Here is a 46,159-nt window from a genome sequence, read left to right as displayed (position 1 = left end):
CCCGGGCGCGCCCCAATCCCCCCGGGGGGCGGGCCCTCGGCCCCCCCCGCCCCCCCCCCCCGCCGCACCCGGCCGCCGCAGCAGGCACGGGACCGACGGTCTCAGAGAGTCGTCACGGGGTGTTGGTCGACTCCACGACCAGGTCCCCGGCGATGATCTGCTCCTGGTACTGGGCGAGCATGTCCTGCAGCTCGGCCGGCACCTTGTCCTCGAAGTCGTGGAACGGCGCGAGGCCGACGCCCTCGTTCTCGAGCGTGCCCACGTACGGCTCGTTGGTGAAGTTGCCGTCGACCGACTCGCTCACCGTGTCGAAGACCGCCGGGCCGATCTGCTTCATGACGGACGTGATGATGATGTCGCCGTATTCCGTCGTGAGGAAGCCGTCCGAGTCGACCCAGATGATCTTCGCGCCGCCGCTCTGCGCGGCGGCCGCCGCACCGAGACCGACCGGGCCGGCGACGGGCATGATGATGTCCGCACCCTGGTCGATGAAGCCCTGCGCGAGGTTCTGGCCGTTCGCCTGGTTCTCGAAGTCACCGGTGAAGGAGCCCGTCTGGGCCTCCTTGTCCCAGCCGAGGGTCTTGACCTCGGTGCCGTTGTCCTCGTTGTACTTCGCGACGCCGTCGACAAAGCCGTCCATGAAGATCGCGACCGACGGGATCTGGATGCCGCCGAACGTGGCGACGGTGCCCGTCTCGGTCATGCCCGCGGCGAGGTAGCCCGCGAGGAACGCGGCCTCGGCCGTGTTGAAGAGGATCGGCTTCGCGTTGTCGATCTCGACCGGGTTGAAGTCCGCGTCCGAGAACGACGAGTCGATGAGGGCGAAGTTGGTGTCCGGGTTCGCCTCGGCTGCCGCCTGGATCGGGTCCTCGAGCAGGAACCCGACGCCGATGACGAGGTTGCAGCCCTGCTGGACCAGGTTGTCGATGTTCGGCGCGTAGTCCGTGTCGGCCGAGGACTCGACCTCGGTCGCCGTGATCCCGAGCTCCGACTCGGCCTGCTCCAGACCCTCGAACCCGGCCTGGTTGAAGGACTGGTCGTCGAACCCGCCGGCGTCGGACACCATGCACGCGGAGAAGTCGGAGTTTCCGCCCGCGGTCTCGTCGCCGCCGCCAGTCGTCTCGTCGTCCTCGGGTGCGGCGCCGCACGCGGCCAGCGCGAGCGCGGCGACGGCCGCGAGCGCGGTGACCTGAGTCGCTCTCTTCACCTGATAGCTCCTGTCGTTCTCGTAGCAGGGCCGCGCAGGGAAGGACCCCTGGGCCCTCCCGAGCGCCGTTGCACGGGAGGACCGGTCCGTCGGCCTCTATAGGACCGAACACTAATCAGCCCGAGGGGTCTTGCACGTTACTTGTCGGTAACGCCGCTGCTTCGTTATGCAAGCGTCACTTTGCGTCTGAGGCGTGACACACCCCTGTCCACGGGTCGGGACCGTTTCACCCGTCCTGACCGGCGGCGACACGGGCCAGCAGCCGCATCCCCGCGTCCACCGCGCGCTCGTCGACCTGGAGGTCGCCCTGGTGGATGTCGAAGCTGCGCCCGCCGGGGGTCCGCGTGCCCAGCCGCGCCATCGCGCCCGGGACCTTCGTGAGGTACCAGGCGAAGTCCTCGCCGCCGAGCGACTGCTCGGTCAGCAGGATCGAGTCCGGGCCGAGGACGTCGCGCGCGGCGGCCTCGAGCAGGCCCGTGCAGCGCTCGTCGTTCTCCACCGGCGGGACGCCGCGCGTGTGGTGCACGGTCACCTCGACCTCGTAGGGCGCGACGACCTGCTCGACGGCGTCGTGCAGCACCTGCCCCGCGAACTCCCACGCGCGCACGTCCAGGCAGCGGAGCGTGCCGCGCACCGTCCCGGTGCTCGGGATCGCGTTGTGCGCGGACCCCGCGTGCACGGCGCCCCACGTGAGGTTCACGCCCGAGCGGGGGTCGAGCCGCCGGCCCAGTACCGCGGGGACCTGGGTGATGACCTGGCCCAGCGCGTAGACCACGTCACCCGTGAGGTGCGGGCGCGACGTGTGCCCCCCGGGGGACGCGATGGTCACGGAGACCTCGTCGGACGCCGACGTGATCGGGCCGATGCGCGTCCCGATGCGGCCCACGTCGACCTTGGGGTCGCAGTGCACCGCGTAGATCTCGTCGACACCGTCCATGGCGCCCGCCGCGAGGACGTCGAGCGACCCGCCGGGCTGGACCTCCTCCGCGGGCTGGAAGACGAGCCGCACGCCGCGGCGCAGCTCGCCCTGCGCGTGGAGGTCGGCGAGGACCAGGCCGGCCCCCAGCACCACGGCGGTGTGCACGTCGTGGCCGCACGCGTGCGCCACGCCGGGGACCGTCGAGGCCCACGGGAGGTCGCACCTGTCCTGCAGCGGCAGCGCGTCGAGGTCGGCGCGCAGGGCCACACGCCCGGGCGACGGCGCGTCGTCGGGCGTCCCGGTGGCCGTCACGCCCCCCGGCTCGGGGCCGACGTCGCACACGAGGCCCGTGCCGGGCAGGAGCCGTGGCTCGAGCCCCGCGGCCCGCAGCCGGTCCGCGAGCAGCGCCGTCGTCCGCGTCTCGGCGCGCGAGACCTCCGGGTGGGCGTGGATGTCGCGGCGGATCGCCACGACCTCGTCCACGTGGCGCGCGGCGGCGGCGGCGATGCGGGCGGCGAGGGTCACGTCGGCGGTCACAGGAGCTCGTCCATCCCGAGCTCGCGCACCGTCTCGACCATCGACTTCACCTGCTGGGCCCGGGCGCGCGTGGTGACGAGCAGCGCGTCCGGAGTGTCGACGACCACGACGTCGTCGAGGCCGAGCACCGTGACGACGCGATCGCTCGCGGGCACGACCACGGACCCCGCGCTCTCCCGACGCACGACCCGGCCCGTGTCGCCGAGGACCTTCGAACCGGCACCGTCGACCGAGGGCAGCAGCGCGGCGAGCGAGTTGAAGTCCCCCACGTCGTCCCAGCCGAACGTGCCGGGGACGACGGCGACGCCGCCCACGGCCGCGACCGGCTCGGCGACCGCGTGGTCGATCGCGATCCGCTCGAGCGCGGGCCAGCGCTCGGCGAGCACGCGGTCGCGGTCGGGGCCGTCCCACGCCGCGGCGATCGCACGCAGGCCGTCGTGCAGCTCCGGGCGCTGGTCTGCGAGGTGCCCCAGGAGGACGGACGACCGGACGATGAACATGCCGGCGTTCCACCGGTACTCGCCGGACGCGAGGTAGCGCTGCGCCGTCGTCGCGTCCGGCTTCTCCGTGAACCCGCGCACGTGCTGCGCGCTCGGAGCGCCCTCGACGCCGAGCGGGGCGCCGCTGTGCACGTACCCGAAGGCCGTCGAGGGCCGCGAGGCCGCGATCCCGATCGTCACGACGTACCCCGCGCGCGCGGCCTCCACCGCCTGACGCACCGACGACTCGAACGCGTCCCGGCCCGTGATGACCTGGTCCGCGGCGAACGACCCCACCACGACGTCGCCGTGCCGCCGCTCGAGGACCGCCGCGGCGAGACCGATCGCCGCCATCGAGTCACGCGGCGACGGCTCCGCCAGGACGTTCTCGGCCGGGAGGCCCGGGAGCTGCGTGCGCGCGGCGGCGACGTGCCGGTCCCCGGTGACGAGGACCACGCCCTGCTCTCCCGCGAGCGGCACGAGCCGGTCGACCGTCGCCTGGAGGAGCGAGCGGCCCGACCCGGTGAGGTCGAGGAGGAACTTGGGCGAGCCCGCACGCGAGAGCGGCCACAGCCGCGTGCCGGCCCCTCCCGCCGGGACGACGGCGTGGAACCCGGGGATCGGCGACGCGGCCGCGGCGGACGAGGGGTGAGGCGAAGAGGCCATGGGGGCAGCATAGTGAGGCACGCAGTTCCCCCGCGGGCTGTGGGATCAGTCACAAACCCCCCGCGCAGGGCCGTTCCGCCGCCCCCGGCGGTCCGCATCATGACGCCGATGTCACTATGGTGGAAGCCCAGAGACCGATGCCGACGACGGTCCCGCGGTCCGGACTGAGGGAGTTCCGGGCCACGTCCGGAACGTGACATCTCCCCCTGATCTCGCCACAGGAGGCCCCCAAAGTGCCCAGTGCACCAGCTGGCACGCTCTACCGCGGCCGTGAAGGCATGTGGTCGTGGGTCGCGCATCGCGTGACCGGCGTGCTCATCTTCTTCTTCCTGCTCGTCCACGTGCTCGACACGGCGCTCGTCCGGGTGTCGCCCGAGGCCTACAACGCCGTCATCGGGACCTACCAGACGCCGATCATGGGCCTGGGCGAGGCGGGACTGGTCGCGGCCATCGTGTTCCACGCGTTCAACGGCATCCGCATCATCCTCGTCGACTTCTGGGCCAAGGGCCCGCGGTACCAGCGCACGATGCTCTGGATCGTCGTCGGCCTGTTCGTCGTGACGATGGCCGGCTTCCTGCCGCGTCACCTCATGAACGTCTTCGGAGGGGGGCACTGATGGCCGCCGCACCCACGGTCGAGGTCGCGAGCCCGCGCGACCCCTACAAGCGCCGCAAGTCCACGCGCAGCAACTACGAGCTGTACAGCTGGATCTTCATGCGCGCGTCCGGCGTCGTGCTGATCGTCCTCATCTTCGGGCACCTCTTCGTCAACCTCATGGTCGGCGAGGGCGTGCACGCCATCGACTTCGGCTTCGTCGCCGGCAAGTGGGCCTCGCCGTTCTGGCAGATCTGGGACCTGCTCATGCTGTGGCTGGCCATGTTCCACGGCACCAACGGCGTGCGCACGATCATCAACGACTACGCCGAGCGTGACGGCACTCGCCTCGTCCTCAAGCTCGCGCTGTACCTCGCGTTCACGATCGTCACGGTCCTCGGCACGCTCGTGATCTTCACGTTCGACCCGTGCCCCGCGAACGCGCCGGCCGAGCTGCTCGCGTCGTTCTGCACGGCCTGAGCACCGCACCACCCACGCCCCCGTCTTCTCGCTCCACCCGGCTCTCTCCCAGGAGGCATCGACCCCGATGCAAACCCATCAGTACGACGTCGTGATCGTCGGCGCAGGCGGCGCCGGGATGCGCGCAGCGCTGGAGTCGTCCGGCAAGGTCCGCACGGCCGTCATCTCCAAGCTCTACCCCACGCGCTCGCACACGGGCGCCGCGCAGGGCGGCATGTGCGCCGCCCTCGCGAACGTGGAGGAGGACAACTGGGAGTGGCACACCTTCGACACGGTCAAGGGCGGCGACTACCTCGTCGACCAGGACGCCGCGGAGATCATGGCCAAGGAGGCCATCGACGCGGTGCTCGACCTCGAGCGCATGGGCCTGCCGTTCAACCGCACGCCCGAGGGTCGCATCGACCAGCGCCGGTTCGGCGGGCACACCCGTAACCACGGTGAGGCCGCGGTGCGCCGCTCGTGCTACGCCGCCGACCGCACCGGCCACATGATCCTCCAGACGCTCTACCAGCAGTGCGTCAAGCAGGACGTCGAGTTCTTCAACGAGTTCTACGTCCTCGACCTCATCACGGACCACGACCTGTCGACGGGCGAGATCGCCGACGGCGAGCCCGTCACCGCGACCGGTGTCGTCGCCTACGACCTCGCGACCGGCGAGATCCACGTGTTCCAGGCGAAGGCGATCATCTTCGCGACCGGCGGCGCGGGCAAGATCTTCAAGACGACGTCCAACGCGCACACGCTCACGGGCGACGGCATGGCCCTGGCCTACCGCCGCGGGCTGCCCCTGGAGGACATGGAGTTCTTCCAGTTCCACCCGACGGGCCTCGCGGGCCTGGGCATCCTCCTGTCGGAGGCCGCGCGCGGCGAGGGCGGTATCCTCCGCAACGCCGACGGCGAGCGGTTCATGGAGCGCTACGCGCCCACCATCAAGGACCTCGCGCCGCGCGACATCGTCGCCCGGTCGATGGCGAACGAGGTCCGCGAGGGCCGCGGCGCCGGGCCGAACAAGGACTACGTCCTGCTCGACCTCACGCACCTCGAGCCCGCGCACATCGACGCCAAGCTCCCGGACATCACCGAGTTCGCCCGCACGTACCTGGGCATCGAGCCGTACACCGAGCCCGTACCCGTGTACCCCACCGCGCACTACGCGATGGGCGGCATCCCGACCAACGTCGAGGCCGAGGTCCTGCGCGACAGCCACAACGTCGTCAAGGGCCTCTACGCCGCCGGCGAGGTCGCGTGCGTCAGCGTCCACGGCTCCAACCGCCTCGGTACCAACTCGCTGCTCGACATCAACGTGTTCGGCAAGCGTGCCGGCCGCACGGCCGCCGCGTACGCCGCGACGGCGTCGTACACCGAGCTCCCGGAGAACCCTGCCGCGGCGGTGATCGCGCAGCTCGAGGAGATGCGCAACCGCCCCGACGGCGAGCGCGTCGCCGACGTGCGCAAGGCCCTCCAGGAGACCATGGACGCCAACGCCCAGGTGTTCCGCACCGGCGAGTCGCTCAACCAGGCCCTCGCGGACATCCGCGACCTGCAGAAGCGGTACAAGAACGTCTCGGTCCAGGACAAGGGCCGGATGTTCAACACCGACCTGCTCGAGGCCATCGAGCTCGGCTTCCTCCTCGACATCGCGGAGGTCACGGTCGTCGCGGCGATCAACCGCAAGGAGTCGCGCGGCGGCCACTACCGCGAGGACTTCCCGGACCGCGACGACGCCAACTACATGCTGCACACGATGGCGTACCGCCGTCCGACCTCGGCCAGCGACGTCGCCGACGGTCACGTCGCCGGCTACTTCGACCACGTCGAGGCGTTCGACGGCTACAAGGTCGCCCTGGGCTCCAAGCCCGTCACCCAGACCCGGTACGAGCCCATGGAGCGGAAGTACTGATGACTGCCACACTCGAGAGCCCTGCCCCCGAGGCCAAGGCCGGCGAGATCCCCTCGTTCGAGGTCACGCTCCGCATCCGGCGCTACCTCCCCGAGTCGGAGCACGGCGAGGACGCGTACTGGGACGAGTTCACCGTCCTGGCCCATGGCACGGACCGCGTGCTCGACGCCCTGCACAAGATCAAGTGGGAGAACGACGGCTCGCTCACGTTCCGTCGCTCGTGCGCGCACGGCGTGTGCGGCTCCGACGCGATGCGCATCAACGGCCGCAACCGCCTCGCGTGCAAGACGCTGCTCAAGGACGTGAACCCCGACAAGCCCATCACGGTCGAGCCCATCAAGGGCCTGCCCGTGGTCAAGGACCTCGTCGTGGACATGGAGCCGTTCTTCGCGTCCTACCGCGAGATCATGCCGTTCCTCATCACGTCCGGGAACGAGCCCAGCAAGGAGCGCCTCCAGTCCGCCGAGCAGCGCGAGCGCTTCGACGACACCACCAAGTGCATCCTGTGCGCGGCGTGCACGTCGTCGTGCCCGGTGTTCTGGACCGACGGCCAGTACTTCGGCCCCGCCGCGATCGTCAACGCGCACCGGTTCATCTTCGACAGCCGCGACGAGGGCGCCACGCAGCGCCTCGAGATCCTCAACGACAAGGAGGGCGTGTGGCGCTGCCGCACGACCTTCAACTGCACCGAGGCCTGCCCCCGCGGCATCGAGGTCACCAAGGCGATCCAGGAGGTCAAGCGCGCGATGATCACGCGCGCCTTCTGATCCTCCGCACGTCCCGCACGCAGGGCGCCGACCGTGACGGTCGGCGCCCTGCGTCGTCCCGCCCCGGCTCGAGCGCGCGGCTCGGCACCGCACGCGTCGGTCGGCTAGGTTCCGCGCGGGAGGCGGGCCCGACGGACCCCGCGGACGATCGGGCTCCAGGGCTTGCCGGACCCCTGGCCGGCGCGGAGACGCTCCTCCGTCGAGGCGGCCACGACGGCGGCGCCCCCGGCATCCTCGGTCGCCGCATGCCGGGCGGCGCGCACGTGCCGGGCGCCGGCCGTGGAGGTCCCGTCGACGACGGGGAGCTCGGGGCGTCCGTCGCGGGCGTGCCGGGGGCCGTCGGGCTCGGGGTCGGGCGGGCGCGGCGGGTCGGCCATCCAGGCGCAGACCGCCAGGAGGATCCGCGCCGTGAAGTTGGCGAGGACGAGGAGCGTGACGAGGACGGCGAAGGACGCGAGGAGCGCATTCCGGCTGGCACTGCCCGCGACGAACGACGACCCGAGGTAGCGGAGCACCCCGAACGCGACGGCGGCGGTGAGCGACCCGACGAGGAGGTCGCGGCGGCGTACGTGGACGCCCGCCAGCAGGGTGACCACCACGACGACGACCAGGGCGTCGAGCAGGATGCTCACCACCACGCCGGCTCCGGTGACGAGGATCGCGGGTCCGCCGGAGAGCCCGAGCGCCTCCAGGAGCTGGTAGCCGATCGAGGAGACGGCGATGCTCGCGACGGCGGAGACGAGCATGCTCAGCGCGAGGAGGAAGAAGCCGAGCAGGGCGCGCGCCCGGGCGAGCAGCGCGCTCTGCCCGACGTCGCTGACGCCGAACATCGTGCGGACGGCGCCGCGCAGGTGGTACATGAAGGAGACGACGGAGAAGAGGAGCACGACGCCGGCGACGATGCTCGTGACGCTGAGGCCGGAGTCGAGCAGCAGCAGGTCGGGCGAGATCACGCCCGGCTTCCCGTCGACCGCGATGAGGCCGGGGACGAGCTCGTTGATCTCGCCGAACACGGCGTCCATGAGCTCCTGGCTCCCGCCGAGGACCTGCATGAAGACGGTGTAGCCGATCGTCAGCGCGGCGAAGAGGGAGAACAGGGCCGAGTAGGCGATGCCGCCGCACAGCAGCGCGCCGCGGGCGTAGAGGTAGCGGTAGGTCGCGCGCCCGGGACGGCTGTCCTTCCACCACTCGACGAGCCCCTCGACACGCTCCCTCGTGCGCCGGACGGCGCTGGGGTCGGCGGTGGAGGGCGACGTCACGCCCCGAACCTTACGAGGCGGTCGCGGTCCCGGCATCCGCGGTGAGCGGGAAGACCTGCTCCGGGCGCCACACGCCGTCGTCGCCGTGCTCGTAGAGGGAGAACCCGCCGACCTCGAACCGCGCCTCGTAGGTGGCCATCTCGTCGAACGCGGCGTCGAGCGCGGCGTCCGGCACCTCGTGCGCGACGGTCACGTGCGGGTGGTAGTTGAACCGGAGGTCCTGGGCGAGCGGACCCGTACGGATGGCGCTCTCGAGGTGCTCGCACTCGGCGATGCCCTCGACCACCTGGATGAACACCACGGGCGAGATCGGCCGGAACGTGGCGGAACCCCGCAGGTGGACCCGGAACGGTGCGGCGGTGGCGGCGACCGCGGTGAGGTGCGCACGCGCCGCGTCGAGCTCGGCCGGGTCGAGCACCGTCGGCCCGAGGAGCGTGACGTGGGGCGGGATCGACCGTGCGAGCGGGTCGCCGAACCGTGCGCGCGCGTCCTGGAGCTGCGTCGCGAACGGTTCCGGCACCTCGATCGCGATGCCGATCCGCACCTGGCCCGGCCCACGCTCCGGGAGGTTCACGCGGTCGGCCCTCCGAGAGGCAGGAGGCCGACGCGGTCGTAGATGCGCGCGAGCGTCCCGGCGGCGATGTCGCGCGCCTTCTGAGCGCCCCGCGCGAGCACCGCGTCCAGCTCCGCGGGATCGGCGAGGTAGGTGTTGGCGCGCTCCTGGAACGGCACGAGGAAGTCGACCACCACGTCCGCGAGGTCGACCTTGAGCCGCCCGTATCCCTGGCCGTCGTACTCCGCGGCGATCGCCTCGACGTCGCGACCGGTGAGCGCGGAGTAGATGGTGAGGAGGTTGGACACGCCGGGCTTGGCGACCGGGTCGTACCGGATCTCGGTGTCCGAGTCCGTCGCGGCGGACCGGATCCGCTTCGCGGCGACCTTCGGGTCCTCCAGGAGCCAGATGACGCCCTTGCCGTTCGACGACGACTTGCTCATCTTCGCGGTCGGTTCCTGGAGGTCGTAGATCTTCGCGACCGAGCGCACGATGTGCGCCTCGGGCACGACCGCGGTCCCGTCGCCGAAGCGGGCGTTGAGTCGCTCCGCGAGGTCACGGGTGAGCTCGAGGTGCTGGCGCTGGTCCTCCCCGACCGGCACGAGGGCCGCGTCGTACAGCAGGATGTCCGCCGCCATGAGGACGGGGTAGGTGAACAGCCCCACGGTCGTGCCGTCGGCACCCTGCTTCGCGGACTTGTCCTTGAACTGGGTCATGCGGCCGGCCTCGCCGAAGCCCGTCTGGCAGGACAGCACCCAGGAGAGCTCCGCGTGCTGCGGCACGTGCGACTGCACGAACAGTGCGGACCGCTCCGGGTCGACACCGCCGGCGAGGTACTGCGCCGCCGTGCGGCGCGTCCGCTCGCGCAGGCGCTCCGGGTCGGGGTTGACCGTCAGGGCGTGGAGGTCGACGACGCAGTACAGCGCGTCGTAGGAGTCCTGGAGCGCGACCCACTGGCGCAGTGCGCCGATGTAGTTGCCGAGCTGCAGCGAGTCCTCCGTGGGCTGCATGCCCGAGAGGATCCGGGGCTTGGTGCTCGTCGGGTTCCCGGCCGCCTGCGTGGCCTCCTGGACCGGTGCCGGACCGGTGTGCGTCGCCTCGATGGACATTGCCCCATTCTGACAGGTGGTGCCGTGCCGGAACGAATCGCCTCCGGCTCGGAGAGGGAACGGGGCGGGCCTCAGGTGGCCTCGTCGTCGAACGGCGCGGCGCCCCCCTGCGGCACGGACGACGGCGCCGGGGGCGGCGGCGGGGCGACCCGCTCGCGCGGTGGCTCGTCGTCGAGGAGCGCCTCGCGCACGATCCGGCGCGGGTCGTACTGGCGGGGGTCGAGCTTGGACCAGTCGACGTCCGTGATCTCCTCGCCGAGCTCGGCGTCGACCCGGGCCTTCGCGTCGCGCAGGTACCCCCGGGCCGACCGCACGAACGACCCGAGCTGCTCCGCGTAGCGCGGCAGGCGCTCAGGACCGATGACGACGACCGCCACGACGAGGAGCACGACGAACTCGGCTCCGTTGATCCCGAACACGCCGACAGACTACTCGCTCGTGGCTTCGTCGAGGACGACGCGGACGTCGCGCTCCCGGTCCCCCGTGCGGACCCGCAGGGTCACGGCGTCCCCCGGAGCCTTCGCCCGGATGGCGACGATGAGCTCGTCCGACTCCGTGACGGGCCGGTCGTCGATCGAGAGGATCACGTCCCCGGGCCGGATCCCCGCGGCGTCGGCCGGTCCGTCGGGCGTCACCGCCGGGTTCCCGGCCTGGGCCTGCGTCGAGACCTGCACGCCCTCACCCTGGTACCCCTGGTCGAGCAGCACGCCGATCACCGGGTACGTCGCGACACCGTCGGCGATGAGCTGCTCCGCGGTCCGACGCGCCTGGTTGGACGGGATGGCGAAGCCGAGCCCGATGCTCCCGGTCGCCGACTGGCTGCCCGGCGGCTGGGCGATGGCGGAGTTGATGCCCACGACCTCGCCGCGCCCGTTGACGAGCGGGCCCCCGGAGTTGCCGGGGTTGATCGCCGCGTCGGTCTGGATCGCGTTGATGAACGCGGTCTCGGCCGCGGCGCCGGCCTGGACCGGCCGGTTGAGCGCGCTGATGATGCCCGTGGTGACGGTCCCGTTGAGGCCCAGCGGGGCACCGACGGCGACCACGGGGTCCCCGACGACGACGTCGTCGGAGTCGCCGAGCGCGAGCGGTGTGAGCCCCGTGTCCTCGACCTTGACCACCGCGAGGTCGTAGTCGACGGTCCGCCCGACCAGCTCGGCCGGGCTCTCGTGCCCGTCGGAGAACAGCACGACGACGTCCCCGCCGTCGGCGGCCGACGCGACCACGTGGTTGTTCGTGAGGATGTACCCGTCCTCGCGGAGGACGAAGCCGGACCCCGTGGCGACGCCGTCGGTCCCGCGGACCTGGAGCGAGACGACGCTCGGCAGCACCGTGGCGGCGATGTCCGCCACCGAGCCCGCGGGGCGGTCCGCGCCCGGCTCGACGCTGGCGGGCGGTAGGGCCGACGTGTACGGGCCGGGCGAGTCCTGCCCGAGGAACCGGTCGGCCGCCACGCCGCCCAGCGCGCCCGCCACGAGGGCGAGCACGGCGACGCCCGCGACCACGGCGGGGCGCAGCCCGCGCCCGGACGGCGGCCCGGCAGCGCCCCGCGGGACCCCGACGAGCGTCGGGTCGACCGACCCGCCGGGTCGCATCGGCGCCGACGGCGGCTCGGGCTCACCGAACGAGCGCAAGGTCTGCCACGGGTCTGCGGGCCCCGGCGCGCCAGCCGGTCCCGCGGACGGGGCCGGGACCGGCGACGGCTGCGGGGACGCGGCCGGGGGCGGGACGGGCGCGCCCGGCGGCGGCGGGACCGGGCCGGGGCCGACCGGCGCCGACGGCGGGACGGGCGGCACGCTGCGGTACGCGGACGGCGGTGCGAACGGGTTCCGTGCGGCGTCGGGCGCCCCGGCGTGCTCCGGGCCGGACCGAGGGCCGGTCTGGGGGTCGGTCATGAGGTGCCGAGCGCTCCTGTCATGGTCGTCCAGCCCCGGGAGATGCGCGCCGGGACCCCGGCATCGTAGTCACGTGCCGGGAAGGCCGCCACGAGGGCGGCGAGCGTCTCCTGCTCGGTGTCGGCGACGACGTCGATCACCGTGTCGCCGGACTGCCAGACCACGTGCCACGGCTCCTCGGACAGCACGTGCACCCGGCGGCCGCCGACGTCCCACGTCTCCCCGCCCGCGAGCGCGGCACTGTCCAGGAGACCCGCCTGCTCACGCACGACGGCCTCGCCGCCCGGCGCCTCCAGGTCGATCTCGACGACGCCGCGCGCGGCGTCGTCCCGGACGTCGACCACGCTGAAGCCCTCCGGCAGCTCCGTGGGGCAGGTCCAGCCCTGGGCGTCGAGCGCCGCGAGCGCCGCGGTGCCGTCGGGAGCGGCCCCCTCGCCCTCGGTCTGGTCCGCGGTGCGCACCCCTCCCACGACGAGCGCGCCGGTGGCCCGGGGCGCGGCCTGCGCGAGCACGCTGAGCGGGTCGCTGCGGTGGAGCTCGGGGGTGACGAGCGGGCTCTCCCCCAGTGCGAAGAGGCTGACCGCCGCGACGCCGACCCCCCCGACGACGAGACCGACGACACGGCGACGCACCGCTCCCCGGCGCACCTCCCCGCTCCACGCACCGCGCGGGAGGGGGACCGGCTGCGCCCAGGGGTCGCCCGTCGCGGGCGCCGAGCGGAGCGGGTCGCCGTCGGTCGAGGGGATCTGGGCCGACAGGGCGAGGAGGCGTGCCGCGAGGTCGGGCGCGGGCTCGACCGGGCCGGCGCTGCTCAGGGCCCGCCGGGCGGCACGCGCCGCCGCCAGCTCGGCGGCGCACCGCGGGCAGCACGCCACGTGCTCGAGGGCACGCTCCGCCTCGGCGGGCGTGAGCTGCCCGTCGACGAGAGCGGAGAGGCGGGAGCCGAGGTGCGTCACGCCACCCCCCGGGCGGCCACGGGCGTCGGGACGTCGTCCGACGCCGGGCGGTCCGCGGGGTCGCGGTGCGGCAGCGCGGCGCGGAGCTGGGACCGCGCGCGGTGGATGCGGGAGCGGACCGTGCCGAGCTTGATCCCCAGCGTCACGGCGATCTCCTCGTAGGACAGGCCCTCGATGTCGCACAGCACGACGGCGGCCCGGTACTCGGGCGAGAGCGCGTCGAGCGCGCGCTGGACGTCGTGGTCGAGGTTGGCGTGCTCGAAGCCGCGCTCCGGCTGGGCCTCGGAACGGGCCGGGTACTGCCCGTCGTCGTCGCCCATGGCCTCCATGCGGATGCGTTGCTTGCGCCGGACCTGGTCGAGGAAGAGGTTCGTCGTGATGCGGTGCAGCCAGCCCTCGAACGTGCCAGGGGTGTAGCTCGACAGCGAGCGGAACACCCGGACGAACGTCTCCTGCGTGAGGTCCTCGGCGTCATGCCGGTTCCCGGTCAGGCGGTACGCGAGCCGGTACACGCGCGCCGAGTGCTCGCGGACGATCTCGTCCCACGACGGCGGCACCCACGCGCCACCCTCCTGCGTCACGTGCGTGCTGGTTCCCGGTCGTGCGTCGTCCACGTCGTCCATCGTCCCAGAAGAACGCCCGGCACCCTCCCGGTGTTCCCCTCTCGCGCGGGACGTGCGCGCGACGTCCACGGCCCGTGCACACACGCGCGGCGCGGGAGCGGGCCGCCGTGGGAGGGGGCGGGTACGATCCGAGACAGCGCACCCGCCAGGGAAACCCTCCCCGGGCCGCACGCGCGGACGACGGACCACCAGGAGGCACCGATCACCAGCGACGTCGGCACCCACCGCAGCGCGAAGGCCGCGAGCTGGGTGTACAGCGAGGAGTTCGTCCCCGAGGACGACGTCCTCCTGCGTGCGCGGGACCGCGCCGCCGAGCTCGGCTGCCCGACGGTGCTCCCCGGCGTCGGGGCGGTGCTCCAGGTGCTCGCGGCGTCGCTGGCCGCCCGCGCGGTGGTCGAGATCGGCACCGGCACGGGCGTGGCGTCGCTCTGGCTCCTGCGCGGCATGCCGGCCGACGGCGTGCTGACGACGATCGACGTCGAGGTCGAGCACCAGCGCGCGGCCAAGGAGGCCTTCGCGGAGGAGGGCGTGCCCTCGGCGCGGACCCGCACCATCCCGGGTCGCGCGAGCGAGGTCCTCCCCCGGCTCACCGACGGCGCCTACGACCTCGTCCTCGTGGGCGCGGACAAGCACAGCTACCCCGAGTACGTCGAGCAGGGCCTGCGCCTGCTGCGCCCGGGCGGCGTGCTCGCGGTCGACGGCGCGCTGTCGCACGACCGTGTCGCCGACCCGGCGCGGCGCGACGAGGTGACGACGATCGTCCGCGAGGTCGGCCGGTCGCTGCGGTCGGACGAGCGCGTGCTGCCGGCGCTGCTCCCGAGCGGCGACGGCCTCCTGCTCGCCGTTCGCCGCTGAGACGTCCCGGCGGGCGAGGAGACTCTGCGGTCAGAGCCGGTCGAGCGCCTCGAGCAGGAGCCGCGCCCCGTACCCCGTGGCCCCGGCGACGACCTCGTGCCGGTCGGCGGTGGCCCGTGCGGGGCCGGCGACGTCGAGGTGCGCCCAGGGCACGTCCCCGACGAACTCGCGCAGGAACAGCGCGGCCGTGATCGACCCGGCACCGGGGCTCTCGACGGGCACGTGTCGGAGGTCGGCGACGTCGGAGCGCAGCGCGCCCGCGTAGTCCTCGACGAGCGGCATGCGCCACACCCGCTCGCCGGTGGAGAGCGCGGCGTCCTCCAGGGCGTCGGCGACGGCGCCGTCCGTCGCGAACAGCGCGCCGTGCCCGCGGCCCAGGCCGAGGCTCGCCGCGCCGGTGAGGGTCGCGACGTCGACGAGCACGTCGGGTGCGAGCTCGGCCACGGCGTACGCGAGGGCGTCGGCGAGCACGAGGCGGCCCTCCGCGTCGGTGTTCGCCACCTCGACCGTCCGGCCCGACCACGTGCGCAGCACGTCCCCCGGGCGGTACGAGGCGGCGCCCACGTGGTTCTCGGCCAGCGGGAGCACCGCGGTGACCCGGCGGTCGGAGCGGGCGCGGGCGGCGCCGAGCACGACCGCGAGCGCGACGGCCGCGCCCGCCATGTCGGTCTTCATCGGCACCATCGCCTCGCGCGGCTTGATCGAGAGTCCGCCGGTGTCGTACGTGATGCCCTTGCCGACGACGACGACGTGCCGGACGTCGGCGCCCGCCGGGAGGACCCCGTGGTCCGCCGGGTCGTAGGTGACGGTCACGAGGCGCGGCGGTCGTGCCGAGCCCGCACCCACGGCCAGGATCGCCCCGAAGCCCTCCGTGCCGAGCGCGGCGGGGCCGCGGACGGTCGTGTCGAGCCCGAGCGCGTCGGCGAGCTCGACCGCGCGGTCGGCGAACCACGCCGGGTCCTTGACGTCGGACGGCACGTTGGCGAGGTCGCGGACGAGCCACGTCGCCGCCGCGGCGCGGTGCGCGGCCTCGATCGGTGCCGTGACGTCGGGCCGGTCCTCGGGCGCGAGCAGCACGAGCTGCTCCGCGGCCGCGTCGGACGGAGCCGCGGAGGACTCGGTCTGCCGAGGCTGGTCGTACGCGGCGAGGAGGTAACCCTCGACGAAGGCGCGTACCTCCGCGGGACCGGAGCCGGCGGTCGCGGCGCTGACGACGCGCTCGAGCCCGCGCGACGCGCGGGCCAGCGCCGCACCGGCGCGCCGGAGCTCCGCCGCTGTGCCGTTCCCGACCCCGAGCAGCAGGAGCCGCGGTGGTAGGCCCGCCCACGGGAGGCGGGCGCCAGACCCGGCGTGGGCGCGGGGCAGGTCGACGCGGACCACCTCGCCGGCCACACCGCGAAAGCTCCGGCCACCGGCACGCTCGGCGAGCTCCGCGAGGTCGACGCCGTACCGCACCGTCGCGTCGACGGTGCCGGCACGCGGCTGCAACCCGTCCTCGGCCTCGCGCGGAGGCGCGACGGCCACGACGACCGCGTCGACCTGCGCGTCGTCGAGGAGTGCCGCGTCGCTCAGGACGCCCCGGGCACCGACCACCTCGGGCAGCGTGCGCGGCAGCCCGGGGAGACCGGAGGCCCGGCGCTCACGTGCGGGCAATCAGCCCACCACGGCCTGGAGCGCCTCACCCAGCTCGCTGGCCTCGGTCGCGTTGAGCTCGACCACCAGGCGTCCGCCACCCTCGAGCGGGACCCGCATGACGATGCCTCGCCCTTCCTTGGTGACCTCCAGCGGCCCGTCACCCGTCCGCGGCTTCATCGCAGCCATCGATGGCACTCCATTTCCGTTGTCCCGAGTCCACCCCGCACGCGCGAGGAGGGGCGTCCGACCTCGGACGACGCCCGAGGACAGTCTAGTTCACCCGTACCGACATCCCGGGCGCCCGGTTCACGGCGGCCAGCCGGACGGCGGGACGAGCCGCCACAGCGACCACACCCACCACACCTGACCCGCGACGCCGGCGAGGGTCACGGCGGCCAGCCACAGGCGAGACCGCGTCCACCCGACGGTCACCGCCGCGAGCGGGAAGGCGAGCAGCAGGAACCGCACGAGCGACGTGCCGGGCTGGATCGCCGCGACCAGGTAGGCGAGGTACGCGCCGGACCACGCGTGCATCTCCGGTCCGAGCCGCGCCGCGACGGGGTTGAGCACGAGGGTGGCCGTCGCGAGCAGCACGAGCGCGAGGACCCACGGGCCGGCGTCGCCCATCAGCCAGCGCGACACGTCGACCCACGGGACGACCGGCACGACCTCCGCTCCCCCGCGCCACGCCTCCTGCGTGCGGAAGTACCCCTGGTGCACGCCCGTCACGACGCTGCACGCCCACGGCCACACGAAGCCGCTCGCCAGGGCGACGGCGACGAGAGCGCCCACCCGCGCGGCGTCGGGCCCGCGCAGGTCGCCCCGGCGCCACCGGACGAGCCCGTGCCACAGGACGACCGCCGCCATCGGCAGCGCGACGGCGCGGGAGAAGCCGAGGAGGACGACCACGAGCGCCGCCCACCCGTAGCGGCGCCGCGCCAGCAGCAGGAGCGCGGACGCCACGAGGAGGAGCGCGAGGGACTCCGTGTACGCGACCTGGAGGACGGGGCTGGACGGGAAGACGCTCACGAGCAGGACGGTCGCCAGCGGCAGGCCCGGCCTGCGCTCGACGGCCGCGGCGCCCGCCGTCGCGACCAGCCGATGGATCACGAGGACGGCGCCGGCGCCGCACGCGAGCGCGACCGTGGGAGCGAGCACGTCCCACCCCAGTCCGGTGACGGCGTCGAGGGCACGCACGAGCGCCGGGAAGAGCGGGAAGAACGCCCAGACGTTCTGCTCGACGGCGCCGTCGGGACCCACGGGGAGAGTATCGGGGTAGCCGGACGCGTAGATCTGCTCGTACCAGCTCGCGTCCCACATGCGCGCGACGTACGGCAGGTACGACGGCGCGGCGTCCGTCCAGGGGTTCGCCTCCTGGGACCTCGCGACGACGAAGAGGACCACCGCGCTCACCGCCCGCGCGAGGCCGTACACCGCGAGGACCTGCGCCCACCACGGCCAGGAGGTCGGACGCAGCAGCCGCGGACGCTCGCCCGGCCCGGCCACGGCGCGCCGCGTGGTCACGCGAGGCCCCGCAGGGCGGCCGCCGGAGGGGCCTCGTCGCGCACCGCGGCGACGAGGTCCAGGACGCGCCGGGTCGCTGCGACGTCGTGCGCGCGGAAGACGCGCGCGCCGAGCCACGCGGCGACGGCCGTGGCGGCGAGGGTGCCCTCCAGCCGCTCGTCGGCCGGCAGGTCGAGCGTCTCGCCCACGAAGTCCTTGCGGGACAGCGCCATGAGGAGCGGGAACCCGAGGCCTGCGAGGACCTCGGTCCGACGCAGGAGGTGCAGGGAGTGCCACGTGTTCTTGCCGAAGTCGTGCGTGGGGTCGACGAGGACCGACGCCCGCGGGACCCCGCACGCGACCGCCCGCTCGGCCGCCGCCCGGAGGGTCGCCACCACGTCCTGGACGACGCCGTCGCGCGGGTCCGCGGCACCTGGCCGCGCGGGGTACGCCACGCGGAACGGGTCGGTGCGCGGCGTCGCGCCCCCCGTGTGCGAGCACACGACCCCGACGCCGTGCTCGCCCGCGACCTCGACCAGGCGCGGGTCGTGGCCCGCCCACGTGTCGTTGATGAGGTCGGCGCCCGCGAGCGCCGCCTCGTGCGCCACCTCGGCCCGCCACGTGTCGACGCTCACGAGCAGGTCGGGGAACTCGGCGCGCACCCGTTCGACGAAGGGCACCACGCGACGCACCTCCGCGTCGGGCGTCACCACGGGACCGACGCCGGCCCGCACTCCCCCCACGTCGAGGATCTCGGCGCCCTCGACGACCGCGCGCTCGACCGCGGCGAGCGCCTCCCGATCGTCGAGCTGGCGCGCGCCCGCGTAGAACGAGTCGTCGGTGCGGTTGACGATCGCCATCACCGCGGGCCGCTCCAGGACCCGTCCGCGCAGCACGAGAGACGAACCGCGAGGGGGGACCCCGAGGGGAGGCAGCGGCTCAGGTGCGTCGGCGGGGTGCCCGCCCGACGGCTCCGCGGGCACGGCGGGGCCGGGTGAGGTCATCGCGCCGCGGCCCTCAGCTCGCGTCGCCGGCCTGCGCCCGGGCGAGCTCCTCGGTGGCCTCGAGCTCCTCGGCGCGCAGCTCGGCACCGCGGTCGCACACGTACTCGACGGCCTCGGCGGGGTCGTCGCACAGGTGGACGAGGTCGAGGTCGTGCGCGCTGATCATGCCGCGTCCGGCGACCGCCGTGCGGGCCCACTCGAGCAGCCCGCTCCAGTAGTCCGTGCCGACGAGCGCCACCGGGAACTCGGTGATCTTGTGCGTCTGGACGAGCGTGAGGGCCTCGAACAGCTCGTCGAACGTGCCGAACCCACCCGGCAGGACGACGAAGCCCTGCGCGTACTTGACGAACATCGTCTTGCGGGCGAAGAAGTAGCGGAAGTTCACGCCGAGGTTCACGTACCGGTTCATGCCCTGCTCGAACGGGAGCTCGATGCCCAGACCGATCGACAGCCCGCCCGCCTCGGACGCGCCCTTGTTGGCCGCCTCCATGATGCCCGGGCCCCCGCCGGTGATGACGGCGAAGCCCTCGTCGACGAGGCGACGGCCGACGTCCTCCGCGAGCGCGTAGTCCGGGTGGTCCGGCTTGGTCCGCGCCGACCCGAACACCGACACGGCCGGGCCGACCTCCGCCAGCGCGCCGAAGCCCTCGACGAACTCGCTCTGGATGCGCATCACGCGCCAGGGGTCCGAGTGGACCCAGTCCGCGCTGCCCCCCGTGTCGAGGAGGCGCTGGTCCGTCGTCTGCCGCGGGATCTGGTCCCCGCGCAGCAGCACCGGCCCCTTGCGGTACCCCGTCCCCGCCTGGGGCAGGCCGTCGTCGGAACCCTGGTCACGCACCGTGTCGCTCATGGTCACGAGCCTATGCCGCAGGGGCGGCCGTCAGCCACGCACGGAGCGCGTCGCGGCACAGCGCGAGCTCGCCGACCGGGCAGCGCTCGTCGTCCTTGTGGGCGAGCAGCGGGTCCCCGGGACCGAAGTTCACGGCAGGGACGCCCAGCTCGGCGAAGCGCGCGACGTCGGTCCAGCCGTACTTCGGCGCCGGCACGCCGCCCGTGACGCCCAGCACCGCGGCGGCGAAGTCCGCGGCGAGCGGGTCGTCGAGCCCCGGTCGCGCGCCCGGTGCGGCGTCGGTGAGCACCACCTCGAAGCCCGCGAACAGCTCGCGCACGTGCTGCTCGGCCTCGGCCACCGTGCGCGACGGCGCGAACCGGAAGTTCACCGTGACGACGCACTCGTCCGGCACGACGTTGCCCGCGATCCCACCGGCGATGCCGACGGCGTTCAGGCCCTCGCGGTAGACCAGGCCGTCGACCTCGACCTGCTGCGGGACGTACGCCGCCAGGCGGTCGAGCACCTCGTGCGCCGCGTGGATCGCGTTGGCGCCCGTCCAGGAGCGCGCGGAGTGCGCCGCGACCCCGGGGACGCGCACGTCGACCCGCAGCGTGCCGTTGCACCCGCCCTCGAGACCGGCGGACGTCGGCTCGCCGAGGACCGCGAAGTCGGCCGCGAGCAGGTCGGGACGGTTGCGCGCGAGGCGTCCGAGCCCGTTGAGGTCGGACGCGACCTCTTCGTTGTCGTAGAACACCCACGTCACGTCCTGCGCCGGGGCGTCGAGCTCGGCCGCGAGCGCGAGCGCGACCGCGACCCCGCCCTTCATGTCGACCGTCCCGCGGCCCCAGACCTCGGCGTGCGCCCCCTCCCCCACGACGCGCGTGGGCAGGTTCGGCGGGTCCGTGAGCGGCACCGTGTCCAGGTGGCCCGCGACCACGACACGCCGCTCCCGGCCGAGCGTCGTGCGCGCGACGACCGTGTCGCCGTCGCGCACGACCTCCAGGTGCCGGTACGCCCGCAGCGCCGTCTCGACCGCGTCCGCCAGCACCCGCTCGTCGCCGCTCACCGACGGCGTGTCGCACACCGCGCGGAAGAGCGCGACGAGATCGCCGCGGAGGTCGAGCACGGGCGGGGCGGCAGCGGTGGGAGAGGTCACGCCAGCACCCTACCGGCGGCGGATAGGGTGGGGCGCATGACTTCTGCGACCCCCGCGACCGCCCCCTCGGCGGCCGCGTCCGAGCCGCGTACGGCGTGGGGCTACGGCCTGGCGACCGTCACCGACGACGGCACGACCCTCGACGTCTGGTACCCGGCCCCGGCGCTCGGCACCGCCCCGGCGGACACGACCGTCCCCGCCTCGCTCGACGCGCTCGCCGAGCGCGACGAGCTGCGCGGCGTGGACGTCGTCGTGGTCCGGACCGAGATCGACCTCGACGCCGCCCCTGCCGACGCCTCCGACGCGTACCTGCGCCTCCACCTGCTCTCCCACCGCCTCGTCGCCCCGCACGGGCAGAACCTCGACGGGCTCTTCGGCGTGCTGACGAACGTCGTGTGGACCAACCACGGCGCGTGCGCGGTCGACGGCTTCGAGGAGACGCGCCTGCGCCTGCGCGCGACCGGGCAGACCGTGACCGTGTACGGCGTGGACAAGTTCCCGCGCATGGTGGACTACGTCGTCCCCTCGGGCGTCCGCGTCGCGGACGCCGACCGGGTCCGGCTCGGGGCCCACCTCGCTCCCGGCACGACCGTCATGCACGAGGGCTTCGTCAACTTCAACGCCGGCACGCTCGGCACGTCGATGGTCGAGGGCCGCATCTCCGCGGGCGTCGTCGTCGGCGACGGCTCCGACGTCGGGGGCGGCGCGTCGATCATGGGCACCCTCTCCGGTGGCGGCCGCGAGGTCATCTCCGTCGGGCAGCGCTCGCTCCTCGGCGCCAACGCGGGCCTCGGCATCCCCCTGGGCGACAACTGCGTCGTCGAGTCCGGCCTGTACGTCACCGCGGGGACCAAGGTGACCGTCGTCGGGCAGACCGACGCCGCGGGCGAGCCCCTCGTCGTCAAGGCGCGCGAGCTCTCCGGCCGCTCCGGCGTCCTGTTCCGACGCAACTCGCTCACCGGTGGCGTCGAGGCCGTCTCGCGCACCGGCGCCGGCGTCGAGCTCAACGCCGCGCTGCACGCGAACTGACCCACCACCGACGAGCACGACGGCGTCCCGCATGACCACGACCCGAGCCTCCCGCCCCCGGGACCTGCCGGACGTCGGTCGTGCGCGCCCCCGGCGCCGCCCGCTCCGCACCGTCGTCACCCTCCTCACGGTGGCCGCGGTCGGGGTGGGCGGCGTCGTCGTCGCGCTCAACCGGCTCGACGACGAGACGCCCGTGGCCGAGCGGTGCGCCGCGACCGCCGACGGGCGCACCTGGTACCTCTCCGTCACCCAGGCGGACAACGCCGCGCTCGTCGCGGGCACGGCCGTGCGCCGCGGGCTCCCGGCCCGCGCCGCGACGATCGGGCTCGCGACCGCGCTCCAGGAGTCCCGGCTCGTCAACATCGACTACGGCGACCGCGACTCCGTCGGCCTGTTCCAGCAGCGCCCGTCCCAGGGCTGGGGCAGCGTCGAGCAGATCATGGACCCCGTGTACTCGGCCAACGCGTTCTACGACGTGCTCGAGACCGTCGAGGGGTACGAAGGCATGGAGGTCACCGTCGCCGCGCAGACCGTCCAGCGGTCCGCCTTCCCCGACGCGTACGCGCAGCACGAGCCCCGCTCGCGCGCCTGGGCCTCCGCGCTGACCGGGTGGTCCCCCGCGTCGCTCACGTGCGACCTCGCCCCCGTGGCCGCGACCGAGGTCCCCGCCGACGGCGACCCCGCACAGCCGTTCCAGGACCGCCTGGTCCGCGACCTCGGCGACGGGGCCCAGGTGTCCCCTCTCGACGGCGGAGACGGGAGCACCGTGCAGCTCGACGCCTCGGGCCTGCCCGCCGCGGGCGAGGACGGCGGGCCCGACCGCGCCGGGTGGGCCGTGGCCCAGTGGGCCGTCGCCACCGCGGACGCGACGAACGTCGTCGCCGTCGAGGTCGGCGACCGCCGCTGGTCCCGCGAGGACTCGACGTGGAGCCCGCTCGACCCCGACGAGCTCGCCCCGCTCGACCCGGGCCTCCTCCGCGTCCACGTCGCCGTCCCCGACGAGCCCTGACGACGGCCGGATCGCTCCGCTCGACCGCCGTCGTCGCCCTGGTCGCGGCACGCGGGGCCGGAAGACGGAACCCGCGGCCCCCCCCCCCCGGGGCGCGCCCCGGGGGCGCGCCCCCGCCCACCCCCCCCCGCCCCCGCCGCCCCCGGGGGGGGGGGCCGCGACGCGGCGTCCGGAGGAGCGGGTGTCAGCGGTCGGAGACCGGGACGTAGTCGCGCTCGGTCTCGCCGACGTAGACCTGGCGCGGGCGGCCGATCTTGGTCTGCGGGTCCTTCATCATCTCGCGCCACTGCGCGATCCAGCCGGGCATCCGGCCGAGCGCGAAGAGCGGCGTGAACATCGCGGGAGAGAAGCCCATGGCCTTGTAGATGAGGCCCGTGTAGAAGTCGACGTTCGGGTAGAGCTTGCGCTCGATGAAGTAGTCGTCGTTGAGCGCGATCTCCTCGAGGCCCATGGCGATGTCGAGGAGCTGGTCCTTCTTGCCGAGGGTCGAGAGCACCGCGTCGGCGGACTTCTTGACGATGGCCGCGCGCGGGTCGTAGTTCTTGTAGACCCGGTGGCCGAAGCCCATGAGGCGGACGCCGTCCTCCTTGTTCTTGACCTTCTTCATGAAGGTGTCGACGTCGTACTCGGCGCCCGCGATCTTGTCGAGCATCGTCAGGACGGACTCGTTGGCGCCACCGTGCAGCGGGCCGGAGAGCGCGTTGACGCCCGCCGCGACGGAGGCGTAGAGGTTGGCGTGCGACGAGCCGACGACGCGGACGGTCGACGTCGAGCAGTTCTGCTCGTGGTCGGCGTGCAGGATGAGCAGCTTGTCGAGCGCGTCGACGACGACCGGGTCGGCCTCGTACTGCTGGTACGGGGTCGCGAACGTCATGCGCAGGAAGTCGTCGACGTAGCCGCGCGAGTAGTCGGGGTAGAGCAGCGGCTCGCCGACGCGGCGACGGTGCAGGTAGGACGTGATGGTGCGCGTCTTGGCGAGGAGCAGGACCGTGGCGAGCTCGACCGTCTCGTCGTCGAACGGGTCGAGCGACTCCGGGTAGAACGTCGACAGCGCGTTGATCGCGGAGGAGAGCACGGCCATCGGGTGCGCGTTCCGCGGGAACGTCCCCATGAAGGTGCGGAAGTCCTCGTGCACGAGGGTGTGGCGGTTCACGCGCTCGACGAACGCCTCGAGCGTCGGGGTGTCGGGGAGCTCGCCGTGGATGAGCAGGTAGGCCACCTCGAGGAAGCTCGACTGCTCGGCGAGCTGCTCGATGGGGTACCCGCGGTACCGCAGGATGCCGGCGTCGCCGTCGATGTAGGTGATGCTCGACTCGCACGACGCGGTGTTCATGAAGCCCGGGTCGACGGTCACGAGGCCGGTCGACTTGAGCAAGGAGGACACGACGATGCCGTCGTTGCCGTCGGTCGCCGCGACCACGGGCAGGTCCTGCGCCTGGTCGTCGACGAGGAGGCGGACCTTCGCCTGCTGAGTGGTGGTCATGGTTCCCTTCCTGCTGCTGCTCGCGCCGTTGCCGCGCGGTCGACCGTACCCCGCTTCACCCGCACGTGACCAATCCTGAACCGTCACGAGAACACCACACCTCTGTGAGGCAGGTCACGTCAGCGATCAGGCTCCGGAGAGTCGAGCCGCGGCCTCGTGGACGCGCTCGTCGGTCGCCGTGAGCGCGACCCTCACGTGCCCCGCGCCTTCCGGTCCGTAGAACGCGCCGGGCCCTACCAGTATGCCGAGGTCGGTGAGGTCGGACACGGTCCGCCAGCAGTCGCCGCCGTCGTCCCCCGCCGGTCGTGACCACAGGTAGAGGCCCGCCTCGGAGTGGTCGATTTGGAGCCCGGCGTCGCCGAGCGCCGCGACGAGCACCTCGCGCCGGCGCGCGTACACCTCGCGCTGCGCGGCGACGTGGGTGTCGTCGGACAGCGCCGCGACCATCGCCGCCTGCACGGGCGCGGGCACGATCATGCCGAGGTGCTTGCGCGTCGCGAGCAGGTCGGCGACGAGAGCCGGGTCGCCGGCGACGAACGCGGCCCGGTAGCCGGCCATGCTCGACTGCTTCGAGAGCGAGTAGGTGACGAGCAGACCCTCGTGCGACCCGCCCGAGACGACCGGGTCGAGCAGGCTCGGCACGCCCTGCGACGTGGAGGGCTCGGCCCACGCGAGCTCCGCGTAGCACTCGTCGCTCGCGACGACCGCGCCGATCTCGCGCGCCGCGGCGACGACGCGCGCGAGGTGTGCGGCGTCGAGCACGCGCCCGGTCGGGTTGCTCGGGGAGTTCACCCAGACGAGCCGGACGTCGGGCCGCCCCGCCCACTCGTCGACGTCGTCCGTAGCGAGCGGCGTCGCACCCGCGAGGCGCGCGCCGACGTCGTACGTGGGGTACGCGGTCCGGGGGTGCACGACGACGTCCCCGGGCCCGAGACGCAGGAGCGCGGGCAGGAGCCCGACGAGCTCCTTGCTGCCGACCGTGGGCAGCACCGCGTCCGGGTCGAGGCCGGGCACGCCGCGGCGCCGCGCGAACCAGGCGGCGACCGCCTCGCGCAGCGCCGGGGTGCCGTGCGTCGTCGGGTAACCGTGCGCGTCGGACGCCGCGGCGAGCGCGTCGCGCACGACAGCCGGCGTCGGGTCGACGGGCGTCCCGATCGAGAGGTCGACGACGCCGCGCGGGTGCGCGCGGGCGCGCTCCGCGTACGGGGTCAGGGTGTCCCAGGGATAGGCGAGACCGGAGAGGTCGGCGAGTCCCACGTGCGGCGGTGCTGTGTGCTCAGGCCTGCGGCGGCAGGGCGGCGATCATCGGGTCGTCCTTCTCGATGAGACCCATCTTCGCAGCGCCGCCGGGCGAGCCGAGGTCGTCGAAGAACTCGACGTTGGCGCGGTAGTAGTCGCTCCACTCCGTCGGGACGTCGTCCTCGTAGTAGATGGCCTCGACCGGGCAGACCGGCTCGCACGCACCGCAGTCGACGCACTCGTCGGGGTGGATGTAGAGCGACCGCTTGCCCTCGTAGATGCAGTCGACAGGACACTCCTCGATGCACGCCTTGTCCTTGACGTCCACGCACGGCTGGGCGATCACGTAAGTCACGACCGAGTACCTTTCTGGATTCGTCCGGACCCCGACCCGGCGAGGGGCGAGGTCACGACAGGGAGACGCAGGACTAGTATCGCTCAGGTCGGGCGGTGCCCGACCCTCACTGACCAGCCCGTGGACGAACGTCACAGACCGGAGGAGCGCCTGCCGTGCCCGACATGCCCTGGACCGCGTGGGCCCCGGGCACCCGGGTGGTCGTCCGTCGTCGCCTCACCGCCGACGAGGCGGCCGCCGCCGGCAAGCCCCTCACCGACGTCATCGGCATCGTCGTGCGGACCACGCCGACCGAGCTCGTGCTGCGCGAGGACGCGGGCGGGAGCGCCGCCCCGCCGCACCGCGGCCACGGCGTGCACGACGACGTCCCGCCCCTCGTCGTCGTCCCGCTCGACGCGATCGTGGCCGGCAAGCCCGTCCCGCCGCGCCCACCACGTCGGCCCGCCTGACCCGGCGGTCCGGGCCGGCCTCAGGCGACGACGACCGCGTCGTCCTCGACGCCCACGACGACGGCCCCACGGGCCCCCGCCGCGGTGACCTCCGCGCGCCAGGCCCCCGCGTCGTCGAGGACGACGCGCAGCAGCTCCCCGGTCCCCGGCGCGTCGGCCGGGCCGCGCACCGGCTCGGGCCGGTCGAAGAACTCCCCGACGGGCGCGTTCGACTCGAGCGCGGCGACGAGCTGTTCGAGGTCGCGCACGACCACGCGCAGCGCGGACGCCACCCAGGCGGCGTTGTCGGTGACCATCGCCTCGGTGCGCCGGGGGTCGGTGCGCCCCACCCTCGTCGCGTCCCGGAAGCTGCCTGCCGCCAGCCCGCGCGCGACGTCGCGCACCGGAGCGTCCGCGACGACGCCGAGGAGCTCGGTGGCGAGGACGTGCGGGACGTGGCTGACGAGCGCCGTCGACTCGTCGTGGACGTCGTCGGTGAGGACGTGCACCGTCCCGCCGAGCGGTCCGGTCACGAGCCGCAGCACCGTGACGAACGCCTCGCGGCGCGTCGACCCGTCGACCGTGACCGCCCACCGCGCGCCGTCGAGCATCCGCGGGTCGGACGCCTCGAACCCCGAGTGCTCGGTGCCGGCCATGGGGTGCGCCCCGACGTAGCGCGCGTCGAGACCCGCCGACCGGACGGCGTCGCGCACCGCGCCCTTCACGCTGCCGACGTCGGTGACGACGGTCGCGCCGCGTACGTGCCGCGCGACCTCGGTCGCGGCCGCCCGCATGGCCCGCAGCGGGACCGCGAGCACGAGGACGTCGGGCTCCGCCGCGCACACGTCGGCCACGTCGCCCACGACCCGCAGGCCGGCGGCGCGTGCGGCGGCGCGCGTGGAGGCGGTCGCGTCGTGGGCGGTCACCTCGACGCCCTGCTCGTGCAGGAGCCGCGCGACCGAGCCGCCGACGAGCCCGAGCCCGACGACCCCGACCCGCAGCTCCGTACCCGCCGTCGGCACGGCGTCGGCCGTCACCACAGCAGCCCCGCCGCGAGCGCGGCCGGGTCCGCCGAGGAGTCGACGCTGCCCACCGGGACGTGCGCGACGTCCACGTCGGAGTGCACGGACTCGTCCAGCTCGCCGCGTGCGGGCACGACCCCGAGGGTCTTGAGCGAGTCGCCCGCCCGGACCAGGTCGTCGAGCACGGCACGGACCGGGGCGTCCCAGGGGGCGCCGTCGACCGTCAGGACGAACACGTACGTGCCGGCGACCGCCTTGAGCGGGCGCGTGATGAGGCTCGACAGGTTGACGCCGCGCTCTCCGAAGGACCGCGTGATGCGGGCGAGCACGCCGGGCCCGGTGACGACGGGTGTCACCGCGAGCATCGTGCGCCACGGGCCGTCGCCCCGGGCGCGTGCCGCCCCCAGGGCCGCGGTCGCCTCCGCCCGCGGCGCGAGGACGAGGAACCGGGTCCGGGCGCCGGCGAAGTCCTCGACGGCGCGCTCGAACGTCTCGAGGCCGTAGAGCTCGCCGCAGATCGTCGGCCCCAGCGCGACCTGGTGCGGACCGGCGTCCCGGCACGCCGCCGCGTTCGACGACGCGGCGAGCGGGGCGAGGCCGGTCCGGCGGACGAAATCCTGGCACTGCGCGAGACCGTGCGGGTGGGCGGTGACCTCTGTCAGCTCGCCGTGGCCGGGCCGCACGAACGCGTCGAACGAGATGTCGAGCACGACCTCGTCGACCGCGACGACCGTCGCGCTCAAGACGATCGCGTCGAGCGACGGCACCACGTAGCCCTCGACCGTGTTCTCGATCGCGACGACCCCGCGCGCGAGCTCTCCGGCGGCGACCCCGGCGAACACGTCCGCCACCGTCGTGCGCGCGGCGAGGGGGACGGACCGGCCGGCCTGGCCGTCCGCGTGGTCGGACCACCACACGGCCGCCGCCTGGTGCGTGAACGAGCCCTCCGGGCCGAGGTAGCCGACGACGCTCACGCGTGCACGGGGTCCGGCACCGACGCCCAGCGCGGCGCGAGCGCGTCCGGGCCGGGCACGAACTCCTGCCCGGGCAGGACTGCCAGCAGGCGGTGCGCGACGCCCCGCTCCGCGAAGCCCGCGAGGAGAGCGTCGAGCGTCCCCGCGTCGGGGCAGGAGAACGCGCAGAAGAAGATGTGGGGTCCGGCCTGGGAGCGGTGGCTGCGCAGGTGCTGGAGGTCGATGCCTGCCTGGGCGACGAGCGCGAGCGTCTCCTGGAGCGAGCCGCGGTGGTCGTCCCGCGGCCCGAACGCGAGCCAGACCTGGGCGACGCCCTCGGCCCGCGGTACGGCGTCCCGGCTCTCCAGGAGCCCGTACCAGACGGGCGCGCCGTCGCCGAGGACCTCGCTCCCGGCGAGCTCGGCGTACCCGAGCGCGGCGAGCGGTCCCGCGACGACGGAGCGCTCGACGACGAGGCTGCCGTCGGGGCCGGCGAGCGCGATGCGCTCCTCGAGGCTCGTCCGCGTCGGGACGAGGGACGGGCTCACGCCCATCGTGCGCAGCACGTGACGGCGGTCGCGCATGCCCGCCTCGTCGACGACGACGTGCCCCGTCAGGTCCCGCGCGGCGCCCGAGCGCCCGACCCAGACCCACTGCGCCGGCACGGCCGACGCCCCCGTGAGCACGAGCGAGGGCGGCGCGGCGAGCAGCGCCCGCTCCAGCTCGTGCGACGGCTGCGCCGGGTGCCCCAGGTGCACGACGGCGGACAGGCCGTCGATGCTCGCGACGGTCGACAGCGTGGCGGTCGTCGACCCGAGGTCGAGCAGCGCGTCCGCCTCGGCGGGGTCGCCCTCGACCCAGCCGGCCGCCGTGGCCGCGAGCAGCGCCTGCGCGCCCGACTCCCGTTCGCTCCGTCCGAGCATGGGACCTCCGTGTGTGTGGTGGACCGGTCGTCTACTCGCAGACGACCGCGTTGTCCGGCTTGTACGTCCACCGGTAGGACTCGTCCTTGACGAGCTCGCCCTCGCGGTAGACCTTGCGATAGTTGGTGATGGAGAAGCCCGGGCTGCCCGCGGGCGTGGGAGCGCAGTCGGCGCCGGAGTGCGTGACCGTCGTCGGCTGGACCACGTTCGACTTGCCGCTCGACGACGTCTCCACGTCGTAGTACTTGGTGCTCCAGATCGCGACGTGCAGCTCGCCCCCGCCGACCCAGGACTGCATGAGGACGCCGTACGGGGTGTCGTTCTTGAACTTCATGTCGATCGACCCGACGAAGATCGTCGCCTCGCGCCCCGCGGGGTAGCGCTCGAACCAGTAGCTGTGCGGTCGGTGCTCGACGTCCTCGAGGCCGGCGAAGAACCCGGCGTTGTACGTGGTCGTCGCCATCTGCGACAGACCGCCGCCGACGCCCTCCGTGTGGCGCCCGCTCTCGACGATGCCCGCCGCGAAGTAGCCGCCCTCGAGCGTGATGGGCGACAGCGTGTCGACGAGCGAGAACGTCTCGCCCGGCTTCACGAGGGTCCCCGTCACCTTCTCCGCGCCGCGGCGCAGGTTCGCGGTGCGGACCGGGACGTTGGGCACGGGCGTGGAGAACTCCGAGACCTTCTCCTTGATCCCGAGCGCCTCGAGCGCGGCGACCGACTGCTCGGGGTCGGACTCGACGAGCTCGACGGCCGCGGTCCGCTCGTCGCCCGACGCCGCCGTCGTGACGGCCGTCGAGATGGCCGCCGGGTCGATCGTCGTGCCGGGCTCCCCGCCCTCGATCACCGGCGCGCCGTCCTGGAAGACGAAGTGCGCGTCGTCCGCGGCGGTGAGCAGGTCGTTCGTCCGGTCGACCACCGAGTCCACGAGCATCGCGCCGTCGAAGGTGAGCGTGAGCACGCCGTCGGTCGCCGGGAACGACGCGGCGGCCGCGAGCGCCTCCGGCGGGAGCTCGGGGTTCTGGCCTCCCACCGACACGACGACGGGCGCGGACACCACCTTCTCCGCCTGGGCGAGCGCGGCGTCCGTCTCCTCCTGCGTGATCGCGGGCTCCACGGGCTCGGTCGGGAGCGTCACCGGCCCGTCCGTGACGAGCCAGCTCCCCGTGATGGCCGCCGGGACCTCGTCCGTGACGAGCGCCGAGCCGTCGGCGGCCGGGGTGCTCGTCGGGGCGCCGTCCACGAACTGGACCGTGCCGTCGACGGGAACGATCTCGAGGCTCCCGCGCAGCGCCTCGACCTGGGCGTCGAGCGCCGCGTCGTCGACGGCGACCACGGGAGCCTCGTCCTCGCCACCGAAGAGGTGCTGCCACAGGCGGGCCGGGCTCATCGAGAAGGCCGTGAGCTCCTCGGCGGTGGCCTCGGCGTCGAACGTCAGGCCTGCGGCCGCCGGGTCGAGCGTCGTGCTCGCCTCGCCCGCGGTGAGCGTGACCGGTTCGGCCGCGCGCGGGCCGAGCTCGGACTCGAGCCGTTCCTGCGCCGCCGTCCGGGTGAGCCCCCCGACGTCCACGCCGGCGACGCTCGTCCCGCTCGGCACCTTGTCCGAGAAGAACCACTGCGCGCCGGTGTAGAGGCCGCCGAGGACGAGGACGCCGATACCCGTCCACATCAGCCCGCGCACCCAGCCGCGTCGGGGGGTGTCCTCCTCGAAACCGTCGAAGGGCGACGTCTGCCGGGACTCGTCGGGCGGGACCGGGCCGAACGCGCTTCCCAGGCCTGCCGCCGGTGCGGTCGCGGGCGTCGCGCCCGGGGTCGCCGTCGGGTCCGCCGCGGGGGCCGTGGCCGGAGCACCCGGCCGGACGGAGGTCCGGACGACCGGGGCAGGCCGGGACCACGGGTCGACGGGCGGGATGACCTGGGTGGCGTCCGCGGCAGGCGTGGGGGTCGGGTCCGCGGCAGTCGTCGGGTCCGTGGCGGCGGGGTCCGGTCCGGCGGCGGACGGCGCGGGTGCCCGCGGCGGCACCACGGGCACGACGGCGGTCCGCTCGGTCTCGGGCTCCTCCACCGCGGGCACCACGGCGGTCTGCTCGGCCGGGGGCTCGTCCGCCGCGGCGTCCGTACCGTCCGAGGAGGTCGCGACCTGCGCCTCCGTCCCGGACGACGGGACGAGCACGGCCGGGACGCTGGGGTCGAACGCGAAGACGCGGGGCACGTAGGGCTCGTCCTCGCCGTCGTCCTCCTCGCTCGGGGACGACGGCGGGTCGACCGTCCCGGCGGGCGCGGCCGCCGGCGGCTCGGTCTCCGCCACGGGGGGCGGGGTGGAGGGCCGCGCGTCGGGCGCGGGTGCCGCGACCGGGACGTCGTCCGTCGCGACGTCTCCCGCCTCCGACGCGGCCGCGTCCTGCGCGGAGCCGACCTCGGTCCCGACGGCCGTCCCGGCCGGAGCGTCCGTGGGCTCGCTGGGCGGCGCCGGTGCCTGCACCGCGTCGTCGGGAGCGTCGCCCGCCTCGGTCGGGGATTCGTCGGGCGCCTGCGCGCCCGGGACGGCGTCGGCCTGCGGCGCGACGCTCGCCGAGTCCTCCGGCAGGTCCGGCTGGGCCTCGACCACCTCGATGACCGCCGTCTCGTCCAGATCGACGGCGGCGCCGTCGCGCTCCTGCGGGGCGTCGGGCTCGACTGGGCTCGCGGGCTCGACCGCGGCGCCGTCGCCGGTCGCCGCGGGCCCGACCGCCACGCCGTCGCCGGCCGGGGTGTCCTGGTCGACCGACGTCGCGGGCTCGACCACCTCGTCCTCGTCGCGCGGCGCCTCCTGGTCCGCCGGCGTCACGGGCTCGGGGACCTGGTCCGCAGCGGCGACCTCACCGGCGCGCGGTGCGTCGTCGTCCACCGCGGGTGCGGACTCGGCCGGGACACCGGCCTCGTCGGCGCCGGGCTGCTCGGAGACGTCGACCGTCCCGGGCGCCGCGGCGCTCTCCTCGACGGGGGCGGGCTCGGGGCGGGGGCCGGGGGGGCCCGGCCCGGGGGGGGGCGGGGGGGGGCCGGCCGCGCCCCCGCGGGGGGCCGGGCCCCCCCCCCCCCGTCACGCAAGGCCATTCCTGTCAGTACGCAGGATGCGACTGATGGTTAGCCGCAGGTGGGTGCCTCGTAGTGCGCCTCGAGAGTCGAGGCGCGCCCGTCAGCGGCGGTCACTGTGGCTGACGCGATGCCTGCTTCGGAGGTGCCGCGCACCGCGAACGACTGGTAGGCGTTCTTCCCTGGGCCGACCGCGACGACGGTCTTCTCGCCGTAGGGCGTGGAGAGCGTGATGTCGAGCGGTACCTCATCCAGGTTGGTCGCGCGGACCGCGAGGTAGGGGTTGCCTGCGAGGCATCGCGGCTGGGCGGTGACGTCGATGGCGAGATCGCCGGCGTTGTCAGCAGGCGTGAGTGTCCAGAACCGGTCGGCGGTGGCTTCGTCGGTCGAGGTCGTCGTGCCACCTGCACCGCCACCGACGGTGATGGTGCCGTTCTTCCCGTTGCCCGACGAGTCGACGGCGGTCTTGCCCTCGGCCTCGTCGAAGGCGTAGTTCAGAACGTCCCCCTGGGCGGGCTGGCCTGAGGCGAGCGTCGAGATCTCCTGGGATGTCAGGGCTTTGCCGTAGATCGCGAAGTCGTCGATCGCTCCGTCGAACGCCGGGTCGCTGCTGTACTGCGACTTTCCGAGGTAGTTCCGGTTGGTGGTATCGCCGAGCTCGGACGGCTTCGTCGTGATCTGACCCGTGGCCACGGCCTGACCGTTGATGTACATGGTCCCGGTGGTGCCTGCGACGGTGATCGCGACGTGCGACCACTGGTCGAGGGCGAAGTTCTGGCCGCTGTAGCTGAGCCGTTGCTCAGCGCCCGAGCCGTTGGCGGTGATCGCGAATCGGGGGCCGTTGCCAGCACTGACGGTGAGGAACATGCTCTTGGTCGAGTTTCCTCCGAGGTCGAACACGCGAGACCAGGTCGTGAGTGCAGCGGGCTTGATCCAGGTCGAGATGGACCAGTCGCCGTTGAGGCCTGAGAGGGTTGCGTTGGGCAGGGTCACGTAGGAAGCGCTGTGGCAGAAGTCGATCGCCGTGCCGATCTTGCCGGGCTGACGCTCGCCGTCGGCGCGGCAGTTGGAGGTCGGTGCGCCATCGGTCCACTGGATCACGGGCGCGCCGGGCTCCGTGCTCATGTCTCGCACGCCGAGGGTGAGGCCGGTGCCGTAGTTGGCGAGGCGCACACGCCCGTCCGGGTCGGGTACGAGCTGCCACAGGTGGCTCTCTGCGCCGGTGTCGTCCTGCACGACAGCGGGTGCGCCGTTCTCCGTGGATGCACTCTGCACCCCGAGCGCGAGCCCGCTGGCGTCGTTGACGATCTTGTACAGACCCGAGCCCGCCTCTTCGACGCGCCACACCTGCGTCGCGCCGTCCGACGCCTCCGCTTGGACGACGGGCGTGTCTGCCGTGGTCGAACCGTCGGCGGTGTCGAGCACGAGCTCGCTGTTGCGGTTCGTGAGGGTGTACGTACCGGCGAGGCTCTGCGTCTCCGCGGCCGAGGTGACGACCACGTGGTAGCCGTAGTTCGGGTTCATGACGACGGGGACGGTGATCGAACCGTCGTCACCCACTTCGTACGTCGTCTCCGAGATGGTGATCGGTCCCGGGGTCGGCGTGGTCCTGCCGTAGGACGGCGTGGTCTCGAGCTTGACGTTCACGGAGTCGCCGAGCGCCAGCTCGTCGAGACCGTTGACGACGATCGACGTCGGACCGCTGTTGCCTCCGGCGATGATCTTGACCTCGTCCTGCGCGTCGTTGACCGACGCGGCGCCGTCCAGCGGGCTCTCGTTGGACGGCGGGGTGGTGGTGACCATCTGGCCTTCCATGTCCGCGTACCAGGTGTAGAGCCAGTAGGCGCCGTTCGGTGCCCCGCCACGTGAGACGAGCAGATCGCCCAGCGTCCCGGACTGGTTCCAGAACGCGAGCTCGGCTCGCTGGATCCCGTAGCGCTCGAACTTGGCGATATAGCCGACGAGCGGTCCCGGCAGACCGACCTCCTGCGGCGAGGCGTACTCCGCGATGTCGATGGGCAGGTCGGGCAGGCCGAGCTCGTCGAGCATGGCGCGCACCGCCTCGACGTCACCCTTCGTCTTGGATGAGCGGATGAGCTCGTGCCACTCGAGCACGTCGGGGACGGTGTTCGTCTCCTTCGCAAACTCCAGGAACTCGCGCATCCGAGTGATGTTGTCGGAGAAGCTCGGGCCCTGGATCGGGACGTCCGGCCCGATCTCCTCGCGGAGCACGTCGTAGGTGAACTTCCAGGCGTCCAGGAAGTCGCCGTTCTCTGCCGCGCGCCAGGTGATGTCGGGCTCGTTGAAGGGCGCGTACGCGACGACGTTCGTGGCACCCGATGCCTCGACGTCGGCGACGACGTCGCGGATGACGTCCTCCCAGCCCTTGCGGTCGGCGGTGGTCTCCCAGCTGAACTGGTAGGGCCATCCGGGGTAGTAGTCGATGATGCGCACGACGACGTCGGCGTCGTGCCGCGCGGCTGTGCGCCAGACCTTCGCGGTGTCGCCGGTCGGCTGCTGGCGCCCGTTCGGCGGCATCTGCATGAAGGTGTTGGGCTTGATGGGCGCGATGAGGTCGTCCGAGGGGACGCCCTCGTCGGCGATGCCGTAGAGCGATCCGGTCGCGACGTACGAGACGTCGCGGAACGGTTGGTCTGCCTCCACGACGAGCGTGGAAGCAGGGCCAGGGGCTGCGGTCGCGGACGGTGCCGCGAGGCCCAGGCCGCCCGCCGTCATGGCGAGGGGAGCGACGAGCGCTGCTGCCACGGCTGCTGCCGTGCGGCGCCTTGGTGCTGAGGTGGCTCTTGTGGTTGACACGGTTGTCCTCCGTCTTCGGTGGTGGAGCGCATCGCCTCGAGCGGCTCGCTCGAGGCCCGGTGCATCGTTGCTCCGGCTTGCTGCGCCGTGTTCCGTCGTTCGACCCATGGCGTGACCGTGGGTCTCTCTTGTGCTTGCACTCGCTGCGATGCGGGTGCTCGTGCTCACCGCCGTCCGCGGTGGTCAGGGCCAGGAGCGCTTGGATCCGGCTGCGGCTCGACCCGCCGACGATGAGCTTCTTGTGGGGGCTGTACCTCCTTACCTCCTCTCTCTGTCCTGTCTGCGAGTCCCAGGCAGATCGAACCGGTTCGACGGCGATCGTCGGACCATCGTCGTCGTGCCGGCCGTTTCAGTGGGCGTAGCGGCTCCGAGTGCGCCCCACGAGGTGTCCCAGGGCTCCGTCACGCAAGAACACGGGCACGACGTCGAGGGGTGCGTCGACGCGGACGATTTGTCCGCCGTCGTGCACCACACCGGAGGCCATGTCCGTCCACTGCGCCCCGGCGGGAAGCCACACGTCGCGCTCGCGCGCGCCTGGGGTCAGGACGGGCGCGACGAGGGCGTCGGGGCCGAGGAGGAACTGATCGTCGACGTCCCAGCTGCCTGCGTCGTCGGGGAACTCGTGGAAAAGTCCGCGCATGACCGGCTGGCCGTCGGTGTGCGCAGAGCGCATGATGTCGCGCAGGTACGGGCGCAGCGCCTCACGCAGGTGGACGTAGCGTTCGAGAACCCGGTAGACGTCCTCGCCAAAGCTCCACAGCTCGTTGGGCCCCCCGGAGCGTAGTCGCGGCGACCCGTCTGCCGCGACGACGTCCCTGTACGGCAGCCGGTCGCCGTGCATGCGCATCACCGGGCTGAACGCTCCGACTTGGAACCATCGAACGAGGAGCTCGTGGAACGCCGGGTCGGTTGCGTCGCCGTGGTGGAATCCGCCGATGTCGGTCGTGAACCATGGGATGCCTGCGACGCCCATATGGATGCCGGCGGTGACCTGGCGGGCAAGGTCCTCCCAGGTCGAGCTGATGTCACCCGACCACACGAGCGCGCCATAGCGCTGGCTGCCCGCCCATGCGCAGCGCACGAGGTTGACCACCTCGCTCTCGCCGTCCGCCCGCTGCCCGTCCCAGAACGCGCGCGCGTAGAGCTGTGGGTAGAGGTTCCCGACCCGCACGTTCGGGCCGAGGTGGTAGCGGTAGGCATCGAAGTCGTACGCCCCGTACTCGGGCTCGGCTTCATCGAGCCAGAACGTCCGAATCCCGTATGCCCCGTAGTTCCGCCGGCACGTCTCCCACAGCCACTGCCGCGCCTCAGGGTTGGTCACGTCGAGGAACGCGCTCGGTCCCTGGAACGCCATCTGCACGTCCAGCCCTCGCTCTGCCCGTACCAGCAGGTTCTCGCGTCGCAGGTGGGAGTAGTTCTCCGACTCGAGCGAGACCTGCGGCCAGACCGAGACCATGAGTTCGACCCCGAGCTCTCGCAGCTCGTCGACCATCGCCGCCGGGTCCGGCCAGAACTCTCCCTCGAACCGGTAGTCGCCCATGCGCGGCCAGTGGAAGAAGTCCGCGACGATCACGTCGAGCGGCAGACCGCGCCGCCGGTGCTCGCGCGCGACCTCGAGGAGCTCCTCCTGGCTCGCGTACCGGAGCTTGCACTGCCAGAACCCCAGTCCCCGCTCCGGCATCATCGGTGCGTGTCCTGTCGCGTCAGCGTAGGCGGAGGCGATCTGCGCGGGCGAGTCGCCGGCCACGACCCAGTAGTCGAGTTGTCGCGTGGACTCCGCGTACCACTCGGTGCGATTGCGTGCGAAGGTCGCGCGCCCTATCGCCGGGTCGTTCCACAGGAATCCGTATCCTGCGCTCGAGAGCACGAACGGCACGCTCGCCTGAGAGTTGCGGTGCGCGAGCTCGAACGTGGAGCCCTTCAGGTCGAGCACGTGCTGCTGGTACTGGCCCATGCCGTAGAGCTTCTCCGCGGGGTCGGCTTCGAACGACGCGGTGAGCTCGAGATCCCCGCCGAGGCGCGGACGGAAACGGCGGGCCTGGAGGTCGAGCGAGCCGCCCCGGCCATGCTCGCGCAGCAGCAGACGTCCCCGCGCGTCGTAGAAGGAGACCTCGCACGTGGAACGTTCGTGTCCGACCGGCTCGTGGAACCACGTTGTCGCGCGTAGCTCGACCCGCAGAGTGCCGTTGCAGAGTGTCGCGCCGTCAGGCCGCAGTTCGATGCGGACGTCGGGCGAGGGGTCGGCCGGCAGGAGCGCGTGCTCGCTGTCGACGACGTCGCCCATGATGGTCGCCCGAACGCGCGCGCCGTTCGTGCCCCATGGGTCGACGACGAGGGTCTCCCCGCCCCCGCGCCACACGAGGCGGGCGCCCTCGACTCGAACCGGGCTATCGGGATGGTGCATGGTCACCGAGACTCCTCGGGCTAGTCCGGCACATGGTCAGAAGGTGGGGATGAAGACGCGCATGGTCGACGGTCCGCGCTCGGCCCACCGGTGATAGGGAACGAGAGGCAAGATCAGCTCTTCGCGGGGTGCTGCGGCCGGCCATCTGTGCCGATAGGGCAACACGCGGCCTTCCGGTGCACGTGCCATGATCGATCCGCGCACCAGCGCGCCGTCCTCTTCGGGCTCTGCAGCTACTCCGGGATCGAGGCGCACGTCCTCGAGGGCCACGCCCTCGGGAAGGTCGACTGACTCCAGGCACAGTACGAGCGGGCCTCGTTCCACGGCGACCGTTCCGCGCAGGGCATCGATCCGCGGGTCCGGCCACGTGAACCGAGGCTCTACGGAGAGCTCGAGCGTGACGAGATCACCGGTGGCGATCCCGTGAAGGATCGCCCAACCGGGGGCGACGAGCCGCGCCGGCTCTCCGTTCCTCGAGATGGTCGCGCCGTGCGCCCAGGCTGGGATGCGGAGCTGCAAGGTGATGTCGCGAGCCGGTACATCGGTGATCTCGATGGTCACCGTTCCCGCGTGAGGGTACTGCGTCTCGACGCGAGCGAGGAGGCGTCCTCCCTGGGGAAGCCTGGCGTCGATGTCTGCTGACGCGTATTGGAGGATGCTGAGCTCGTCGCCCTCCACCGCGGCGGCGTAGGTGTGCCAGGAGGCCAGGGTGCGGGCGATGTTGGTCGGGCAGCAGGAGACGTCGAACCACGGCGCTCGGACGCCGCCTTCCGCACGAGGGTTCTCGGCGTCCTGCTCGACGCCTTGCCCGGGGACCCGGACTTGGAGCGGGTTGGCGTAGAAGAATGCGCGGCCGTCTGACCGGGGTGAGGTCGCGATGACGTTGTAGAACGTGCGTTCGATGAGGTCGACGTACCGGACATTGCCGGTCGCGAGGTAGAGGCGCCAGGACACCATGACGGACGCGACGCCGGCGCACGTCTCGCAGTAAGCCCGGTCGGCGGGCAGCTCCCAGTCGTCGCCGAAGCCCTCGTCCTGGTGCCGTGACCCCATACCTCCCGTGAGGTAGGTGCGACGCTCGACGGTCTGATCCCACTGCCCCGCGACCGCCTCGAGAAGCTGGGCGTCGCCCGTGTCGACGGCTACGTCGACGGCCCCAGCAGCGAGGTAGAGCGCACGTACGGCGTGCCCGCGCCATACGTCCGCGTCGCGTACGGGGACGTCATCCTGGAAGTAGGCGGGGCTGAGCAGCGGGATCGGAGTCAGCGTCCCGTGACCGCGCCGCGCGACGAACAGGCGTGCCTGCTCTGTGTAGCGCGGCTCGCCCAGGGCGCGGCCGAATTCGGCCAGCCCTACCTCGATCTCCGGGTGCCCGCAGATGCCCTGGCGTCCCTCTGGGCCGAACTCGCGGCACACCTGGTCCGCGGCGCGGCGCGCGATCTGGACAAGAAGGTCCTCGCCCGCAGTCCGCACACGCGCGACCGCTGCCTGCAGGAGGTGCCCGACGCAGTAGAGCTCGTGCCCTCGCTCGAGATCGCTCCAGCGTTCGGGTCTGCCTGGGTGGCCATAGCAGGTGTTGAGGTAGCCGTCCTCATCCTGAGCCGCCGCGACGCGCTCGACGAGGCTGTCGTACGCGGTGGCGAGGGCCGGCTCGCCCGTGCGAGCGAGCTCCCACGCCATCGCCTCCAGGATCTTGTAGACCTCGGAGTCGGAGAACTGCCAGCCTGGGCGTTTCTCGCCCGTCCTGCCCTGCGCGACGGCATCGAAGTTGGCCAGCCACCCGAGCCGGTCCATCCAGGTCAGGCAATGATTGATGGTGGCCCACCCGTTCGTCACCTGGAGCTTGCCCCAGAACCCCCCGGTGAGCCGGACCTCACCCATGCCCAGGCCGCGGCGCCCTGGCGAGGACGTCGCGACAGGGCTTGCCAGCTCCGGTCCGGGCACGGGATCGAAGCCGGTGCCAGACGGCGCGAAGCCTGCCACGATGGTCGATCGTTCGGTCACGAGGTGTCCTTCGTTAGAAACGCCGCGAGGGGTGCGGCGACTGGTTCACGCCCGGGCCGACCCGGGCATCCTGTGCTGGCTTCTCAGTCCTTCACGGCGCCGGCTGTGACCCCGGCAGCGACGTAGCGTTGCGCCAGGACGAGCAAGACAGCCGCGGGGACGGACGCGACGACGGCGGTAGCCATGATCGCGTTCCACTGCGTCGTGTTGTTCCCGATGTAGTTGTAGATCCCGAGCGTGATGGGGATGAGGTCCCCGTTGCGGTTGAGCGTGGAGGCGAAGATGAAGTCCGACCACGCCCACAGGAACGCGAACAACGAGACGGTCACGGTGGAGTTGCGGCTTACCGGCAGCACGATCGACACGAACGTGCGCCATGCCCCCGCGCCGTCGACACGCGCGGCCTGGAGCAGCTCGCGCGGGATGCCGGACATGAACGCGGTGTACAGCAGCACGCCGAACGGCACTGCGATGGTCGAGTCCGCGATGATCAGCCCGCCCACGGTGTTCAGCAGGCCGAGGCGCACGTAGATCGCGTAGAAGCCCATGGCCATGACGACGGCGGGGATCATCTGGGCGACGAGGAGCAGGAAGTTCAGCGTCCTGCGGCCCCGCAGGTTGAGCAGCGCGAGTGCGTAGCCGGCCGGCGCGGCGATGAGCACCGTGAGCACCACGCACCCGAGGCCGACGAGCAGGCTGGTGCCGAGCGCGGGAAGCTGCTGGGCGAAGACCGCCTGGTAGCCGACGAAGGTCGGCTCCCAGGGGAACCAGTGCGGCGGGTCGGCGCGCAGGTCCTTGGTCTGCGTGAGCGAGACGTTCACCATCCAGTAGACGGGGAACAGCATGAGCGCGGTGAAGACGACGCCGAGCGCGGTCTTCCACCAGGGGCGGGTGGTGGTCATGACGCCTCCTGACGGCGCTGGAGCTGCAGGTGCAGGAACCCGAAGACGAGCGCGACGAGGATGAGGATGTTGCCGACCGCCGCCGCGGGCGAGAAGTCGGGCTGACCGGTGCCGAACGCCTCGCGGTAGGACCAGACGGCGAACGTGGTCGAGGCGTCGCCCGGACCGCCCGTCGTCATGATCCAGATGACGTCGACGACCTTGAGCGTGTAGATGAGCCCAAGCAGGATCGTGATCGCGGAGACGGGACGCAGCAGCGGGAGCGTGATGCTGCGGAACTGCCGCCAGGCGCCGGCGCCGTCCAGCGACGCCGCCTCGTAGACCTCGCCGGGGATGTTCTGCAGACCGGAGTACAGGATCACCAGGTTGAACGGGATGCCGAGCCAGATGTTCGCGATCGTCACGGCGATGAGCGCCGTGTCCGGCGACGTGAGCCAGTTGATCTGCCCGACCCCGAAGGCGCCGAGCACCGAGTTCACGATGCCGTTGTCGCTGTTGAGCATCCATGCCCAGGTGGACGACGACACGATGAGCGGCAGGAGCCACGGCACGAGGAACAAGGCCCGCAGGATGCCGGAGAGCCGGAAGCTCGACCGGAAGAACACCGCGAGCGCGAGGCCGATGGCGAACTGGAAGACGATCGAGACGACCGTGAAGTACACCGTGTTCCACAGGGCCGTGGGGAAGGTCGACGACGCGAAGACGTCGGCGAAGTTGTCGAGCCCCACGAACTCCGGGTTCCCCTGGACGAACGCACGGATGGTGTAGTCGTGCAGGCTGAGGTCGATGTTCCGCCACAGCGGGTACGCGTAGAAGAGCACCAGGTAGGCCAGGAGCGGTGCGGCGAACCCGAGGGCTGCCCACTGGCTGGCGTTCGGTCCCCGCCGGCGGCGCGGCCCCGTGGGGGCGGCGGGCGTGGTGCCCGCTGCCCCCCCGGTGCCCGCGCGCGTCCCGACGGCGGTCGGGAGGGTGGTCATGATCGTCCTTCGTCCGGGTTGTGATCGTTCACATGCGACGTCCGTCGCGTGCGTGCGGGGGTCAGCTCGTCGCGGCCTCGGCATCGGACTGGGCCGTGGAGAGCGCGTCCTGCGGCGTCGCGGCGCCCGACAGGGCGTTCTGGACCGCGGTCCACAGCGCCTCGGAGATCTTCGGGTAGTCGGTGCCGAGGTTGTCGCTCGTGCGGCCCTTGGCGCTACGGACGGCCTCGACCCAGGTCTCGAGCTCCGGCTTCTCCGCGAGGAGCTGCTCCTGTCCCGCCTCGGTCGGCGGGACGTAGTACGCGAAGGTGTTGGCCGTCTCGACGAACCCCTCGGGCGTCGTCATGCACTCGACGATCTGCCGGGTGACGTCGTAACGGGAGTCGTCCTTCTGCACCGGGGCCACGATGAACTCGCCACCCGTCGGGGCCGGGGCCACGCCGCCGTCCTTCGCGGGGAGCTGGATCACGCCGGTCTCGAAGTCGGCCTCGGCCGCGCTGTTGACCTGCCAGGTGCCGTTCTCCGCGAACGCGAAGTCCCCCGTGAGGAACTCCTCCCAGACGGTGTTCTGCGAGTTCTGGATGACCGAGTTCGGCGCGTAGCCGGCGTCGAGCCAGTCCTTCCACAGCGTGAGCGCCTCGACCGCCTCGGGCGAGTCGAGCTGGGTGAGGTCGGCGCCCGCGCCCCAGAACCACGGCAGGAACTGGAACGAGCCCTCCTCCGTGCCGATGCCCGCGAACGTGATGCCCTTGTGACCGGCCCCGGTCACGGCCTGGAGCGCGGCGGTGAGCGACGCCCAGTCGGTGATCGTGCTCGGGTCCACGCCGGCCTCGTCGAGGACCGCCTTGTTGTAGTAGAGCGCCAGCGTGTTGGCGCCGATCGGGATGCCGTACGCGTCGCCGTCGAGCACGCCCGCCGCGAGGAGGTTCTCGTCGACGTCGGACGTGTCGAGGCCGAGCTCCTCGGTCGTCGTGAGCATGCCGGTGTCGGCGAGCGTCGAGACGGCCGGGTTGTCGAGCAGGATCACGTCCGGGGACGTGCCCTCCTGCGCGGATAGGAGCGCCTGGTTGGTGAGCGCCGTCGTGTCGTAGGCCGTGCGCTGGATCGTGACTCCGGCGTCCTCACCGCACTGCTGGACTCGCGCCTCCCAGTCGGACGACTTGTCGTGCTGCGGGTACGGGTCCCACCACGTGTAGGTGGTGCTGCTGCCCGTCGTCTCGCCACCGGCGCCGCTGCCGGACGAGCAAGCCCCGACGAGCGCCAGGGTGACTGTGGTGAGGACAGCGGTCCCCGCGAGGGCGACCGGCTTGCGCCGCGTGTGGTGCATCTCGAGTTCCTCCTTGAACGATGGCGGCCGACGGCGTCGGCGACCTGGTCTCGGGCCGTGCTCGGCACGGACCGCCGGTGGGGCTAGGCCCCGGTGCGTCGAGGCGGCGCCCCCGTGCTGCCGCGGTCGACGAGCTCGGGCGTCACGAACCGCGTCACGTGCGGCTCGTCGCCCCCGACCTCCCCCTCGATGCGCCGCACGAGCTGGCGCACGGCCATCCGGCCGAGGCGGTCGGGCGCGGACTCGACCGAGGAGAAGGGCAGGGAGAACGTGCGGGCAAACTCGTCCGAGTAGCGCCCGACGACGGACAGGTCCCGCGGGGCCGACAGGCCGCGGTCATGCAGGACCGTGGGGAGGGCGGCGGCCGCCGCCTCGTTGTTGACAAGCAGACCGGTCGCACCGGGGTGCGCGTCGAGCAGCGCGTGCAGCGCACGGCCGACGTCCGGCTGGCTCGAGGGGCCGAAGGCCGCGTGCAGCATGATCCCGCGCGCCCGCGCGGCCTCGAGTGCGGCGTTCTGCAGGCGCCAGACGTAGGCACCGCCGCGCTCGACCACGTGCTCGGGCTGCGACACGAGGACGAGCTCGCGGTGCCCGAGCCGGTGGAGGTGCTCGACCATGAGCCGGCCCGCCTCCTCGAAGTCGAGGTCGAACACGTCGACCCCCGAGCAGTCGGCGGGCAGCCCGACCAGCGCGCCCGGCTGGGGCGCCGCGCGCAGGATCGGGAGACGCTCGTCGTCCTCGGCAACGTTGAGGAGGACCACGCCGTCGACCATGCGCGAGTCCGTCATCCGCCGCAGGGCGCGCGTGCCGTCCGCGTCGGTCGCGAGCAGGATGTCGTAGCCGTGCTCGCGCGCGGTGTTCGACACCCCGAGCATGTACTGCAGCATCGCGGGCGCGAACTCGTCCTCGAGGAACTGGGCGAGCAGCCCGATGACCATCGTGCGCGTGGTCGCGAGCGCGCGGGCACCCGCGTTCGGGGTGTACCCGAGCGTCCGGACCGCGTCCTCGACGCGCCGGCGCACGTCCGCCGAGATCGCCCTCTTCCCCGAGAGCGCGTACGACGCCGTGCTGCGTGAGACACCCGCGACCCGGGCGACGTCTCCAATGGTGGCCACAATGCCTCCTTCTAGCGAACCGGTTCGACAGTAGCGCTCGAGGGTGGCTAAAACAAGCCACAACCACTTAACCGTCGATGGAGTCCAGAATCGAACCGATTCGACGCGATCAGAAGTGTCGCAGCAGGGCGGACGGACTTGTCAGCGTGCGGACTCGCGGTGACGAGGCGCCCGCGACGGAGGGTCCCGGAGCCTGGACGACGTCGACGCCGGCGAGTGCTGGCGCTGCGCGAGCTTGATGAACCCTGCGCATGACGACGACCACGGGGTGAACACCGACACCTTCCTCGCCATCAGCACCTGACCCCACCCGCGGGATCGCCCGACCGCTACGCCACCACCGCGGACTTGACCGCGAACCGTGCGCCGCGCGCGGAGCCTCAAGGACGGCCGACGCGTCGATGACCAACTGCCCGCCCGCCGTCGCACCCCGAGGAACCGTGGATGCCGGCGTCCCGGGAAACGGTGCGACCGTCCGGTAACGACGAGCCATCCGCGCCCGCATCTCCCCCCCGACACCCGAACCGTCCGGAACCAACTCTGGTTCGCCGAGAGAGAGCCGTGCCCCCCTCCCCCGATGACGGTTTCTCCGCGACGAACCGGGCGCATCGGGTGGCTGCGGCATCTCTTGACGCCCCCTTCATCCGGCAGTAGCGTTCTTGCGTGTTGATGCAAGAAAACAACACTCCGTTGTGCGGTGCGGCACAGCGGGTCTGCAATTCTCGAAGGTACTGACCCGAGCCACCCGGCCACGCCCGGACGTGCGCCGTGGCCCGTCCTCCGACCCGGGCATCCGGTCCGGTGCGGGGTCGCGCTCGGCGCGGCCTGACGCCCGTCGACGACGACGGGAGATCGAGGACATCGATGAGACATCGACCCAGCACGTCGAACCGCACACCCGCCGGGGCGCCGCTGCGCCGGCTCCGCCTCCTCGCCGCGACGGCGGGAGCGGCGGCCCTGCTCGTCCCGCTCGGCCTGACGACCACCGCGACGGCGGCGCCCACGGTGCTGTCCGCCGGGAGGTCGACGGCGGCGAGCAGCAACAACTCGCCGTACCTGTCCGGCAACCTCACGGACGGCAACCAGGGCACCTACTGGGAGTCGACCAACAGCACGTTCCCGCAGTGGGCCCAGGTCGACCTCGGCGCGGCCGCCACGGTCGAGGACCTCGTGCTCAAGCTGCCCACGGGCTGGGAGACGCGCAGCCAGACCCTCAGCGTGCAGTCGAGCACCGACGGCTCGAGCTTCTCCACGATCAAGGCGTCGCAGGCGTACGCGTTCGACCCCGCGTCGGGGAACACCGTGACGATCGACGTCCCGGACACGTCCGCCCGCTACGTGCGCGTGCAGATCACCGCGAACACGGGTTGGCCCGCGGGCCAGCTCTCCGAGCTCGAGGTGCGCGGCACGGCCGGCAGCACCGACCCGGGAGGCCCCGGCGACCCGGAGCCTCCGACCGGCACCAACCTCGCGCTGAACAAGCCGATCGAGGGGTCGTCGACGGAGTGGCAGTTCGTGGCGAAGAACGCGAACGACGACAGCACGTCGACCTACTGGGAGGGCGCGGGCGGCCAGTACCCCAGCACGCTCACGGTGTCCCTGGACGCCGCGACGCAGCTCACGAACGTCGTCGTCAAGCTCCCGCCAGCGTCGGCGTGGGGCCCGCGCACCCAGACCTTCGAGGTCCAAGGTCGCGCGACCGCGACCGGCGCGTGGCAGACGCTCAAGCCGTCGGCGGGCTACCAGTTCTCCCCGACGTCGGGGAACACGGTGACGGTCCCCGTCACCGGCACGGCCAAGGACGTGCGCCTGAGGTTCACCGGCAACACCGGCTCCGGCAACGGCCAGGTCGCGGAGCTCCAGGTGTTCGGCACCGCCGCGCCCAACCCGGACCTCGTCGTCACGAGCGTCACCGCGACCCCCGCGTCGCCGCTGGAGTCGCAGGCGATCACGCTGTCGGCGGTCGTGAAGAACATCGGGACGCAGTCATCCGCCGCGACCGACGTCGCCTTCACGCTGAACGGCCAGACCGTCGCGACCAAGCCGGTCGGGGGGCGCGCGGCCGGCGCCCCGGCGCGCGCGGGCCCCCCCGCGCTCGCCGTCGGCGAGGAACGGTCCGGCGAGCTCGACGACGCCCGTGGCGCCGCCCGGCCTGTCCGCGAGCGTGGTGCGTGCG

The 46,159-nt window shown here is 72.8% G+C and carries 39 protein-coding genes; 9 read left to right on the top strand and 30 right to left on the bottom strand.

What is annotated here, in order from left to right; all coding sequences use genetic code 11:
* Window positions 1–112: 112 nt before the first annotated feature.
* The 3 genes from ACFWH7_RS02355 to ACFWH7_RS02345 form a co-directional block, all read right to left on the bottom strand.
* Window positions 113–1,207, bottom strand: coding sequence for a BMP family lipoprotein (locus ACFWH7_RS02355; protein WP_378214824.1), 1,095 nt, complete (start codon window positions 1,205–1,207; stop codon window positions 113–115).
* 226 nt (window positions 1,208–1,433) lie between these two features.
* The gene (locus ACFWH7_RS02350) at window positions 1,434–2,663 is read right to left on the bottom strand and encodes an amidohydrolase (protein WP_378214823.1); all 1,230 of its coding nucleotides are present in this window, start codon (window positions 2,661–2,663) and stop codon (window positions 1,434–1,436) included.
* Window positions 2,660–3,808, bottom strand: coding sequence for a mannose-1-phosphate guanylyltransferase (locus tag ACFWH7_RS02345; protein ID WP_141388664.1), 1,149 nt, complete (start codon window positions 3,806–3,808; stop codon window positions 2,660–2,662). The genes ACFWH7_RS02350 and ACFWH7_RS02345 overlap by 4 nt, the downstream gene beginning before the upstream one ends.
* Before the next feature lie 233 nt (window positions 3,809–4,041).
* On the opposite strand from ACFWH7_RS02345, the gene sdhC reads away from it, so the two are divergent.
* The 4 genes from sdhC to ACFWH7_RS02325 all read left to right on the top strand — a co-directional run bounded on the left by sdhC (window position 4,042) and on the right by ACFWH7_RS02325 (window position 7,550).
* Window positions 4,042–4,425, top strand: a complete 384-nt coding sequence (gene sdhC / locus ACFWH7_RS02340; protein WP_081772373.1) for a succinate dehydrogenase, cytochrome b556 subunit — start codon at window positions 4,042–4,044, stop codon at window positions 4,423–4,425.
* Window positions 4,425–4,883: a succinate dehydrogenase hydrophobic membrane anchor subunit gene (locus ACFWH7_RS02335; protein WP_378214822.1), complete on the top strand. Its 459-nt coding sequence runs from the start codon at window positions 4,425–4,427 to the stop codon at window positions 4,881–4,883. Before sdhC ends, ACFWH7_RS02335 begins: the two co-directional genes overlap by 1 nt.
* A 67-nt stretch (window positions 4,884–4,950) precedes the next feature.
* The gene (sdhA, locus tag ACFWH7_RS02330) at window positions 4,951–6,783 is read left to right on the top strand and encodes a succinate dehydrogenase flavoprotein subunit (protein WP_378214821.1); all 1,833 of its coding nucleotides are present in this window, start codon (window positions 4,951–4,953) and stop codon (window positions 6,781–6,783) included.
* Window positions 6,783–7,550, top strand: coding sequence for a succinate dehydrogenase iron-sulfur subunit (locus ACFWH7_RS02325; protein ID WP_087471552.1), 768 nt, complete (start codon window positions 6,783–6,785; stop codon window positions 7,548–7,550). Before sdhA ends, ACFWH7_RS02325 begins: the two co-directional genes overlap by 1 nt.
* Before the next feature lie 104 nt (window positions 7,551–7,654).
* Here the strand turns inward: ACFWH7_RS02325 and ACFWH7_RS02320 are convergent, their stop codons facing one another.
* The 7 genes from ACFWH7_RS02320 to sigE form a co-directional block, all read right to left on the bottom strand.
* Window positions 7,655–8,809 (bottom strand): YihY/virulence factor BrkB family protein, encoded by a 1,155-nt coding sequence (locus tag ACFWH7_RS02320; protein ID WP_378214820.1) that lies wholly within the window; start codon window positions 8,807–8,809, stop codon window positions 7,655–7,657.
* Window positions 8,810–8,819: 10 nt separating this feature from the next.
* On the bottom strand, window positions 8,820–9,383 hold the full coding sequence (locus ACFWH7_RS02315; protein ID WP_378214819.1) for a 2'-5' RNA ligase family protein: 564 nt from the start codon (window positions 9,381–9,383) through the stop codon (window positions 8,820–8,822).
* Window positions 9,380–10,471: a tryptophan--tRNA ligase gene (trpS, locus tag ACFWH7_RS02310; RefSeq protein WP_378214818.1), complete on the bottom strand. Its 1,092-nt coding sequence runs from the start codon at window positions 10,469–10,471 to the stop codon at window positions 9,380–9,382. Before trpS ends, ACFWH7_RS02315 begins: the two co-directional genes overlap by 4 nt.
* Window positions 10,472–10,542: 71 nt before the next feature.
* Window positions 10,543–10,890 (bottom strand): twin-arginine translocase TatA/TatE family subunit, encoded by a 348-nt coding sequence (locus tag ACFWH7_RS02305; protein WP_378214817.1) that lies wholly within the window; start codon window positions 10,888–10,890, stop codon window positions 10,543–10,545.
* Between the two features lie 9 nt (window positions 10,891–10,899).
* Window positions 10,900–12,363 (bottom strand): S1C family serine protease, encoded by a 1,464-nt coding sequence (locus ACFWH7_RS02300; RefSeq protein ID WP_378214816.1) that lies wholly within the window; start codon window positions 12,361–12,363, stop codon window positions 10,900–10,902.
* Window positions 12,360–13,319, bottom strand: a complete 960-nt coding sequence (locus tag ACFWH7_RS02295; protein ID WP_378214815.1) for a zf-HC2 domain-containing protein — start codon at window positions 13,317–13,319, stop codon at window positions 12,360–12,362. The genes ACFWH7_RS02300 and ACFWH7_RS02295 overlap by 4 nt, the downstream gene beginning before the upstream one ends.
* A complete protein-coding gene (sigE, locus tag ACFWH7_RS02290) occupies window positions 13,316–13,942 on the bottom strand; it encodes an RNA polymerase sigma factor SigE (protein ID WP_378214814.1) in 627 nt (208 codons plus the stop codon). Before sigE ends, ACFWH7_RS02295 begins: the two co-directional genes overlap by 4 nt.
* Before the next feature lie 249 nt (window positions 13,943–14,191).
* On the opposite strand from sigE, the gene ACFWH7_RS02285 reads away from it, so the two are divergent.
* A complete protein-coding gene (locus ACFWH7_RS02285; protein ID WP_378214813.1) occupies window positions 14,192–14,797 on the top strand; it encodes an O-methyltransferase in 606 nt (201 codons plus the stop codon).
* Between the two features lie 30 nt (window positions 14,798–14,827).
* On the opposite strand, the gene ACFWH7_RS02280 is transcribed toward ACFWH7_RS02285, so the two are convergent.
* The 6 genes from ACFWH7_RS02280 to dapE all read right to left on the bottom strand — a co-directional run bounded on the left by ACFWH7_RS02280 (window position 14,828) and on the right by dapE (window position 20,927).
* On the bottom strand, window positions 14,828–16,450 hold the full coding sequence (locus ACFWH7_RS02280; protein ID WP_378214812.1) for a leucyl aminopeptidase family protein: 1,623 nt from the start codon (window positions 16,448–16,450) through the stop codon (window positions 14,828–14,830).
* Window positions 16,451–16,618, bottom strand: a complete 168-nt coding sequence (locus ACFWH7_RS02275) for a DUF3117 domain-containing protein (protein WP_064506638.1) — start codon at window positions 16,616–16,618, stop codon at window positions 16,451–16,453.
* A 120-nt stretch (window positions 16,619–16,738) separates the two neighbouring features.
* The gene (locus ACFWH7_RS02270; RefSeq protein ID WP_378214811.1) at window positions 16,739–17,956 is read right to left on the bottom strand and encodes a hypothetical protein; all 1,218 of its coding nucleotides are present in this window, start codon (window positions 17,954–17,956) and stop codon (window positions 16,739–16,741) included.
* Complete coding sequence (gene folP, locus ACFWH7_RS02265; protein ID WP_378214810.1) at window positions 17,953–18,939, bottom strand: dihydropteroate synthase; 987 nt, start codon at window positions 18,937–18,939, stop codon at window positions 17,953–17,955. Before folP ends, ACFWH7_RS02270 begins: the two co-directional genes overlap by 4 nt.
* Before the next feature lie 13 nt (window positions 18,940–18,952).
* Window positions 18,953–19,789 (bottom strand): LOG family protein, encoded by an 837-nt coding sequence (locus ACFWH7_RS02260; RefSeq protein WP_047233518.1) that lies wholly within the window; start codon window positions 19,787–19,789, stop codon window positions 18,953–18,955.
* Window positions 19,790–19,799: 10 nt separating this feature from the next.
* Window positions 19,800–20,927, bottom strand: a complete 1,128-nt coding sequence (gene dapE / locus ACFWH7_RS02255) for a succinyl-diaminopimelate desuccinylase (RefSeq protein WP_378214809.1) — start codon at window positions 20,925–20,927, stop codon at window positions 19,800–19,802.
* 36 nt (window positions 20,928–20,963) lie between these two features.
* Here dapE and dapD point away from each other — a divergent pair, with 36 nt between their 5' ends.
* Both dapD and ACFWH7_RS02245 read left to right on the top strand, forming a co-directional pair.
* On the top strand, window positions 20,964–21,956 hold the full coding sequence (gene dapD, locus ACFWH7_RS02250) for a 2,3,4,5-tetrahydropyridine-2,6-dicarboxylate N-succinyltransferase (protein ID WP_378214808.1): 993 nt from the start codon (window positions 20,964–20,966) through the stop codon (window positions 21,954–21,956).
* Between the two features lie 31 nt (window positions 21,957–21,987).
* Window positions 21,988–22,965, top strand: coding sequence for a hypothetical protein (locus tag ACFWH7_RS02245; RefSeq protein WP_378214807.1), 978 nt, complete (start codon window positions 21,988–21,990; stop codon window positions 22,963–22,965).
* Window positions 22,966–23,149: 184 nt separating this feature from the next.
* On the opposite strand, the gene ACFWH7_RS02240 is transcribed toward ACFWH7_RS02245, so the two are convergent.
* From ACFWH7_RS02240 to fdxA, 3 genes are all read right to left on the bottom strand, one after another.
* Window positions 23,150–24,448, bottom strand: coding sequence for a citrate synthase (locus ACFWH7_RS02240; protein WP_087471542.1), 1,299 nt, complete (start codon window positions 24,446–24,448; stop codon window positions 23,150–23,152).
* A gap of 126 nt (window positions 24,449–24,574) precedes the next feature.
* Window positions 24,575–25,705, bottom strand: a complete 1,131-nt coding sequence (gene dapC / locus ACFWH7_RS02235; protein WP_378214806.1) for a succinyldiaminopimelate transaminase — start codon at window positions 25,703–25,705, stop codon at window positions 24,575–24,577.
* Between the two features lie 19 nt (window positions 25,706–25,724).
* Window positions 25,725–26,042: a ferredoxin gene (fdxA, locus tag ACFWH7_RS02230; protein WP_024841122.1), complete on the bottom strand. Its 318-nt coding sequence runs from the start codon at window positions 26,040–26,042 to the stop codon at window positions 25,725–25,727.
* 164 nt (window positions 26,043–26,206) lie between these two features.
* Between fdxA and ACFWH7_RS02225 the strand changes: the two genes are divergently transcribed.
* Window positions 26,207–26,491, top strand: coding sequence for a putative acetyltransferase (locus ACFWH7_RS02225; protein ID WP_378214849.1), 285 nt, complete (start codon window positions 26,207–26,209; stop codon window positions 26,489–26,491).
* Window positions 26,492–26,511: 20 nt separating this feature from the next.
* On the opposite strand, the gene ACFWH7_RS02220 is transcribed toward ACFWH7_RS02225, so the two are convergent.
* The 11 genes from ACFWH7_RS02220 to ACFWH7_RS02170 all read right to left on the bottom strand — a co-directional run bounded on the left by ACFWH7_RS02220 (window position 26,512) and on the right by ACFWH7_RS02170 (window position 43,983).
* Window positions 26,512–27,507, bottom strand: coding sequence for a prephenate dehydrogenase (locus ACFWH7_RS02220; RefSeq protein ID WP_378214805.1), 996 nt, complete (start codon window positions 27,505–27,507; stop codon window positions 26,512–26,514).
* Entirely contained in the window at window positions 27,504–28,466 is a 963-nt protein-coding gene (locus ACFWH7_RS02215; RefSeq protein ID WP_378214804.1) for a prephenate dehydratase, read from the bottom strand. Before ACFWH7_RS02215 ends, ACFWH7_RS02220 begins: the two co-directional genes overlap by 4 nt.
* On the bottom strand, window positions 28,463–29,368 hold the full coding sequence (locus tag ACFWH7_RS02210; RefSeq protein WP_378214803.1) for a hypothetical protein: 906 nt from the start codon (window positions 29,366–29,368) through the stop codon (window positions 28,463–28,465). The genes ACFWH7_RS02215 and ACFWH7_RS02210 overlap by 4 nt, the downstream gene beginning before the upstream one ends.
* A gap of 31 nt (window positions 29,369–29,399) precedes the next feature.
* Window positions 29,400–32,252: a VanW family protein gene (locus tag ACFWH7_RS02205; protein WP_378214802.1), complete on the bottom strand. Its 2,853-nt coding sequence runs from the start codon at window positions 32,250–32,252 to the stop codon at window positions 29,400–29,402.
* A 236-nt stretch (window positions 32,253–32,488) separates the two neighbouring features.
* A complete protein-coding gene (locus ACFWH7_RS02200) occupies window positions 32,489–35,203 on the bottom strand; it encodes a LamG-like jellyroll fold domain-containing protein (protein WP_378214801.1) in 2,715 nt (904 codons plus the stop codon).
* 400 nt (window positions 35,204–35,603) lie between these two features.
* Window positions 35,604–37,658, bottom strand: a complete 2,055-nt coding sequence (locus ACFWH7_RS02195; protein WP_378214800.1) for a glycoside hydrolase family 31 protein — start codon at window positions 37,656–37,658, stop codon at window positions 35,604–35,606.
* 36 nt (window positions 37,659–37,694) lie between these two features.
* The gene (locus ACFWH7_RS02190; protein WP_378214799.1) at window positions 37,695–39,662 is read right to left on the bottom strand and encodes a glycoside hydrolase family 127 protein; all 1,968 of its coding nucleotides are present in this window, start codon (window positions 39,660–39,662) and stop codon (window positions 37,695–37,697) included.
* 83 nt (window positions 39,663–39,745) lie between these two features.
* Window positions 39,746–40,564 carry a carbohydrate ABC transporter permease gene (locus ACFWH7_RS02185; protein ID WP_378214798.1) on the bottom strand — a complete coding sequence of 273 codons (819 nt, stop codon included), beginning with the start codon at window positions 40,562–40,564 and terminating at the stop codon, window positions 39,746–39,748.
* Window positions 40,561–41,541: a carbohydrate ABC transporter permease gene (locus ACFWH7_RS02180; protein WP_378214797.1), complete on the bottom strand. Its 981-nt coding sequence runs from the start codon at window positions 41,539–41,541 to the stop codon at window positions 40,561–40,563. Before ACFWH7_RS02180 ends, ACFWH7_RS02185 begins: the two co-directional genes overlap by 4 nt.
* Before the next feature lie 61 nt (window positions 41,542–41,602).
* On the bottom strand, window positions 41,603–42,868 hold the full coding sequence (locus ACFWH7_RS02175) for a sugar ABC transporter substrate-binding protein (RefSeq protein WP_378214796.1): 1,266 nt from the start codon (window positions 42,866–42,868) through the stop codon (window positions 41,603–41,605).
* Window positions 42,869–42,951: 83 nt separating this feature from the next.
* Complete coding sequence (locus tag ACFWH7_RS02170; protein WP_378214795.1) at window positions 42,952–43,983, bottom strand: LacI family DNA-binding transcriptional regulator; 1,032 nt, start codon at window positions 43,981–43,983, stop codon at window positions 42,952–42,954.
* 864 nt (window positions 43,984–44,847) lie between these two features.
* On the opposite strand from ACFWH7_RS02170, the gene ACFWH7_RS02165 reads away from it, so the two are divergent.
* Window positions 44,848–46,159, top strand: a 1,312-nt coding sequence (locus tag ACFWH7_RS02165; protein ID WP_378214794.1) for a discoidin domain-containing protein, incomplete at its 3' end; no start/stop codon positions are given.

This window comes from Cellulosimicrobium cellulans, from assembly GCF_042723955.1.
GTDB lineage: Bacteria > Actinomycetota > Actinomycetes > Actinomycetales > Cellulomonadaceae > Cellulosimicrobium > Cellulosimicrobium cellulans_H.
The sequence above is the reverse complement of the archived record's forward strand: the minus strand, read 5'-3'. Positions and strand labels throughout refer to the sequence as shown.

Coding starts and splice junctions, on each gene's coding strand:
- ACFWH7_RS02210 (WP_378214803.1), bottom strand. CDS start 29,368: ATGCTCGGACGGAGCGAACGGGAGTCGGGCGCGCAGGCGCTGCTCGCG.
- ACFWH7_RS02335 (WP_378214822.1), top strand. CDS start 4,425: ATGGCCGCCGCACCCACGGTCGAGGTCGCGAGCCCGCGCGACCCCTAC.
- ACFWH7_RS02345 (WP_141388664.1), bottom strand. CDS start 3,808: ATGGCCTCTTCGCCTCACCCCTCGTCCGCCGCGGCCGCGTCGCCGATC.
- ACFWH7_RS02180 (WP_378214797.1), bottom strand. CDS start 41,541: ATGACCACCCTCCCGACCGCCGTCGGGACGCGCGCGGGCACCGGGGGG.
- trpS (WP_378214818.1), bottom strand. CDS start 10,471: ATGTCCATCGAGGCGACGCACACCGGTCCGGCACCGGTCCAGGAGGCC.
- ACFWH7_RS02240 (WP_087471542.1), bottom strand. CDS start 24,448: ATGACCACCACTCAGCAGGCGAAGGTCCGCCTCCTCGTCGACGACCAG.
- sigE (WP_378214814.1), bottom strand. CDS start 13,942: ATGGACGACGTGGACGACGCACGACCGGGAACCAGCACGCACGTGACG.
- dapD (WP_378214808.1), top strand. CDS start 20,964: ATGACTTCTGCGACCCCCGCGACCGCCCCCTCGGCGGCCGCGTCCGAG.
- ACFWH7_RS02300 (WP_378214816.1), bottom strand. CDS start 12,363: ATGACCGACCCCCAGACCGGCCCTCGGTCCGGCCCGGAGCACGCCGGG.
- ACFWH7_RS02185 (WP_378214798.1), bottom strand. CDS start 40,564: ATGACCACCACCCGCCCCTGGTGGAAGACCGCGCTCGGCGTCGTCTTC.
- ACFWH7_RS02275 (WP_064506638.1), bottom strand. CDS start 16,618: ATGGCTGCGATGAAGCCGCGGACGGGTGACGGGCCGCTGGAGGTCACC.
- ACFWH7_RS02175 (WP_378214796.1), bottom strand. CDS start 42,868: ATGCACCACACGCGGCGCAAGCCGGTCGCCCTCGCGGGGACCGCTGTC.
- ACFWH7_RS02225 (WP_378214849.1), top strand. CDS start 26,207: ATGCCCTGGACCGCGTGGGCCCCGGGCACCCGGGTGGTCGTCCGTCGT.
- ACFWH7_RS02195 (WP_378214800.1), bottom strand. CDS start 37,658: ATGCACCATCCCGATAGCCCGGTTCGAGTCGAGGGCGCCCGCCTCGTG.
- ACFWH7_RS02260 (WP_047233518.1), bottom strand. CDS start 19,789: ATGAGCGACACGGTGCGTGACCAGGGTTCCGACGACGGCCTGCCCCAG.
- folP (WP_378214810.1), bottom strand. CDS start 18,939: ATGACCTCACCCGGCCCCGCCGTGCCCGCGGAGCCGTCGGGCGGGCAC.
- ACFWH7_RS02325 (WP_087471552.1), top strand. CDS start 6,783: ATGACTGCCACACTCGAGAGCCCTGCCCCCGAGGCCAAGGCCGGCGAG.
- ACFWH7_RS02245 (WP_378214807.1), top strand. CDS start 21,988: ATGACCACGACCCGAGCCTCCCGCCCCCGGGACCTGCCGGACGTCGGT.
- sdhA (WP_378214821.1), top strand. CDS start 4,951: ATGCAAACCCATCAGTACGACGTCGTGATCGTCGGCGCAGGCGGCGCC.